This is a genomic window from Actinomadura rudentiformis (genome assembly GCF_008923185.1).
GTDB classification, from domain to species: Bacteria; Actinomycetota; Actinomycetes; order Streptosporangiales; family Streptosporangiaceae; genus Spirillospora; species Spirillospora rudentiformis.
On sequence record NZ_WBMT01000035.1, the window covers coordinates 55,316 to 109,539 of the forward strand.

Sequence of the window (54,224 nt, forward strand, 5' to 3'; positions counted from 1 at the left end):
TCTCGATCATGGCGTCTGCGAACCGGTCGAGCTCGGCGAGGTCCTCGCTCTCGGTCGGCTCGATCATCAGCGTGCCCGCCACCGGGAACGACAGGGTCGGCGCGTGGAAGCCGTAGTCGATCAGCCGCTTGGCGACGTCCTCGGCGGTGACGCCGGTCTCCTTGGTGATCTTGCGGAGGTCGGCGATGCACTCGTGCGCGACCAGGCCGTTCCGCCCGGTGTAGAGCACCGGGTAGTGCGGGGCGAGCCGCGCGGCCAGGTAGTTGGCGCCGATGATGGCGCTCTCGGTGGCCTCGCGCAGGCCGTCCGGCCCCATCATCGCGATGTAGGTCCACGAGATCGGCAGGATGCCGGCCGACCCCCACGGCGCGGCCGAGATCGGCCCGACCCCCGTCTCCTGAGGCCCGGCCTCGGCGCGCAGCGGGTGGCTGGGCAGGAACGGCACCAGGTGCTCGCGCACGCCGACCGGGCCGACGCCGGGACCGCCGCCGCCGTGCGGGATGCAGAACGTCTTGTGCAGGTTGAGGTGGGAGACGTCGGAGCCGAACTCGCCCGGCCGGGCCAGGCCCACCAGCGCGTTGAGGTTGGCGCCGTCGACGTAGACCTGCCCGCCCGCGTCGTGCACGGCCTTGCAGACGTCCGCGATCGTCTCCTCGAAGACGCCGTGCGTGGAGGGATAGGTCACCATGATCGCGGCAAGCTGCTCGCGATGCTTTTCGATCTTGGCGTGCAGGTCGTCCAGATCGATGTTGCCGTGGTCGTCGCACGTGACCACGACGACCTTCATGCCCGCCATGACGGCGCTGGCGGCGTTGGTGCCGTGCGCCGAGGACGGGATTAGGCAGATGGTCCGGCCCTGGTCGCCGCGGGAGGCGTGGTAGCCGCGGATGGCGAGGAGCCCGGCCAGCTCGCCCTGCGATCCGGCGTTCGGCTGGACCGACACCCGCGCGTAGCCGGTGAGCTCGGCGAGCCAGTCCTCCAGCTCGCCGATCAGCTCCAGGTAGCCCTGGACCTGCTCGACGGGCGCGAACGGGTGGATGTCCGCGAACTCGGGCCAGGTGATCGGTTCCATCTCGGTGGTGGCGTTCAGCTTCATGGTGCAGGAGCCGAGCGGGATCATCGACCGGTCCAGTGCGATGTCCCTGTCCTGCAGTTTGCGCAGGTAGCGCAGCATCGCGGTCTCGGAGCGGTGCGCGTGGAACACCGGGTGGGTGAGGTACGGGCTCTCCCGGCGCAGCCCCTCGGGGATCGCCTGTGCGACCTCCTCCGCCGGTGCCTCGTCCAGGCCGAACGAGGCGAGCACCGCCGCCACGTCAGAGGCGTCGGTGGTCTCGTCACACGCGATCGCGAGGTGGTCGTCGTCGACCAGGCGCAGATTGCGGCCGTTCTCCAGGGCCTTGGCGAGGATCTCGCGGGCCCGCCCGGGAACCCGGGCGAGCACGGTGTCGAAGAAGGCGTCGTGGACGACCTCGGCACCCGCCCGGCGCAGCCCGGCGGCGATCTCGGCGGCGTGCCCGTGCGTGCGTTCGGCGATCGCGGCCAGGCCCTCGGGGCCGTGGTAGACCGCGTACATGCTCGCCATGACGGCGAGGAGCACCTGGGCGGTGCAGATGTTGCTGGTGGCCTTCTCGCGCCGGATGTGCTGCTCGCGGGTCTGCAGCGCCAGCCGGTAGGCGGGGGCGCCGTCGGCGTCGACGGACACGCCGACCAGGCGGCCCGGCAGCTGCCGCTGGATGCCCTCGCGGACGGCCATGTAGCCGGCGTGCGGGCCGCCGAAGCCGTACGGGACGCCGAAGCGCTGCGACGAGCCGACGACGATGTCGGCGCCCGACTCGCCCGGCGGCCGCAGCAGGGTCAGCGCGAGCAGGTCGGCCGCGACGACGACCTGGGCACCGCGCTCGTGGGCGGCGGCGCTGACCGGCTCCAGGTCGCGAACGGCGCCGGAGGCACCCGGGTACTGCAGGAGGACCCCGAAGAAGTCGCCCTCGGGCAGGCCGCCGGACAGGTCGGCGATGACCACCTCGATGCCCAGCGGGACGGCGCGGGTCCGGATCACCTCGATGGTCTGCGGCAGCGCGTCGGTGTCGACCAGGAACGAGCCCGGGTCCTTGCGCTTGGACACCCGGTGCGCGAGGGCCATGGCCTCGGCCGCGGCGGTCCCCTCGTCCAGCAGCGAGGCGTTGGCGACCGGCAGCCCCGTCAGGTCGCTCACCACGGTCTGGAAGTTGAGCAGCGCCTCCAGCCGGCCCTGGGAGATCTCGGGCTGGTACGGGGTGTAGGCGGTGTACCAGCCCGGGTTTTCCAGGACGTTGCGCAGGATGACGCCCGGCGTGTGCGTGCCGTGGTAGCCGAGGCCGATCATGGAGCGGACGACGGTGTTCTTCGCGGCCAGCTCGCGCAGCCGCGCGAGGGCCTGCGGCTCGCTCAGCGCCGCCGGCAGGTCCAGCGGCCGGCCGGTCCGGATGACGGCGGGCACCGCGTCGTCCATCAGCGCCTCGGCGCTCGAATAGCCGATGGCCGCCAGCATCCGGGACTGGTCGTCGGGGGACGGGCCGATGTGCCGGTCGGCGAACGTGGACCGTGGGTGCTGTGGCGACGCCACCGGGGCGAAGTACTGGGCGGTCATAGGGGAATCCTCCTGGGCTGCTGGGGTCGCTCAGGGCCACCATCGGCCCGCGCTGGCCCGATGGCCGGTCTCCCCCTCTGTCATGGGCACCTGAGAGCTTCACCCGCGGAGCGGGGTTTCCCCTTCGGTGAGGCCCGTTCCCTCCATCGAGGGAACGACGCCTGCTTTCCAGAGGTGCCTCGCCCAGCGGTCCTTTTGCCTGAGAGGTTCCGGGGAGGGTTGCCCCTTCGGCGCCCCACGCTGGCGGCGTGGAGTCTCTCCCGCACAGGGTCGACGGCATGTCCTAAGGGGAACTCTATCCAAAGAGGACGGAAACGATCGACGCGGCCCCGCGGTCCGCGGTTGGGGCCCATGATCGGCCGCCAGGGCCGGTCAGTACGATATCCACAGCTCACAGAGCCACGGGCGGCCCGGAGCCGGGGGGCGAGACCAATAGGTAAGTCGGTTGGGGCCGCGCGGGGCAGCACGGCATGCCCCGCTCGACGGGGCGGCGCCTGTTCTGGGACGCTGATCACAGTGAGAGTTCCGGACGGTGGTGCGGCATGACACAGGGCGTGACGCACAGCACGACACAGGGCGCTCCCGAGGCCCGGAGCGAGGCGCCCGAGCCCAAGCAGGGCGCCGCCGTCGGCGTGCCCGTGGACGAGCCGGCCGGCCCCGACCGGATCCGCCGCCCGGTCGACGCCATCCGTTTCCTGGCCTCCGTCGCGGGCCTCGCCGCGATCCTGCTGCTGGTCTCTATCGCCAAGGGCACCACGACCGGCTTGCAGAGCGACATCGTCGGGGGCACCACGCAGGCCCCGCGGTTCCTGCTGACCATGGCCACGCTGGTCTCCAGCTTCGGCGTGCTGGCCGTGCCGGTCGCGTTCGCGATCGAGCGCCTGTTCCACAAGGACGGGGTACGGGTCGCGATCGCCCTGCTGGCCGCGGTGATCGCGTTCGTCCTCACCATCGTCCTGGACGACTGGGTGGTCCCCGCGGCCCCCGGCGGCGTCCTGGACTCCCTCATCTGGGGCGGCACCGACACCGCGCCGGTGCACACCGACATCACCCCGGTCATCGCGTTCGTCACGGCCGTGGGCATGGCCGGCCGGACGCGCTGGCAGGCCGCCACCTGGGCAATGATCGGACTGGCCGCGCTGACCGGGCTGACGGCCCTGTACGCCTCCGTGGCCGCGCTGGCGGCCACGTACTTCCTCGGCCGGGCCATCGGCCACGGCACGCTGTACGCCGTCGGCACGCCCAACCCCCGCCCGCCCGGCACCGCGGTCATGGCCGCCTTGACCAGGCTGGGTTTCACGCCCTTGCGCGCCCGTCGCGTCCCGGCCCCGGCCGACGAGCCCCGGGCCTATGACGTGGCGGTCGAGCAGACCGCCGGCCGCCAGCTGCCCCAGGGCGAATGGCAGCTGCGGGTCACCGTCCTGGACCGCGACCAGCAGACCGCCGGGCTCTTCTACCGGGTGTGGCGCCTAGTCCGGCTCCGCGCCGCGACGCCCCGCCGCGCGCTGCGGTCGCTGCGCCGGTCGCTGGAGCAGGAGTCCCTGATGGCGTACGCGGTCCACGCCGCGAACGCCCGGACGCCCCGCCTGCTCGGCACCTCCGAAGTGGGCACCGAGGCCGCGCTGCTGGCGTACGAGCACGTCTCGGGGCGCACCCTGAACACGCTCGCCGACGACGAGATCACCGACGAGCTCCTGGCCGACATCTGGCGGCAGTTCCAGCGCCTCCAGGCGGGGCGCCTCGCCCACCGCCGCCTGGAGGCCGAGTCCATCCAGATCACCGACGGCCGGGCCCATCTGGTCCATCTGCGCGTCGGCGAGATCGCCGCCGGTGATCTGGCGCTGCGGCTGGACCTGGCCCAGCTCCTCACCACGCTCGCGCTGCGCGTCGGGCCGGAACGCGCGGTCGCGACCGCCTCGCCCATCCTCGGCGACAGCACCCTGGCCGGGGTCGTGCCGATGCTCCAGCGGGTCGCCCTGACCCGCGCCACGCGGGCCGCGCTGCGCCACGACAAGGACCTGCTGACCCGCATCCGCGAGCAGATCCTGCGCCTCAAGCCCGAGAGCGAGGCCCCGCCGATCCGGCTGGAGCGTTTCCGCCCCCGCACGATCGTCAGCATCGTGGCCCTCACCTTCGCGGCCTACATCATCGTCCCCCAGCTCAGCAGCGTTGATCTCGGCAATCTGCTGTCATCGGCCACATGGTGGTGGGCGGCGGCCGGCCTGGCCGCGGCGGCCGCCACCTACGTGGCCGCCGCCTGGATGCTCATCGGCTTCGTGCCCGAGCCGCTCCCGCTCTGGCGCACGGTCCTGGTGCAGCTGGCCGCGTCGTTCGTGAAGCTCGTGGCACCGGCCGCCGTCGCGGGCGTGGCGCTCAACACCCGCTACCTTCAGCGCTCCGGGGTCCGCCCCGGGCCGGCCGTGGCCAGCGTGGGCGCCTCCCAGCTGATGGGCATGGCCACCCACATCCTGCTGCTGATCCTCTTCGGCTTCATCACCGGCTCCACCACGAACGCCACCAAGGATCTGGCGCCGTCCCGGACGATCGTCATCGTGCTGCTGGCGCTCGCGATCATCGCCGGGATCGCGCTCACCATCCCCAAGGTGCGGCGCTTCGTCACCGCCCGGCTGAAGAACATGTTCTCCGGCGTCGTGCCCCGGCTGGTGGACGTGCTCCAGTCGCCCAAGAAGATGTTCACGGGCATGGGCGGCATCATCCTGCTCAGCGCCGCCTTCGTGGCCTGCCTGGACAGCTCCATCCGCGCCTTCGGCGGTGAACTGCCCCTCACCACGGTGATCGTGGTCTTCCTGACCGCCAACGCGGTCGGCTCGGCCGCGCCCACTCCCGGCGGCCTCGGCGCCGTCGAAGGGGCGCTGACCCTGGCGCTGACCCTGGCCGGCCTGACCGCCGAGACGGCGACGTCGGCCGTGCTGCTCTACCGTCTGCTGACGTTGTGGTTCCCGGTGCTCCCGGGCTGGGCCGCGTTCGCCTATCTGCAGCGGAAGGAAGCGATCTAGCCCGTCTTGCGCACCCGCCTGCGGTGCGCGAGCTCGTCGTGCGGGTGGTCGTCGTCATCGTCGGTCGTGGCGCGTTCCCCCGGCAGCTCCGCGAGGCTGCCTTCGACCTCCTGCCAGACCCGCCCGAGGGCGATGCCGAAGACGCCCTGACCGCCCTGGAGCAGATCCACGACCTCGTCGGCCGAGGTGCACTCGTAGACGCTCACACCGTCGCTCATGAGCGTGATCTGGGCCAGATCGTTGACCCCCCGGTCCCGCAGGTGCGTGACCGCGGTCCGGATCTGCTGCAACGACACACCCGTGTCCAGGAGCCGTTTGACGACCTTCAGGACCAGGATGTCGCGGAAGCTGTAGAGCCGCTGGCTGCCCGACCCGTGCGCGGCCCGCACGCTGGGCTCGACGAGCCCGGTGCGCGCCCAGTAGTCCAGCTGCCGGTAGGTGATCCCGGCCGCGGAGCACGCGGTCGGCCCGCGGTAGCCGACATCCTCGGGCGGCGACGACACCTCGGTGTCGAAGAGCAGTCCCTGCTCTCCGGCACGCCGAGACGCCATGTGCCTGTCGGGGGTCGCCTTGCCCTCGCCGCTGCTCACCGCCACGCGGACCTCCGGCTTCTATCAGCCCGCCGCGCTCCGTCAAGGGGGTTTGACGAATTACACCACGGGTGTTCCACCAGCACGGTAGGTGCCGGTCAGGGTGTGGTCAACGTTCGTCGTCGGCGCGTCGCATGCCCGGATGAACCGGCTTCACGTGGGCAAATTGCGCACCCCGCACCCCATGCACTCCTACCCAGGTGATTACCCAGCGGAAACAGGACCCTCACCCGCAATGCAAGATCACTCGGAACCCGGCATGACCTTGCACGCCCCAAAAAGCTTTACCTAACCCGAAGGACCGCTGTTCGGCCTCGGAGGCTAGCCTGCTCGCCCGAAGTCCTCCGGCGAGATGGTGTCGAGGAACTCGCGGAATTTCTCGACCTCGTCCTCCTGCTCGTCGGGGATGGCGACCCCGGCCTCTTCGAGGACGTCCTCGCTGGCGAAGATGGTGGCCCCGGTGCGCAGGGCCAGGGCGATCGAGTCGGACGGGCGCGCGCTCACCTCGACGCCGTTGGAGAACACCAGGTCGGCGAAGAAGATGCCTTCGCGCAACGCGATGATGTTGACCGTGCGCAGTTGGACGCTCAGGGCGTCGAGAACGTCGCGGAAGAGGTCATGGGTGAGCGGGCGCGCCGGCAGCACGCCCTGCTGGGCGAAGGCGATCGCGGTCGCCTCCACCGCCCCGATCCAGATGGGCAGGTACCGATCCCCGTCCGTCTCCTTCAACAGGACGATCGGCTGATTGGAGGGCATCTCGACCCGGACGCCGACGACCTCCATCTGCTTCACTGCGGCTCCCTGCTGGTCCTCGCTGTCTCGATCACCAATTGTCCAGATCGATTTCTGACCGAACCTTGTAGCCAACGTACACCCGACCCCCGACAGGGGGGCGCGCGGACAGCGCGGCAATAACCTCCGGCAAATTCATGATCAGGGGTCAAGGCTTTCACGCAGGCCCGTGGCCAGCAACGCCGCGTGCAGCCGGACCGACAACGCGGCGATCTCACGGGCCGCCTCGGCCGCCTGCTCGTGCGCGCCGGGGCTGCGGCGGCGCAGCTGGGGTGCGATCACCTGTTCGATGAGGCCGACGTGCCGGTCGGCGGCGGCCTTGAGGGGCCGCAGATTACGCACATCGACGCCGAACGAGCCGAGCGCGGCGGCGGCGCGGGCGATCGTGAGAGCCTCGCCGTCATAGTGCGCGCCCGCTCTGGCCACCAGCCCGTAGTCCTCCAGGCTGCTCAGCAGCTCCTCGTCGATCCCGGCGCCGTCGAGGAGCTGGCGCCGGGTGAGGCGCACGGCGGGCTCGGGGGCGCCCGTGTCGGCCGCCACGAGCGTGCGGGGGCGGCGTTCCTGCGCCGGGACATGCCGGGCCGTCTCCAGGGGCGGCAGGGCCTCGCCGCGGTCCTGGGCCTCCAGCCGCTGCTTGATCACCCGCAGTGGCAGATAGTGGTCACGCTGGGCGGTGAGGATGAACCGCAGCCGGTCGACGTCGGCCTCACCGAACTTGCGGTATCCGGAGGGGCTGCGCTGCGGCTCGATCAGCCCCTCCGCCTCCAGGAAGCGGATCTTGGAGATGGTGATGTCGGGGAAGTCGGCCCTGAGCAGGCCCAGAACATCCCCGATCGTCATCAGGGCACGGACTGGCTGCGCGTTCATGGCCCCTCCCCTCGTCCCCGTGGCGGTCCCCCACCCGGCGCGGCGCCCGTCATCCGGCGCGCGGCCGTCCGGTCAGCCGTGCTGCGGATTGGTCAGGAACACCAGCCGGAACTTGCCGATCTGGACCTCGTCGCCGCCCGACAGGCCGGCGGAGTCGATCCGCTGACGGTTGACGTAGGTGCCGTTGAGGCTGCCCACGTCCCGGACCGAGAAGCTGCCGCCCTGCCGGGCGAACTCGGCGTGCCGGCGGGACACGGTCACATCGTCGAGGAAGATGTCACTCTCTGGATGGCGCCCCGCCGACGTGCGCTCCTTGTCGAGCAGGAAGCGGCTCCCGGCGTTGGGCCCGCGCTTGACCACCAGCAGCGCGGTGCCGGGCGGCAGGGCCTCGACGGCGACCTGGTCGGGGCCGACGGGCTCCTCGGCGCTCTGGTCGGCGTCGAGGGCCTCGAAGCCGCCGATCGAGATCGTCGACGTCGACTCGCCCGGCGACTCGCGGTAGGGCGGCGGTGGCTGCTGGGGAGCAGGCGAGGGAGGCGTGGCGGTCCGCGTCAGCGGAGTGCCGCAGTTGGAGCAGAAGCGGGCATCATCCGGGTTGGCGTGACCGCACTGCGTGCAGTAGACGCTCGGCATCGATCGGCTCGGCCTCCTACCATCGGCGTGCCGCGGGCTCCTCGCTCTCGCGAGGGTCGCCTGCGCCACGCGCATCCTTTACCAACCCACGCCGGGGACCCGCCCCCGACCACGGTCCGACTCCCCGCCCATTCACACGACGGTCGCCGCAACTTACGCGGGTATTGCCCGAGGGGTCAACTGGATCGGGGAGCCGACCTCCTCAAGCTACCTTCGATAATGATCGCAGGTCTACGCCGCCGCGCGGACGAGCCTCGATCGCCACCCCCGGTGCCCCTCACCCCGACCGTACCGCGCTGATGGTGAGCCTTGTACGCGGGGTGACGGTCGTGCTCGCCCCGGCGTTCTGGAGCGTCTTGATCACGCCGCCGGGAATGTTGAGCGCCGTCGTCATGGTGTGCGGGTCCCCGATGGCGAGGAACCGGTACGGCGCCCGCAGGATCCGGCCGTCCACCTCGATGCCTCCGGGGGCGTCGAGGAAGTAGGTGTTCACCCCGGCCCGGACCTCGTTGATCTGGATCACTTCGGCGCCCGCGTCGCGCAGCTCCTGCAGCGTGTCGAGGAGGTTGACCGAGCGCACCGCGCCGCGGGGATCGCCGATCAGCAGCTCGATCCCGGGCCCCTCGGCCGGCAGGGTGCCCGCGAGCAGCCCGTACGTGGTCGCTCGCCGCCGTGCCTCCTCCAGGGCCGTCCCGCCCTGGACGTCCCGTTCGAGCTCGGCCTTGGTGCCCTCCAGGTCGCGCAGGTCGCCACGGAGCCGCTCGGACCGCTGGGAGAGGTCGGAAAGGATGCCGACGAGCTCGTCCTGCCGGGCGGTGGCGAACGTGGTGTCCCGCTGGGTGGATCTGACCTGGGTCACCAGCGCGAAGCCCAGCAGCACGCACAGGAGGCCGCCGGCGAGCTGTCCCAGTGTCGTACGGGGACGCAGCAGGTCCAGGAACCCAGGTGTCTCCTCGGGCTCCTGCTTCGCGGAGGTCTCCCGCTCCTCGGGCGCCTGCTCGTCAGGCGTCTGCGGCTCGACGTCGCTCATGCGCCGAAGAGCTTCCGCCGGATGGCCGCCGCGTTGGAGAAGATCCGGATGCCCAGGACCACCACGACGCCGGTGGACAGCTGCGAGCCCACGCCGAGCTGGTCGCCCAGGAAGACGATCAGCGCGGCGATGATGGTGTTGCTGACGAACGAGACCACGAAGACCTTCTCGTCGAAGATCCCCTCCAGCCGCGCCCGGACCCCGCCGAACATGGCGTCCAGCGCGGCCACGATGGCGATCGGCAGGTAGGGCTGCAGCCACAGCGGCACGGTCGGCTCGAACAGCAGGCCCAGCACCACCCCGGCCACCAGGCCGATCAGCGCGATCACGCTCGGCACACCCCTCCCCGGTCCACCCTCTCGCCCGTCCAGGTCATGGACGGCGCGTCCCCTCGCCCCGTGGGCCTTCGCCTCTGGCACCTTCGCCTCTGCCGCCTTCGCCCCGCGGGCGCGCGTGCCGCAGCTGCAGAGCCCCGGCGGCGGGCAGGCGCGCCTCGTCCGTCCGGCGGGTCCCGTACCGGACACCGAACCGGTCCTCCAGCGCCTGCAGGCGCCGGCCGGCCGCGGAGCGGCGCAGGGCACCCTCGATCCGGTCCCGGTCGCCCAGTGCGGTCACCTCGTACGGGCCGGTCAGCGGCCGGTAGTCCACCAGGATCGCCTCGCCGGCGGTCCGGATCGCCGTCGTCGGCGTCAGCCGCTGGCCGTTGATCCCGATCGCCCGGGCCCCGGCCGCCCAGAGGGCGTTGACCAGCACCTGGAGGTCCTGATCATAGACCCGGCCGGCGTCCGCCCGGCGCCGCCCGCCGTCCTGCGGCTCGGCGTCGGCGAGGGTCACGACCAGCGCGGTGCCCTCGACCGGGACGGCCGCGGCGGCCGCGCCGGCGGCGGTGAGGTCCGCGCGGGCCCGCCGCCCGGCCTCGCTACGGGCGAGGGCGGCGACGCGCTGCCGTTCGGTGTCTGCCCGCAGCCGGTCGAGGCGCCGCTGGAGCTCGTCGGACTCGGCGGTCCGGGTGCGGATCTCGCCGATGAGCCGGGAGCGCTGCTGCTGGGCGACCGGTTCGCTGCGCCGGACCTCGGCCACCGCGACCGCGATCAGCAGGCCCACCACGATCAGGACCAGAAGCACGCCGCCGTGGCGGAACCGGCCGCGCCGCGGTTCCCGCTCCCCCGCCGCCTCGCGCCGCGCCGCGGCCTCGGCGTATCCGGGGTCGAGGACCTTGCCGGCGAACAGGTCCGAGAGCAGGGACATGGAGGCGTCCGGGCGCCGCCAGCCCCTGGTGTTCCCGTCCTGCCGTCGCTCGTTCACCGGCCAATCATGACAAGTGCCGCCAAATCCGACGCACGTCAGGGCGGTCCGGCGGGAACCGGGACCGCGGGAAAGGTGACGCGGAACGCGGCCCCGCCGGTCGGCTCGGAACGCGCCGTGGCCGTGCCGCCGTGCGCCTCGGCCACGGCGGCGACGATCGAGAGCCCCAGCCCGGCCCCGCCGTGATCGCGTGTCCGTGCCTCGTCGGCCCGGTAGAAGCGCTCGAACACCTTGGCGCACTGCTCCGCGGCGAGACCCGGGCCGGTGTCGGCCACCTCGACGAAGGCCTGGTCCCCCGTGACGCCCGCGCGGACGGTGGCCGGTGCCCCCGCGGGGGTGTGCCGCCGGACGTTGACGAGGAGGTTCCCGAGCACCTGCCGCAGCCGTTCGGCGTCACCTAGGACGACCACGGGCCCGTCCGCCTCAAGCATGATCGGCCGGTCGGGCTCGACCGCCCCCGCGTCGGCGACCGCGTCGGCGGCGAGGACGGCGAGATCGACCGGTTCGCGTTCCAGCGGGCGGCCCTGGTCGAGGCGTGCCAGGAGCAACATCTCGTCGACCAGCAGGCCCATCCGCTCGGCCTCGGACTCGATCCGGCGCATGGCCTTGGCCAGGTCTCCGGGCCGGTCAGCGGCGCCGCGCCGGAACAGCTCGGCGTACCCGCGGACGGTCGCCACGGGAGTGCGCAGCTCGTGCGAGGCGTCGGCGATGAAGCGCCGCAGGCGGTCCTCGGAGGCCGCGCGCTCCCGGAACGCGGCCTCGATCTGCGCCAGCATCCCGTTGAGCGCGGCCCCGAGCCGGCCGACCTCGGTCTTCGGGCCGGGCGCCTCGACCCGCCGGGAGAGGTCTCCGCCGCCGATGGCGCCCGCGGTCTCGGCGATCTCGTCCAGCGGCCTCAGCGCCCGCCGTATCGCGCGCCAGGCCAGGCACGCGACGCCGCCGAGGACGAGCAGGGTCACCGTGAAGAGCGTCCCGAGCGTGCGCCCGATCAGTTCGTCCTGCTCGGTGGTGCGCATCGCCATCACGAGCGTGCCCTTTCCTCCGGGCAGCCACGCGGCGCGGATCCGCCAGTCGGGCACCCGGTCGCCGAACGGCCCCTCCCACCGGTCCTCGGCGCCGGTCACGCGCGCCTCGATCCGGGTGAACCGCTCGCCGTCGGGATTGCCCTCGTCCGCCTTCCCCGGGCGGACGCCCGCCGGGATCGGCGGCGTCTCGGCGAACGACACGGTCTGCAGGACCCTGCCGTCCGGCCCGCGGATCTGGAGGAACGACGGGAATCCGCCGTACCGGCTCCCGGCCTGCCACAGGCGCGGCAAGTCCTCGGTGGCGGGCGGCAGGGTGAGCCCCTCACCTCGCTCCGCGCGGGCCGCCACGAGGGCCGCCGCCTCCCGGCCGACCGAGGACATCAGCCGGTCGTTGGTCGAGGTCTTCCAGTCGAAGATCGCCGCGATGGTCGAGGCTCCCACGGTGACGAGCCCCAGGGTCAGGAGCACCAGCACGATGAAGATGAGCCGGTGGCGGAGGGACATCAGGCCTCCCTGGGCAAGCGGAGGATGTAGCCGACGCGCGGCACCGTGTGGATCAGGCGGGGGTCGCGGTCGTCGACCTTGCGCCGCAGGTAGCTGACGTAGGTCTGGACGACGCCGTCGCTGCCGCCGAAGTCGTACTCCCAGACGTGGTCGAGGATCTGCCGCTTGGACAGGACCCGGCCGGAGTTCAGCACGAGGTAGCGCAGCAGCTTGAACTCGGTCGGGGTCAGCTCGACCAGGTCACCGCCGCGCCGTACCTCGTAGGTGTCCTCGTCGATCTCCAGGTCGGCGAACACCAGCCGGGAGCGGTCACGGTCGCGCGGCCTGGCCCGGCGCAGGACGGCCCGGATGCGCGCGATCAGCTCCTCCAGGCTGAACGGCTTGGTCACGTAGTCGTCACCGCCGACCGTCAGTCCCTTGATCTTGTCCTCGGTGGCGTCACGGGCGGTCAGGAACACCACCGGCGCCTCGCAGCCGTCGCGCCGCAGCTTGGCGCAGGTCTCCAGGCCGGAGCCGTCCGGGAGCATCACGTCGAGCACGATGAGGTCCGGGGCGAACCGCGCCACCTGCGCCACGGTCTCCGCGCCCGATCCGGCCACGGCCGCCTCGAACCCCTCATAGCGGAGCGCGGTGGCGACCAGATCGGCCAGGTATGTCTCGTCGTCGACCACGAGGATGCGTGTGGGGGCATGTGTCACGCGCTCAGTCTCGCCTCAGGACCGCTTCGAGCGCAGTGTGAGATCCCTTAGAGATCGCTGTGAAGGCCGATTCACAGCGCCGATTCACAGCGCCGATTCACAGCGCCGATTCACAGCGCCGATTCACAGAGATCCCTAAGAGCGTCCACACAGCCACCGAAGACCGGGCCGCTGCACTGAGCCGCATGGAGAGATTCTCTGGCTACGTGCTCCGGCACAAACTTCTCGTCACGCTGCTGTGGCTGGCCGTCACCTGCGCGGGTGCCTTCGCCGTCACGCAGGTCACCGACCGGCTGAAAGAGGACTTCGCACCGCCGGGATCGGCCGCGCGCGACGCCAACGCCGCGATCGCGCGGGTGTACGGCTCGGGCGGCGCGGACAAGCCGCTGATCCCCGTGGTCACCCTGCCCGCCGGGCAGAACGTGGACTCGCCCCAGGCCAAGGCGGCGCTGGGCAAGGCCTTCGACGCCGCCCGCAGCCGGTTGAACGCGCGCGTCGTCTCGTACGCCGACGCCGGGGACCGTCGCCTCGTCGCCACGGACGGCAGGACCACGTTCGGCCTGGTCTTCCCGATCCAGCAGACGCAAGGCGGTGAGAGCGGGGAAGGCGGCGGCAGGGACGGCGAGGGCCCGGACCTGAGCGGTCCGCTCGGCCAGGTGCTGCGGTCGGAGCTTCCGCCAGGCTCCACGGTCGCGGTGACCGGCATGGCGGGACTGGAGGAGGCTGCCGGGAGCGAGGGGCCGAGCGTGCTCGTCGAGACCGTCATCGGCGGCGTCGGCGCGCTGGTCGTGCTCGCCTTCGTCTTCGGCTCGTTCCTCGCCCTGGTGCCCCTCGCCATCGCCGTCGTGTCGATCCTGACCTCGTTCCTGGCGGTGTACGGGATCACCGGCGTGACGGACGTCAACTTCATGGTGCAGTTCGTCGTCGCGCTCATCGGGCTGGGCGTGGCGGTCGACTACTCGCTGCTGCTGGTCACCCGGTGGCGGGAGGAACGCGCCCGGGGGCACGAGGGCGACGCGGCGGTGCGCCGGGCCATGGCCACGGCGGGGCACGCGGTCCTCTTCAGCGCCGCCGCGGTGGCCATCGGGCTGATCGCGATGCTGGTCATGCCGGTGGAGTTCCTGCGCAGCGTCGCGTACGGAGGAATGATCATCCCGACGGTGAGCGCGCTGGCCACGCTCACGCTGCTGCCGGTCGTCCTGGCCACCATCGGGCCCTGGCTGGACCGGCCCAGGCTCCGCAAGGAGGCGGGGGCGAGCCGGGCCTGGACGGCCTGGACCCGCATGGTGGTCCGCTTCAGGTGGGTGGCGGTCCTGGTCTCCACGGCGATCCTCGCCGCCCTGGCGTACGTCGCACTCGGGATGAACCTCGGCGAGCCGCACAGCGGCGCCATGGCCAAGTCCGGCCACGCCTACGAGGGACTGACCGCGCTCCGCCACGGGGGCGTGCCGTCCGGAGTCCTCACACCCGTCGACGTGCTCCTGCCTGCCGGCGCCGATCCGGCGCGCGTCGCCGCCGAACTGCGCGGCCTGCCTGGAGTGCATTCCGTGGTCGCGCCCGAAGGGGACGGCTGGCGGCGTGACGGCTCCGCGCTCGTCACCGTCCTGCCCTCCGGAGAGGGCGGCACCGCCGCCGGCAAGGACACCGTGAAGGCGATCCGCGCCGCCGCGCCGCCGGGCGCCCAGGTGGGCGGCGAGACCGCGGCCGATCTCGACTTCACCGACAAGGTGTACGGCGCGTTCCCGCTCCTGCTGGCGGTCATCGGCCTGCTCACGTTCGTGCTGCTGGCCCGGGCGTTCCGGTCGCTCCTGCTGCCGCTGAAGGCCGTGCTGCTCAATCTGCTGTCGCTGGCGGCGGTCCTCGGCTCGACGGTCCTGGTATGGCAGCAGGGCCACGGCAGCGATCAGATCTGGGGAATCTCGGCGACGGGGTCGATCGCGGTCTTCATCCCGGCGATGGTGTTCGCCTTCCTCTACGGGCTGTCGATGGACTACGAGGTCTTCATCCTCGCCCGGATGCGGGAGGAGTACGACCGCACCGGCTCCACGGAGACGGCCGTCGTCGAGGGCATCGGACGGACCGGGCGGCTGGTGACCAGCGCGGCGCTCATCCTGTTCCTGGCGTTCGCCTCGCTGGCCGCGGCGCCCATCGTCGAGGTGAAGATCTTCGCGACCGGGCTGGGGCTCGGCATCCTGCTCGACGCGACCATCGTCCGCGCGCTCCTGGTCCCGGCGATGGTCGCGCTGTTCGGCAAGTGGAACTGGTGGCTGCCGCCGTGGGCGGCCCGGATCCTGCGGGTGGCACCGTCAGGGGGCCGCCACGACCGCCTTGGACTTGTCGAGCCCGAGGTGGACGGCGAGGCCGGCGAGCACGGTGCCCATCGCGTACCGCTGGACGCGCTGCCAGAGCGGCCGTCGCGCTAGGAACAGCGCGACGGCCCCCGCGCTCAGCACCCAGAGGGCGTTGACCGTCAGCGCCACAAAGACCTGGGTCAGGCCGAGCACGAGGCTTTGCAGCGCGACGTTGCCCCGTTCCGGGTCGACGAACTGGGGCAGCAGCGACACGTACAGGATCGCGATCTTCGGGTTGAGGAGGTTGGTCACCAGGCCCATGGTGAAGAGCCGGCGCGGCGGGTCCACCGGTAGCTCCTTGGGGGCGAACGGGGAGCCGCCGCCCGGCCTCACCGCCTGCCAGGCCATCCACAGCAGGTACCCCGCGCCGGCGACCTTGATCGCCGTATAGAGCGCCGGGACGAGCGTGAAGACCGTGGTGAGCCCGGCGGTGGCCGCGAGCACGTACACCACGAACCCGGCCGCCACCCCGCCCAGCGAGATCATCCCGGCCCGCCGACCCTGTGTGATCGTCCGCGACACCAGATAGATCATGTTGGGACCGGGCGACAACACCATGCCGAGCGCGACCACTGCGATCCCCGCCATTGCACCGAACGAAACCATCACACCTCATCTCGGGATATTGCTCCGACCCTAGACCTCGGAGCCTAGGCGGTGCAATACTGAAAATTGCTCTCGGTGCAATGAAGGGAATGACCACGTGGACGACTACCGGCTCGTCGCGGACGCGGTGGCGGCCGAGATCGCCGCCGGACGGCTCCGCCCGGGTGACCGGCTCGCCCCGCAACGCGAGTTCGCACGCGCACACGGCATCGCCAACTCGACCGCCGCGCGGGTCTACAAGGAGCTCGTCCGGCGCGGCCTGGTGGTCGGCGAGGTCGGCCGCGGCACCTTCGTCCGGTCCGCGGACCGGGCCACCGCGCCCGAGCCCGCGCTCGCCGAGCCCGCACAGGCGCGCGTCGACCTGGAGCTGAACCTGCCGATCGTCCCGGAGCAGGCCGAGTTGCTCGCCGCCGGGCTCCGCCGGTTCCAGCGCCCCGACGTGCTCGCGGCGGCGCTGCGCCCGACCGGGGCCACCGGTACACGGAGCGCCCGGGAGGCCGCCGCCGGGCTGCTCGCCCACGATGGCTGGCGCCCGGACCCCGCGGCGCTGCGGTTCACCGGCAGCGGGCGCCAGGCGATCGCCGCGGCGCTGTCGGCCCTGGTGCCCGCCGGTGAACGGCTGGCCGTCGAGGCGCGCACCTATCCGGTCGTCAAGAGCCTGGCGGCGCGGCTCGGCATCGCCCTGGTGCCCGTCGACGTGGACGAGCACGGGCTGGACCCGGACGCCCTGGCGGCGGCCCACCGCGCAACCCCCGTCCGCGCCGTCTACGTCCAGCCGACCTTGCACAACCCCTCCAGCGCGACGATGCCCGCGAGCCGTCGCGCCGCGCTGGCCGGCGTGCTCCAGCGGCACCACATGCGCGCGATCGAGGACAGGATCTGGGCGTTCCTGCCGGACGAGGCGCCGCCGCCGCTCGCGGCGTTCGCCCCTGCCCACACGATCCTGATCGACAGCCTCTCCAAGCGGCTCACCCCGGGGCTGACCGCCGGTTTCGCCGTCGTGCCGCCGGACATCGCCGACGCCTTCACCTTGGCGGTGCGATCGGGCGCGTGGCTGCCCGCCGGATTCGCGCTCGACGCGGTGACCGGCTGGATCAACGACGGCACGGTCGCCGAGATCAGTGCCCGCAAACGCGCGGACGTGGTGACCCGCCAGGCCATCCTGACCGAGACCCTCGCGGGCTTCCGGCTCCGTACGGACCCGCGGTCGTACTTCTGCTGGTGGGATCTGCCCACGCCGTGGCGCGCCGAGACGTTCGTCGCCGCCGCGGCGCGCCGGGGCATCGCCGTCACGCCCGCGGCCGCGTTCACCGTCGGCAACGGCGGCTCGCCCAACGCGGTGCGCTTCGGCCTGGCCTCTCCCTCGCCCGGGACGCTGGCGCACGCGCTCGGGGTGCTGGGCTCGATCGCCCGCGGCACACCTGACGACGCCGCGGTCGACTAGGGACCGCCGGCCAGGGATCAGGAACCGGCGCGTTCGACCACGGTCGCCCACTCCTCCAGGAGGTCCTGGGCGGCGTCCTCGTCGGGCCCCTCGGCCCACAGGTGGGTGACCGCCTCGGCCGGGTCGGGCAGGACCAGGACCCAGCTGCCGTCGTCCTCGACGACGCGGACTCCGTCGGTGGTGTCGATGGTGCGTTCGCCGGCGGCCTCGACGACGTGGCGCATCACCGAGCCCTTGGCGGCCCACGGCGTCGGGACCGATCGCCGCAGCAGGTGCGCCTCGGGGATGCGCTGGTCGATCTGGGACAGCGTCAGCCGCGTCCGGGCGACCAGGCCGACGAGCCGCACGAACGCGGCGATCCCGTCCACCGTGGTGCTGAACTCGGGCATGACGAACCCGCCGCGGCCGTCACCGGCGAAGATGATGTCGGGGTCGGCGGCCGCCTTGGTGAGCACGTCCTGCGACGTCGAGGTCCACTCCACCCGGACGCCGTGGAACCGGCACACCTGCTCGCCGACGCGGGTCGTGGTGACCGGCAGCGCGACCCGCCCGCCGCGCCGCTCGGCGGCGACCAGGTCGAGCATCACCAGCAGCGCGCGGTCGTCGTTGATGAGCTCGCCGTTCTCGTCGACCAGCGAGATCCGTTCCCCCACCGGGTCGAACCGCACGCCGAACGCGGCGCGCGACGAGGAGACCAGCTCGCCGAGGCGCTGGAGGTCGCGCATCCGCTCGGCGAGCGTCTCGGTTGGATTTGCCTCGTCCAGCCGGTTGTTGCGGGTGAGGACGTCCACGCCGACCCGGCCGAGCAGGGTCGGCAGGACCAGCGCCGCGGTGCCGCCCGCGCAGTCCAGCACGATCTTCAGCTCCGCCTCGCGGACGCCGGTCATGTCCACGCAGCGCAGCAGGTCGCGGGTGTAGGTCTCGACGCTGCGCGCCGGATAGGTCAGCTCGGCGATCTCGCCGGGGAACGCCCGGCGGTACTCCTGGCGGCCGAAGACGCGCTCCAGCTTGCGCTGGGCTCCCAGCGACAGGTCGGCGCCGTCGGCGTCGAGGAAGAGGATGTCGACGCCCTGCGGATCGCCGAGCGTGGTGCGGAGGTAGATGCCGCCCGCGCAGTCCTCCCGGCCGGTCTCGAACCGGGCGGTGGGGAGCGGGGTGGCCTCCAGGTCCTGCACGTTGATGGCGCTGGCGGTGAGGGCGCTGATGACCGCGCGCTTGAGGGTGCGGGCGGCGCGCGAGGCGTCCCGGCCGGTGACGACCATGGTGCCCTTCTTCAGGGTGGTCGCGTACGCGCTGGCCAGCCGCACCGCCAGCTCGGGCGTGATCTCGACGTTGACCAGCCCGGACACGCCGCGCGGGCCGAACAGGTTGCGCTGCCCGCGCGACTCCCAGATCACACTGGTGTTGACGACGGCGCCGGCCTCGATCGTCTTGAACGGGTAGACCTTGACCTCGCTCGACACGTACGCCTCGGCCTCGATCACGCACTCGTCGCCGATGACCGCGCCCTCCTCGACGCGGGCGCCCGCCATGATGTCGGTGTTCTTGCCGATCACGCAGCCGCGCAGATTGGTGGACGGGGCGACGAAGACGTTGTCGTGCACCACGGCGCGGTGCAGGAACGCGCCCTCCTTGACGACCACGTTGCTGCCCAGCACGGTGAACTCGCGCAGCTCGACGCCCGCCTCCACCTTGGCGTAGTCGCCGATGTAGAGCGGGCCCTTGAGGATCGCCTCAGGGTCGACCTCGGCCCCCTCGGCGATCCAGACGCCCGGCATCACCTCGAACGCGTCCAGGTCGACGTCCACCTTGCCGGAGAGCATGTCGGCCTGGGCCTTGAGGTAGCTCTCGTGGGTGCCGACGTCCTCCCAGTAGCAGTCGGCGACGTATCCGTAGAGGGGGGCGCCCTCGGCCAGCAGCTTGGGGAAGACGTCGCCGGACCAGTCGACCGACTCGCCCGCGGCGACGTGGCCGAGGACCTCGGGCTCCATCACGTAGATGCCGGTGTTGACGGTGTCGGAGAAGACCTGGCCCCAGGTCGGCTTCTCCAGGAAGCGCTGGATGCGGCCTTCCTCGTCCACGATGATGATCCCGAACTCCAGCGGGTTGGGCACCCGTTTGAGCCCGATCGTGACCAGCGCGCCGTTCCGCTCGTGGAAGCGCACCATGTCGGTCAGGTCGATGTCGGTGAGCGCGTCGCCGGAGATCACCAGGAACCGGTCGTCACGCAGCGCCTCCTCGGCGTTCTTCACGCTGCCGGCCGTGCCGAGCGGTATCTCCTCGGTGGCGTAGCTCAGCGACATGCCGAGTTCCTCGCCGTCGCCGAAGTAGTTGCGGATCAGCGCCGCCAGGAATTGCACGGTGACGACGGTCTCGGTCAGCCCGTGCCGCTTGAGCAGGCGCAGCACGTGTTCCATGATCGGCCGGTTGATGACGGGGAGCAGTGGCTTGGGCTGGTTGGCGGTCATCGGACGCAGCCGCGTCCCCTCTCCGCCCGCCATCACAACGGCCTTCATCGCGGGGTCTCCGCTCCCTTCCGAGCGCCGGCCGACGGATCGGGAACGGGGGGCGAGGCACGGTCGGCCAGCACCAACTGCCGCACCTGTGTCCAGTAGAGGACGGCCGCCCACCAGTAGAGCGCGGTGCCCCAGATCGCGAACGACCAGCCGACGACCTTCGCCGTGGTGGCCACGGCCCCGTCGTGATCCCCCAGCAGGAGCAGCGGAAACGCGTAGAGCAGGCACATCGTGCCCGCCTTGCCCACGAAGTGCACCGGCAGCGCCCCGCCGTACCCCAGCCGCCGGATGATCGGCACGATCGGTGTGATCACCACCTCCCGGGCGACCAGCAGGACGATCAGCCAGACCGGGATGATCTCCCGGACGGTCAGCCCGATGAGCGTGGCGAGGATGTAGAGCCGGTCGGCGGCCGGGTCCAGCACCGTGCCGAGCCTGCTCGTCTGGTTGAGGGCCCGCGCCAGCTTGCCGTCCAGCCAGTCCGACAGGCCCGCGAAGACCAGCAGGCCCAGCGCCCACCAGTCCGCCTCGACCAGGACCAGCCACAGGAAAAGCGGCACACCCAGCAGCCGCGCGAAGCTCAGGATGTTGGGCACCGTCCAGATCCGGTCCGCCACCTCGCTCGTCCCGGCGCCCGGATCCCTGCCGACCTCAGCGCTCACCGACGCGTGACACCCTTCCTGAGCCCTGCCCGTCCTTGTCGCTGCCCGCCGTCCCCCATCGGCCGACGCCTCCCTCCCTAGTGATCCTGACCCTATCGGTAAGGGTTTGAAAGCCCCCCGATAGCGTCCCGTCATGAGATGGACGCTGCACGGCGAGCGGGCCCTTTACGAGAGCCCCTGGATGGATGTACGGCTGGCCGACGTCGAGCTGCCCGACGGGCGCCGGTTCGACCACCACCTGCTGCGGGTGCGGCCCGCGGCCGGCGTGGTCGCGGTCGACGAGCGGGACCGGGCGCTGCTGATCTGGCGGCACCGGTTCATCACCGACCAGTGGGGATGGGAGATCCCGGGCGGGCGGGTCGAGGCGGGCGAGGAGCCCGCCGAGGCCGCCGCGCGCGAACTGATCGAGGAGACGGGCTGGCGGGCCGGGCCGATCCGGCATCTGCTGGACGTCCGCCCCTCGCCCGGGATCCACGATGGCGTTCATCACATCTTCCGGGCGGACGGCGCGGTACGGATCGGGGAGCCCACCGACGTCGAGGCCGAGCGGATCGAGTGGGTGCCGCTCTCGTCCGTGCGGGAGCTGATCACCGAGGGGCAGATCGGGCAGGCTTCTACCATGGCGGCACTGTTGTACCTCGCCGCCGGAGGCGCCGCGTGACCAGGCCCATCCCGAAAGCCGAACTCCATCTGCACATAGAGGGAACGCTCGAACCCGAGCTCGCGTTCTCCCTCGCCGCGCGGAACGGGATCACCCTGATGTACAGGTCGGCGGACGAGCTGAGGAAGGCCTACGCCTTCGACGACCTGCAGTCGTTCCTGAACCTGTACTACAAGCTGATGGCGGTCCTGCGCACCGAACGTGACTTCGAGGACCTGGCCGACGCCTACCTGGCGCGGGCCGCGGCGCAGGGCGTCCGCCACGCCGAGATCTTCTTCGATCCGCAGGCCCATACGGCGCGCGGCGTGCCGATCGAGACCGTCGTGGCCGGTCTCGGCCGCGCGCTGAAGGCCGCGCCCGCCCGGCACGGCGTCACCACACGCTTGATCATGTGCTTCCTGCGCGACGAGTCCGTGGAATCGGCGCTGGCGACGTTCGAGAGCGCGCGGCCGTGGTTCGGGGACCCGATCATCGGGGTGGGGCTGGACTCGGCGGAGGTCGGCCACCCGCCGTCGAAGTTCCGGGAGGTCTTCGACCGTGCCCGGGAGGCGGGGCTGCGGCGCGTGGCGCACGCGGGCGAGGAGGGGCCGCCGGAGTACGTCTGGGAGGCGCTGGACGTGCTCGGCGCCGAGCGGATCGACCACGGCATCCGCTGCGTCGAGGACGAGCGGCTCTTCCTGCGCCTGATCCGCGAGCAGGTGCCGCTCACCGTCTGCCCGCTGTCGAACGTGCGCCTGCGCTGCGTGGACCACCTCGCCGATCATCCCCTGCCGTACATGCTGGACTCCGGGATGCTGGTGACGGCCAACTCCGATGACCCGTCCTATTTCGGCGGCTACGTGGGCGACGTCTACGACGCGCTGGAGGCCGAGCCCATGCTCATGATCGGCGTGGATGAGCTCCAGCTCCTGGCGGCCAACTCGTTCAGGGCGGCCTTCCTGTCCGACGAGGAGCGCCGGGCCTACCTCAAGGAAGTCGAGAGGCACCGCTGGGTGTGACGGGCTCGGTGTCCGGCAGGGACATCGGCAGGGTGGCGGTCACGGCGAAGCCGCCGTCCGCCCCCCGGCCGGTCTCGACCGTCCCGCCTACGCTGCGGGCCCGCTCGGTCATGCCGACGATGCCGAATCCCTCGCCGGGCCTCTCCCCGGTGCTCTCGCCCGGCCCGCGGCCGTCGTCGGTCACGCTCAGCGTGAGCTCCGTCTCCGTGCGGACGAGGCGGACCTCGACCGTGCGGGCCCCGGCGTGCTTGATGACGTTGGTCAGGGCCTCCTGCACGATCCGGTGCGCGACGATCCCGACTTCGGGGGCGGGCTCTCCTTCGCCCAGGTCGACCAGGCAGGCGTCGAGGCCAGCCGCCCGTGCCGCGTTCACGAGCTCGCCGACGCCGTCCAGCCCGGCCGCCAGCTCGCCCGGCACCCCGGGCGCGTCGGTCCGCCGCAGGATCTGGAGCGTGGCGCGCACCTCGGCGCGCGCGTCCCGGCAGGTCGCGGCGATGGAGTTGAGCGTCCCGGCGAGCTCCGCCCGGTCCAGGGGGCGATCGCCCGCCACCTGGTGCGCGGCCGCCCCGGCCTGCACGCCGATCACCGTGATGGTGTGGGCCAGCAGATCGTGCAGGTCGCGGGCGATGCGGAGGCGCTCCTCGGCGACGCGCCGCAGCGCCTCCTCCTCGCGGGTGCGCTCGGCGGTCTCCGCCCGCTCGAGAATCGCCGCCATCCGCGACCGTTGCACCCGCCACGCCTGGATGCCGATGATCACGGCGATGATCGCTTCCAGCGCGCCGATCTGCTCCAGGAAGCTGCTCCCGCCCGCGCGCATCGCGAACGTGACCGCGCAGATCGTCAGGATCACGCACACCGTCGTGAGGACCGCCCTGACCCTGCGGCCCAGAAAGGCGTACGTGACCAGCGCGAGCACCTCGGCGGGCACGACCGCGTGATGCTGGTAGCCGATCACATGGAAGGGCAGCACGAGCGCGGTGAAGGCGAGCAGCACCGCCCCCGGCCATCGCCGCCGCCACGCCAGCGGCGCGTGAAGGGCGATCAGCAGCAGGGCTCCCCCGGCGTCCAACGGCCGGTCCTCGGGCCACTGCAGCGTCGCCGCCAGCGCGCCTCCCGCAAAAACGGCCGCGAGCAGGCCGTCCACCACTTCCGGCCGCAACCGGCGCACGATCACCACGTTCCATACCGTAACGGAACCTCCCCATGACGTCCCGCCGGGTCGGCCCGGAACGGGCCATACATCACCGGTGGTGGTTGCGGCAATGGGGGGACGGCGGGTTAACGTCGGGCACGACAGATCGCGGGGGCCCGGCGAACCGGGCTGAGATAGCGGCTGAGACGGCCGCTGACCGCTGGAACCTGACCGGGTAATGCCGGCGTAGGGAGAGATCCAGTCGTCATGAACGACACCGCTGTTTCACGTGCCCGCAAGACCTATCTCCAGGGGTCGCGCCCGGACCTGCGGGTCCCCATGCGCGAGGTGCCGCTGACCAACGGCGACACCGTGGTGCTGTACGACACCTCCGGGCCGTACACCGACGCCGCGTACGAGACCGACGTGCGGCGGGGACTGCCCGCGCTGCGCGCGGACTGGATCGCCGAGCGCGGCGACACCGCCGAGTACGAGGGCCGTGCCCTCCGTCCCGAGGACGACGGCCGCAAGTCCACTGACCCCTTGCGCGACCAGGCGGCCTTCCCTGCGCGCAGACCGCGCAAGGGGACGGGAGCGCCGGTGACGCAGCGCGCGTACGCGCGGCGAGGGGAGATCACCCCCGAGATGGAGTACGTGGCGCTGCGCGAGGGCGTCGCCCCCGAGTTCGTCCGCGACGAGCTCGCGGCGGGCCGTGCCGTGCTGCCCGCCAACGTCAACCACCCCGAGATCGAGCCGATGATCATCGGCAAGAACTTCCTGGTGAAGGTCAACGCCAACATCGGCAACTCGGCGGTGGCGTCGTCCATCGAGGACGAGGTGGAGAAGATGACGTGGGCGACCCGCTGGGGCGCCGACACCATCATGGATCTCTCGACGGGCCGCGACATCCACACCACGCGCGAGTGGATCCTGCGCAACTCGCCCGTCCCGGTCGGGACGGTGCCGCTCTACCAGGCTCTGGAGAAGGTCGGCGGCGACCCGGCGGCGCTGAGCTTCGAGGTGTTCCGCGACACCGTGATCGAGCAGGCCGAGCAGGGCGTCGACTACATGACGGTCCACGCCGGGGTGCTGCTCTCGTACGTGCCGCTGACGGCGCGCCGCAAGACCGGCATCGTGTCGCGGGGCGGATCGATCATGGCGGCCTGGTGCCTGGCCCACCACGAGGAGAACTTCCTCTACACCCGTTTCCGGGAGCTCTGCGAGATCTTCGCCTCCTACGACATCACCTGGTCGCTCGGCGACGGGCTGCGCCCCGGCTCCATCTACGACGCCAACGACGAGGCCCAGTTCGCCGAGCTGCGGACGCAGGGCGAGCTGACCAAGATCGCGGCCGAGTACGACAACCAGGTGATGAACGAGGGCCCCGGCCACATCCCCATGCACAAGATCAAGGAGAACGTCGACCGCCAGCAGGAGTGGTGCGACGAGGCCCCGTTCTACACGCTCGGCCCGCTGACCACCGACATCGCGCCCGGCTACGACCACATCACCTCGGCCATCGGCGCCGCGATGATCGGCTGGTACGGCACCGCGATGCTCTGCTACGTCACGCCCAAGGAGCACCTGGGCCTGCCGGACCGCGACGACGTCAAGGCGGGCGTGATCGCCTACAAGATCGCGGCTCACGCGGCCGACCTGGCCAAGGGGCACCCGGGCGCGCAGGCATGGGACGACGCGTTGTCGGACGCCCGGTTCGAGTTCCGCTGGGAGGACCAGTTCGACCTCTCGCTGGACCCGGACACCGCGCGGTCGTTCCACGACGAGACGCTGCCCGCCGCCCCGGCCAAGACCGCGCACTTCTGCTCGATGTGCGGCCCGCACTTCTGCTCGATGAAGATCACGCAGGATGTGCGCCGGTACGCCGACGAGCAGGGTCTCGCCGAGTCCGACGCGCTCGCCGCGGGCATGCGGGCGAAGGCCGCGGAGTTCCAGGCCGCAGGCGGGCAGGTCTATCTCCCGGTGGTGCCCTCCGACGGCTGAGACCCGGCGAGGCGCGCCCAGGCGATCACGTTGCGGGTGTAGCTGCGGCGGGCCCGGTCGAACGACCCGCCGCAGGTGATCAGGCGCAGCCCGGCATGGTCCAGGTCGCCGTACACGCGGGCGGTCGGGAAACGGTCCTTGGGGACGTCCTCAACGGAGGTCACCTTGAACCGCACGGCCCGGCCGTCCGCGCGTACCACCCGCACGGCGTCACCTGGGCGCAGCCGCCCGAGCCGGTAGAAGACGCCCGGCCCGCCCCGCCCGGAGTCCACGTGGCCGAGGAGCACGGCGGGTCCGCGCTCCCCCGGTACCGGGCCGTGCCGGTACCAGCCCACCTCGTGGACCCGGGAGAGCGGCGGCACCTGGACCGTGCCGTCGCGGCGCAGTCCCACCGGCCCGACCGGCGCGGTCACGCCGATCTTTTCGATGACGATGCGGACCGGCTGCGGCGCCCGTGCGGCCGGAGCCTCCGACGCGATCCCGGCCTCACCGGACCGGGCGGGCGGAGCGGCCAGAGCGGCGGGGCGCGGCGGCGGCCCGTACGGCCGGGTGGTCACCCAGGCCACGCCAAGGCCCGCCGTCCCGAGGAGGATCGCGGCACCGACGCCGAAGAGGCGTGACGGCGTCATCGGCGCCCCAGCACCTCGCCGAAGCCGGTCGCCGCCGCGCCCGCCGGCACCTTGCGGGTCTGCTTGGTCCGGCTGGTCACCGGCTCCTTCTCCGGCGCGGGCGGCGCCGGCGGCGCCACCACGGTGAACCGCGCGTCGTCGGCGTACGGGGCCTTCTTCACGAAGGCGCCCGGAGCCTTGCAGGCGGCGCGCACGGTGTAGGACCCCGCCTTGATCGAGGGATCGAGCCGCGGGGTGAACGTCTTGTGCTCCCGGACGGCGGTGGCCTCGGGGAAGGCGGGCGAACTCACCTTCAGGACGGCCTTACCTCCCACGTGGGTCATGCAGCGCACCTTCACGCGCACCGTGTCCCCGGGCTTGACCTTGGACGGGGACACGGTGACGACGGTCGGGCGCGCGTTGCCTGGAAGAGTGGGGCCGTCGGCGTGCGCCGGACCGGCCATCCAGGCGAGAGCCATACCGGCCGCGGCGACGAGCAGGGATGTGCGATGCATGTGTTTCCTCCCGAGAGTGCCCGCAGGGGGCCCAGACCTTCGACGAGAGGAAAACGGACGCCGACCGCCCCTGACCAGGCGCCACACCGCGCCTTGCGTTCCGTTGATCATCTGTTTCCACGGTCGGGAGGTCGCCGCCCTCGCGCCTTCACCGTCCGTCGAGCCTTCACCGTCCGTCGAGCAAGGGGCGCCTGGGGTCCCAGGTGGTGCCGTCGGCGGCGTCACGGCGGCGGCGAGCGATGCCCGACAGGGCCTCCAGCACGACGCGGTTCGCGAGCAGGGAGGTGATGTCGGCGTGGTCGTAGGGCGGCGACACCTCGACGAGGTCGATGCCCACGACCGGCAGCTCGCAGGCGATCCGGCGCACGGAGTCGAGCAGCTGGCGGGCGCTCAGCCCGCCCGGCTCGGGCGTTCCGGTGCCGGGCGCGTGCCCGGGATCGCAGACGTCGATGTCGACGGAGAGAAAGACCCCGTCGCAGCCGTCGGTGGCGATGGCGAACGCCTCGGTCAGGCATTCGGTGAGCCCGCGCTCGACGATCTCGGTCATCTCGTACGAGCGGATGCCCTGCTCGGCCATCCAGCCCAGGATCTCCGGCCCCGGCCAGTAGCCGCGCAGCCCGATCTGGAGGAAGCGGTCGCCGCGCAGCGCCCCGGACTCGATCAGCCTGCGCATCGGCTGGCCGTGCCCGACGAGTGAGCCGAACTCGATGTCGCCGGTGTCCGCGTGGGCATCGAAGTGGATCATCGAGACGCGGCCCTGGCCCAGGTGTCGCGCCACCCCGGCGTGGTCGGGCCAGGCGATCGTGTGGTCGCCGCCGAGGATGAACGGGATCGCTCCGGTCGAGGCCACGGCGTACACGGCCTCCTGCAGATCCCGGACAGACCGTTCGGCGTCGCCCGAGAACATCTCGACGTCGCCCGCGTCGTACACCCGTAGGTCGGCGAGCGCGTCCACCCGCAGGGCCAGCGACGGCCGCGAGCCGTTCTGCGGCAGGTAGCACGACTGCCGGATGTACTGCGGGCCGAACCGGGTGCCCGCCCGGTGCGACGTGCCCCCGTCGAACGGGGCGCCGAGGATCACGACGTCGGCGTCGGCGTAGGTCGCCGGATCGCCCCACTCGCACCGGTCGACGCCGAGGAAGGTGATGTCCGGGCCGAACTGGGTGCCGTAGCGGCTCATGCGATCAAGGATAGCTAGGTGCTGATCGCGTAGAGGCGGACCGCTCCGTCGTCACTGCCGGTGGCCAGCAGGCGGCCGTCGGGGCTGAAGGCGAGGGCGTTGACGACCGCGCTGCCGTGCCTGATGGCCGCCATCGGCTTGCCCGTCCCGGCGTCCCAGAGCCGTACCGTCTCACCGCCTGCCGAGGCCAGCACCCGCGCGCGGGGGCTGAACGCGACGGCCGTGATGCTCTTGTCGTGGCCCGCGAGCGTGGCGAGGGGACGCCGCCGGATCGTGTCGTACAGGCGCACGCTCCCGTCGAACCCGCCCGCGGCGAGGGTGCCGCCGTCGCGGCTGAAGGCCAGGCTGGAGACGACGGCCTTGACCTTGGTGAGCGTGACGCTCTTGCCGGCGACGGTGTTCCAGAGCCGGATGGTGGCGCTGCCCGCGACGGCCAGCCTGCCTTGCCGGCTGAACGCGGTGGTGAAGGTGCTCTCGTACTCCGCGGGGCTGCGCAGGGTCGACAACCAGGACCGGTCGGCCGTGCTCCACAGGCGCACCGCGTCGGTGCCGGCACAGGCGAGCACCTTCCCGTCCGGGCTGAACGCCAGCGAGGCGACGCTGTTGCCCTCCGTGCCGAAGCCGGACTTGCGCCGCTGGGTCGTGGTGTTCCAAAGGATGACCTGGCCGTCGTAGCCGCCGCCGGCAAGAGTGCGGTCGTCGGGGCTGAAGGCGATGCTGAAGACCGTGTACTTCTGCCCGCGCAGGGCTCCGGCCTGCCGTTGCGTGGCGACGTCCCAGAGCCGGACGGCCGAGCCGTCCCCGCCCGCGGCCAGCATGTTCCCGTCATGGCTGAACGAGAGGGTGAGGACGCGGTCCCCGGTGAGCGTGCCGACCAACCGGGGGGCGTCCGCGGCGGGTCCCTTCTGCTCCGGTGGCGCGGGCGTCCTGCCGTCGCGCTGGGAGAGAACGACCAGCAGGGCGAGGACCACCGCGGGCACGATCGACAGGGCGAGGGTCCTGCGCCGCGCCGAAGCCCTCCTCGCGGGGCGGAGCCGCGGTGGTTCGGGACGCGGCACGTCGTCCGGGATCGGGTCGGTGACCGCGATGCGCTGGTCGGTGCCCGTCCGGATGATCGTGGCGCCGGCGTCCGCCCACACGCTCTCGTCCTGCAGCAGGGCTTCGAGCATCGCGATCGTGTCGTCCGCGGTGAGACGTTCGCAGGCGTCGCGGTGGAGCAGCCCGTTGAGCACCGGGGTGAGCGGGCCGGCGAGCCTCGGCGCGGGCGGGTCGGTGGTGAGAATGGAGTAGAGGACGGCGTTGGCGTTGGGCCCGGGGAAGGGCCTGCCCCCCTCGACGGCGTAGTAGAGCGTGGCGCCGAGCGACCACAGGTCGGAGGCGGGCACCGCTTGTTCGCCCCGCGCGCGCTCCGGGGAGGTGTACGCGGGCGCGCCCATCACGACGCCCGTGTGCGTCAGGGAGGGGTCGCCCTGGATGACCGCGATGCCGAAGTCGGTCAGCACCGCGCCGCGTTCGCCGATCAGGACGTTGGCGGGATTGACGTCCCGGTGGACGACGCCCGCCTTGTGGGCCGCATTGAGCGCTCCCACGATCCGCAGGACGATCTCGGCCACCCGCCGGGGCGGCAGCGGGCCCTCGCTCCGGACGACGGCGTTCAGCGACCGGCCGTGGACGAGCTCCATGATGATCCACGGGTCGCCCTCGTGCTCGACGACGTCATAGATCCGCACGGCCGCGGGATGGTCGATCCGGGCGGCGGACCTGGCCTCCCGGAAGGTCCGGCGGCTGCGCTCCTGCCACTGGTCGGTGCCCAGGCTGCCCGCGTGCGAGGCCAGGAACAGCTTCTTCGCCGCCACGTCCCGGCCGAGGCGCTCATGCCGCGCCCGCCATACGACGCCGAACCCGCCGCGGCCGATCTCTGCGACGAGCTGGTACTGACCGGCGACCAGCTGACCGGGGACCTCGGTCATGGGGAGCCCGCCTTCCGGTGACGCGCGACCCATCGAATGCGAGTGCTTCAAGGATCAGGCATTCCGGGGAGTCGACTCAATGGGCCAAGGCGGCATAAATCACGACATTGGTCTTGTAGTGGCCGGTGGTGCGGTCGAACCCGCCCCCACAGGTGATCAGGCGCAGCTGCGGATCGGGGGTCGCCCCGTACACCTCCTTGGTCGGAAAGCCGGTCTTGGCGTACGAACGCACCTCCTCCACCCGGAACGTGACGCTCTTTCCCCTGGCGTCGCCGACCTGCACCGTCGCGCCGCGGCGCAGCGTCCCCAGCCGGGTGAACACCGCGGGGCCCGACTTGGAGTCGACATGGCCGACGACGACGGCGGGACCCGGCCGTCCGGGCCGGACGCCGTCGGCGAACCAGCCCGCCCGCGCCGGGTCCCTGGGTGACTCCAGTTCGCCCTGCCCGCCCATGCGGAGCCGTTCGAGCGTCGAACGAACCCCGATGGAGGGGATGCGGAGTTCCACCGGCTCGCCGATACCGCCGGTGGCCGGATGGCTGGACACCTGCGCGGCCTGCCCGCCCGGCACGGCCGACCAGCCCGGTGTGGGCCCGGCCGCCGTGTTCGCGGTACCGCCGCAACCTACGAGACAGCACAGCATGAGGCAGCACAGCGCGAGCCCGGCGGCCGCGCGGCGCGACTCAGGCACGGCGGCGCGATCTGACGAGCACCATCGTGCCCATGCCGGCGCAGGCCATCACGGCGAGAGCCACAACGGTCCAGACGCCGCGGTCCTCTTCGTCCGCCGGCTCCGCGACATGCCCCGCAAGCCCGCCGAAGCCCGCGTTCACGCCGCCTGTCGGCGTCCGCGAGCCCTGTGCCACGTCGACGAGCGAGACCACGCGAAGCCCGGGCTTCCCGTCGAGGACGACCACGGTGTGCACCGAGCCGGCGCCGAGCGCGACCTTCGCGCCCGCCTCCTCGCCGCCTTCGCCCTCCACGCGCACCCGGGCGGTCCTCGCCGGCACGATCTCGTACGGGGCGACCGACGCGAACTCAAGGCCACTGGCCAGCTTCCGTTCACCGAGGCTGACGTCCACCGTCGGCACCTTGAGCGAGGCGGCGATGACACGGACCGCCGCGCGGCCCGCGGGCAGGTCCACCGAGTCGTTCACGACCTGCAGTTTGATGCCCTTGTAGGGGCCCATCCCCGCGACGGTGTACGCGCCGCCGCCGCGCACCCGCACGACCGCCGACAACACCGGCGGGCTCGTCGCCGCCGCGTTCGCTGGCCGCATCGCGACGGTGTAGGTGCCGCCGTCGAGCCGCTGGTACGGCGAAAGGGCGCCGTAGCCGACGTGTTTGAGGACGAGCCGCTGGTTCTTCCGGTTGAGCGACCCCTTCCCCGCGTACAGGTAGACGTCGACCGCGGGGGTGTCCGGGGACAGGTGCGCGAGGCGTACGTAGCCCTGGGCCGGGGCGGCGCCATCGGAGGCGGCGGCGCCTGGGACCGCGCCGATCCCGGCTGCGGCTGCCGTCAGGACAGCGACCGCGCCCACGCGGGCGAATCGGATGGAACAGCCGGCGCGGCCGGGACGACCGCCTGAGCTGTACGGAGGTGCGAGTGCCAGCATGGGCGCTCCCTGCGGGGCTGAAGGCGGCGGGACGCGGCACCCGTAGGAGCTACAGGGAGCGCCACGTCACGCTCCGGACGGTGCAACATTTCAATCCAATGCACCGTTGAGAGCAATGCGATGAGCCAAAGCGTCACCGGCCACATACGGCCACCACTCGGTTACGGACACGGAGCGTAGAGCCTCCGCGTTCCGCTCCCCGCCGCATGGGCGTCACGATCGCTGAACCGGCAGCCGTAGTCGGCGGCAGCGATGACCTGGGGGTTCCTCAGGTCATCGCCAGCCGGCCGCTGCCCGCGGTGCACCCACCGGCTCAGGTCGTCCCATGCCGCTCCCGCCTCCGCCGCCGAGAACTCACAGTGCTGCGTGCTCCGGATGGCACGCTGTACCAGCAGCTTGGACTGCCCGTGCCGGGAGACGTCCGCGAGGTACGCACGTTCCATGGAGAACGGAACGAACAGGTCACCCAGGTTGTGAAGGCTCAGCACGGGCACATTGGGGACGCCGAAGATCTGAGGCGACTGGGTGAGGAACGGAGAGTAACGGGCGCGCACGTTCTCCGGGCGGACCCGCTGCACGGTGCGGTTGATGTCGACGGGGGTGTTGGGTACGTAGCGGGCGCGGAGGTTCGTCGCCAGTTGGCCGGGATCCTCGGCGACCGTCCCCTCGGCAGGCCCTCCCTGGGAGAACAGGAAGTTCTGCCAGAACGAGAATGCCCTGTCGGCGCCAGGCCGCTGCCCGCCGCTCCGGTTCACGGTGATGGCGCGCAGTTGCCTGCCCAGCGGGTTGGCGATGTCGGTCGCGCCGGGCGGCAGCGTGTCGATGCCGAGCGTCCGCTGGATCTTCGGGACGGTGACGGACAGATAGTCCTGGCCCGGCGGGTAGGCCCGGATGCCCGCGAGGCCCTGGGCGACAAGGTGGTAGTCCAGGAAGAAGTCGAAGAGCGAGTTGTCGCCCATCACCCCGCACATCGGCAGGCCGCCCGCGTAGAAGCGCGGGTACTGCTCCAGCGACCGGCCGGTGATGTGGCCGCCCATCGAGGCGCCGATGATGAACGTCCGGTGAGGCCGTCGCACCAGGCTGCCGAACCGCAGGGCCAGGGCGTGCGTGCTCAGGACTCCCGCGCGCACGTCGTAACCGTTGGCGTAGTACGACGACGCCGCCCAGGCGTACCCCTGGTCCAGAAGCCTCTGGCGCAGGCCGAACGGAGGCGGCGCGACGGTCAGCACCTTGCCCTGGCCCGCGTACCCGTGCGCCCACATGACGAGCTCGCCGTTCCATTGGGGCGGGACCTCGATGTCATAGGCCGCGTGCCGGTGGACCCCTTGCAGCACCCGGGACGGACGGCCGTGCACGGTCGCGGGCGGCAGCGGCGGATTGACGATGGTGTAGCCGGGCAACGGCTGGTCGTCCGGAGTCGACCCACCGGAGGCGACGCCCGGAGGCGCCAGGCCGCCGGCCGCGAGCACCAGTCCGGTGAGAAGAACGAGGAACCTGCGTGGGCGTCGCTGCATGAGGCTCTCCCTTCCTGGAGGTCGGCGGCCGGCGAGCCGGGCTCCCGCACTATTCAGCGTTCAACGCGTTCGACCTTCAACGCCGCGTCGCGATGGTCTGCCCGCAGCGGCTTTTTGTCGAACTTCCCGGTGGTGGTTTTGGGAATTTCGGTAAGAAAGGCCCAGTTCTCTGGAACCTGCCAACGGGCCACCTTGCCGTCGAGAAAACCCGCCAGTTCCGCGGCGGTCGCCGTGCTGCCCGGGCGCAGCACCACGCAGGCGAGCGGACGCTCGTCCCAGCGAGGGTCGGGGACGCCGATGACGGCGGCCTCGAGCACGGCCGGGTGCGCCATGAGGTGGTTCTCCAGCTCGACGGAGGAGATCCACTCACCGCCGGACTTGATGACGTCCTTGGCACGGTCGGTGATCTGGAAGTAGCCGCGCTCGTCGATCGTGCCGACGTCGCCGGTCCGCAGCCATCCGTCGTGGAACTTCTCCGGTGCCGGATCGCGGTGGTACGACCCGGTGATCCACGGCCCGCGCACCTCGATCTCGCCGACGGACGTGCCGTCCCAGGGCAGTTCCGCGCCCGCGTCGTCGACGAGCCGCATCTCCACGCCCGCCGCGACCCGGCCGGACTTCAGCCGCCACTCCAGGTCCTCGGCCGATCCGCGGGGCACCTCGGGCGGCGGGATCGCCATGCCGCCGAGCGGGCTCGTCTCGGTCATCCCCCAGCCTTGGACGATGCGCAACCCATGCCGTTCCTCGAACCGTTCGAGCAGCGCGCGGGGCGCCGCGGCCCCGCCGGACGTGCCCACCCGGAGCGACGACAGGTCGATCTTCTGACCTGTCCCGTGCTCCAGGATGGCGCTCCAGATCGTCGGCACCGCCGAGGCGAAGGTGGTCCGCTCGGCCTTGATGAACCGCGTGAGATGGTCCGGCTGCAAGAACCGGCCAGGCATGTGGAGCGTGGCGCCGGACAGGAACGCCGCGTACGGCAAGCCCCAGGCGTTCACATGGAACATGGGGACGATCGCCAGCACACGGTCGGCCGCGGTGATGCCCTCCAGGGAGGCCGACTGGACCGCCAGCGCGTGCAGGAACGTCGAACGGTGCGAGTACACCACGCCTTTGGGGTCCCCGGTCGTCCCGCTCGTGTAACACATGGAGGCCGCCGCACGTTCGTCCATCTCCGGCCACGCATATCCGGGCGCCTCGGCCTCGACCAGGTCGTCGTAGCGCAGCACGGGAACACCCCGGCCGTTGGCCTCCAGCGCGGACGCGTCTCCCTTGCCGACGACGATGAACGCGTTGACGGTGCGCAGTTCGTCCATGACCCGCGCCAGGAGCGGCACCAGGCTGTCATCGACGATGACGACCTCGTCCTCGGCGTGATTCACGATGCGCGCGAGCTGCTCCGGGAAAAGCCGGATGTTGAGGGTGTGCAGGACCGCCCCCATGGCGGGCACGGCGAAATAGGCCTCCAGGTGTTCCTGGTGATTCCAGCAGAAGGTCGCCACCGCGTCCCCCTCGCGCACGCCCAGCCTGGTGAGCGCGGCGGCGAGCCGTTCGGCGTTCTCCGCGATCCGCGCATAGCCGGTGTGGCGTGCTCCCTCACCCGTCCAGGTGACGCACTCGGCGGCCGCGTGCACACGGGAGCCGTGGCGCAGGATGGCGGCGATCGACAGCGGGAAATCCTGCATGGTGCTGGAAATCATGACCGTTTCTCCGGGGGTGGACGTCATCCGTTGTTCAGCACATACCGACTGGTCGGTACCGTAAGCCTGGGAAAGGGCCGCGTCAATGACGGAATGTTCCCGGTAGGCTGATCGCCGAGAGGCCGGCTGGAGGTGCGGAGTGACGGAGACACAGGCGGGACCGGCAGGACGGGCGGCGCTGCCGATCCCCGACCGGCTGCTCGCCGTGGCGACCCGCATGTTCGCCGAAAAGGGCTACGCCAGCACGTCGGTCCAGGAGATCGTCGACGCTGCGGGCGTCACCAAGGGCGCGATGTACCACTACTTCGGCGCCAAGGACGATCTGCTTTACGAGATCTATCACCGGCTGCTCGCGATGCAGATGAGCCGGCTGGAGCGCATCGCCGACGGGCCGGGCGGTCCCGAGGAGAGGCTGCGCGCGGCCGCTCTCGACGTGCTCGAGACGAGCTTCCTGCACCTGGACGACTTCACCGTCTTCTGGCGTTCCATGCACATGCTCTCCGCCACGCGGCAGCAGGCCGTCCGCGCCGAGCGGCGGCGCTACCACGAACGTTTCCGGGGGCTGGTCGAGGAGGGGCAGCGCGCGGGCGCCTTCCGCACCGAGCCGCCCGCCGATCTCGCCGTGCACTTCTTCTTCGGCGCCGTGCACCAGATCCCCACCTGGTACCACGCGGGCGGACGGCTGAAGGCCGAGGCCATCGCCGCGCACTACGTCGATCTGTTCCTGGACGGTCTCCGCGGCACCGCAGCCGACCGCTGAGCCATGCCGCTGATAAGCCATGCCGCTGATGAGCCATGCCGCTGAGCCCCCATGGAGGTGTCAATGTTCGGGACCCCGATCGAGGTGTCCGGTCCGTTGCGCGCGCCGCGCAACATGCTCAGCGAGCAGACCTACGGCGACCACGCGAGCATCCATGACGAGACGACCGCGCAGCGGCTCGGCGTCGCGGGGGCGGCCATCGAGGGGCCGACGCACTTCAGCCAGTTCGACCCCCTGCTCGCGATGGTGTGGGGGCGCCGCTGGTTCGAGACCGGCTGTCTCAGCGCGCATTTCCAGGCCATCTGCACCGAGGGCGAGGAGACCCGCGCGCTGGTGACAATGGACGGCCCCGCTCCGTCCCGCGCCCACGTGCGCACCGAGAAGACGGACGGCACCGTGGTCCTGTCGGGCACGGCCACCCTCGGCCCCGACGCCGGGCCCACCGCGCTGGACGAACGGCTCGCCAAGAACAGGGCTCCCACCGCCGACCCCGTGATCCACGCCGGCTGGACGCCCGGCCGCAAGGGCGCCAAGCCGGAGCACGTGCGGATGGCGGCCGACACCCACATGGGCGACCTCTATCCGTTCACGCTCCGCCAGAAGCTCGCCTCGATGACCGAGCCCAGTTCCTGGTACGAGTCGGCTGACACTCCCTGGGGCCGCCCGATCGTGCCTTTCGAGATGGTCAGCGTGCTGGCCATGGCGACGTTCGGCGAGTCCGGGCTGACCAAGGCCGAGCCTTCGGTGGGCCTCTTCCTCGACCTGGAGATCCGCATGCTGGCCGGGCCGGTCTTCGTCGACGAGCCGTACATCCTCGAACGCGAGGTCGTCGCCCTCGGTGAGAGCCGCCGCACCGAGTCCGCATGGATCCGCACAACGATCACGGCCGAGACCGATGGGACGCCGGTGGCCGAGGTCCTTCTGCACCAGGGTGTGTTCAAGGAGTCCTACCCGCACTACCCGGCCGGCAGGTAGCCGACAGGCGGCAAGGCCTTCTGCCCGCGCCTCCGGGGGCGTACCGTCTGAGGAGGAGGCCGGGATGAGCGGGATTGGACATCCGGACGTGGACGGGTCGCTCGCCGCCTGGGCACTGGACGCGTGCCCGGCGGACGAGGCTTCCCTCATCTCCGCCCACGTCGCGGACTGCGCGCGCTGCACCGCGGAGGCGACACGCCTGCACGGCGCCACGACGCTGCTCGCGGTGGCGGCCGAGGAGCCGCCGCCCGCGGCGCTCCGCCCGCGAATACTGGCCGCCGCCCGCCGCCTGCGCGCTCCGGGTGCCGCGGTGGGAACGGTGGCGGGCCTCGCCGAGGCCTACGCGGCGCAGGTCGCGCTGATGGACGAGTTGCTGATGTCGCTGAGCCCGGAGGTGTGGCGGACGCCGCTCCAGCGTTACCGCTCGGTGCGGGAGCTGATCGCCCACCTGACCGGCAACGACGCCAGGTTCGCCGCCGACCTCGGATTGCCGCGACCCGTCCGGCACGGCCACCACGACGCCTGGCACGCGCAGGCGCGGGCGGTGGTCCAGGGCGTGTCCGGCGATGTCGCCCTGCTCGAGCGGGAGGCCTCCCTCGCCGGCGCACGGCCGGTCCGGGCCTCCGCGCGCTCCGCGCTCGTCCAGCGGACCTTCGAGACCTGGACGCACGCGGACGACATCCGCGCCGTCGCCGGCCGGCCTTCCGTCCCGCCGCCCGCCGAGCACCTGCGGCTCATCGTCGAGCTCGGGACCGGGCTGCTCCCCCGGGCCCTGCGCGTGCTCGGCCGCGAGCACCCGGGCTCCACCGCGCGCCTGGTGCTCACCGGCCCGGGTTCGGGCGAGTGGGCGGTGCCGCTGGCGCCGGGCGGCGAGCCGGGCCCCCCGGACGTCACCATCACGGCCGACGCCGAGGACTTCTGCCGCCTGCTCGCCGGGCGCCGCAGACCCGGGGACTTCCCGCACCGGGCGGAGGGCGACCCGGCCGTCGTCGCGGACGTGCTGCACGCCGCGTCCACCCTCGGTTGCGACTAGCGCGTCATACGTCCGATCTGCGTTTTAATGTGAGCCCATGGACGCGCTGACCGATCTCCTCGACGGGCCCCGGGCCCGGGGGGCCTTCATGCTGCGGGCCATGCTGGACCCGCCCTGGTCCCTGCGGATCGAGGACGAGGCGCCCCTCTGCCTGATGGCCGTGGTCAAGGGCGAGGCCTGGGTGATCCCGGACGGCGGCGACGCCCTCCGGCTCGGCGCGGGAGACATCGCGATCACCAGCGGGCCGGGGCACTACACGGTCGCCGACGACCGCGGGACACCGCCGCAGGTGGTGATCCACCCCGGTGACAGGTGCACGACGCTCTACGGCGAGCCGCTCCGGGAGAAGATGGCGCTGGGCGTCCGCACCTGGGGCAACAGCGCCGAGGGCGAGTCGGTGCTGCTCATCGGCACGTACCACATGCGCGGCGAGATCACCCAGCGGCTGCTGGCGGCGCTGCCGCCGCTGGTGGTGCTGCCGTCGGACGCCTGGGACAACACCCTCCTCACCTTCCTCGGCCAGGAGATCGGCAAGGACGACCCCGGTCAGGAGGCCGTCCTCGACCGGCTGCTCGACCTGCTCCTGATCTCGTCGCTGCGGGCCTGGTTCGACCGGCCGGGGGCGAACGCGCCGGGCTGGTACAGGGCGCACGGCGACCCGGTCGTCGGTCCGGCGCTCCAGTTGCTCCACGACGACATGGCCCATCCGTGGACGGTCGCCTCGCTCGCCGCGAAGACCGGCGTCTCCCGCGCGGCGCTCGCCCAGCGTTTCGGCAAGCTCGTCGGCGAGCCGCCCATGGCGTACCTCACGGGGCTGCGGCTCGCGCAGGCCGCGGACATGCTGCGCGAGACCGACAGCACCCTGGAGGCGGTGGCCCGCAAGGTCGGCTACAGCAGCGCCTTCGCGCTGAGCACGGCGTTCAAGCGCGTCCGCGGCCTCAGCCCCCAGGAGTACCGCGCACGCGGATCGCTCGAAAGCTGAGTCCTCAGCCGGGGGCGATCGGCCGATCGTCAGCCGCCCAGCCGGGCAGTGCTGCTCGCGGTGCCGCCCGCCTTGGCCTCGAACGCCACGGCCAGGACTCCGCGGTGCGGCAGCGGTGCGGCGAGAACGGTCACGGTCATGAGCCCTGCCCGCCGGACGACGATCTTCTTCCTGCCGAGGATCTTCCCGTCCCAGACGTAGGCGTGGGCCGTGCCCGGGCCGGTCGACCGCAACCGGAACGTCGTCCCGCCGCCGGAGACGGCGGGCCTCCCGGTGATCCGCGCGGTGTCCCACCACGGCGCCGCCCGGCCACCGGCGAGCGGGATCCCCGTCTCGGCCGCCTGGATGATCGAGAGCGGCGAGTTCTGCGACAATGCCGCCTCGGCCGGCATCACCGGAGGTGGGGCCGTGTCCGGCAGGCCCGGCGGCGGGACGTGCCCGGGGAGCGTGGTGAGCCCCCATCGGTACGGATCACCTTGGACACCGCCCCAGGTGGACCAGCCGAGGCGGGTCTGGCCGGTCTTGTCCTGGGTGTCGGAGTCGTAGACGAAGACGTTCAGCGCCATCCGGGCGGGGTCGACCGCGGCCGGGAGCGCCGTGAACGGGATCTTCGTCTCCACCGTGTATCCGGCGTACGGCTGGGAGACGGTGGCGGCGACCTCCATGCCGGGCGCGGTCTCCTTGCCCGGTCCCTGATGGTGGTCCGCGTCGCGTTCGAAGCACGGCTTGCCGTCGGCCATCGCCGGGAAGATGCCGGTCTTGAACGTGGTGGAGGTGTTCTCGGAGTCGCCGCGAGGGTCGACGGCGATCTCCACGGAGTCGGTGCGCCAGTGCCGCTTGCAGTCGTCCGCCCCGAGCACGGTGCCCCGCTTGTCGTCACGCACGTTCACCAGCATGTGCAGAGCGTCGCCGGTCCACGTCACCTTGCCTGTGGCCGAGCAGTCGGCGGACGACTCGCAGGCGCCGCCCTCCCAGACGCGGGAGAGGTCCAGCGTGGGACCGGAGTACTCGCCGGGATCCTCCTTCCCGTCGGTGCGGGGCGCCGTCCCCGCCTTGGGCAGCGCCGCCACCGGCACGAGTTCCAGCGCGGCCTTCCGCACGTCGGGCGGGGCGGAGCCGCTGGTCGTGGTGATCGTGTAGTCGTGGTCTCCGTTCACGCCGCCCTGGTCAGAGGTCGGCAGCGAAGCATCGGTGTTCTCCACCGTGAAGGTCACCGCACCCTTGGCTCCGGCGGCCAGTTCGTACGGTTTGCCGGCGGTGTCGGCGGCGAATCCCGTCGGCAGGTCGAGCTTGACGGTGCCGGATTGAGCGGAGGACGAGGTATTGGTCAGATCGATCCGCACCTTGCGCGACTGGCCGGACCCCAGCGTGAGCACCCGCTTCATCCGGCCGATGAGACCGGGCACTCCGGTCCTCCGCGCCCAGGCGTCGAAGTCGGCGACGCGAGGCAGCGGCTCCTGCTCTCCGGTGACAGCGGGTCCGGATTCAGGCTTGGAAGGTGCGGGTCGTTCACGGCTGTGCACCTCGGTGAAGTAGTCACATCCGATCTCGGCCGGGTCGGCAGGGACATCGGGACGTCCGCCCCAGCCCTGGCTCACGTACACCCGCTGGGCCTCGCGTTCCACCTGCGCCCAGGTCTTCCCGCCGTTGCGCGGCGACGCCCGGCCGCCCCAGACGCCGATGACTCTGGCGCTGGGGTCCGACGGTGTGAAGTCGGTGACGCAGGACGGACCGGTCGGCCCGGTCGCCCCGCCTGTGATCAGGAGCCGTCGCGCGGCCCAGGGACGCGGCGCGTCCTTGGGGCCGGCCTTCGCGTCGGCAGCGGCGAAGTAGGCCTCGATGGCCAGGCGCGCGGCCTCCTGGTGATGTCCGTGCTGCCCGGGCAGCGGCGCCGGCTCCATGGTGACGATCGTCTCCGGCCGGGTCTCGCGTACCAGGCGGACGACCTTTTCCAGCGTGGCTTGGTGGTTCCATGACTTCGCCGCCAGGGGCGCGCTCACCGTGTAGTAGAAGTCGACCTTGTCCAGGTAGTGCACGTCCTTGATGCCCGCCTTGCCGACCGCACGGCGCTCCTCGTCCTCGCGCAGCAGTCCGAGGGGCGGGCCTTCCTCGGTGCCGACCGCGTTGCCGCCGCCCTCCCCGCGCGTGACGGTGAGCACGCCGACCCGGGCCCTGCTGACGTACGGCCCGTCGAACTCGTTCCACTGGCCGTACGTCGACAGGCCACTCGCCTCGTCGTCGGGATGCGCCCCGACGAACAGGACGTCCAGCCGGCCCTTCTCGGATGGGCGCGCCGCGTGCGCCGGGACAGCCGTGAGGGCCGTTCCCGCGAGAACGGCAGCGAGGGCGGCGGGGAGGGCGGCGGCGGGCAGGGCGAGTCTCCTCATGGGGTACTCCTACTCCTTGATGGCCCCCGAGAGCATTCCGGCGATGAACCGCCGTTGCAGGAAGACGTAGACGGCCACGATCGGCGCCGCGATGATGAGCGCCCCGGCCATCAGCTGCGCGTAGTCGGTCTGGTGCGCGCCCTGGAAGAACGACAGCCCGAGCGGGGCGGTGCGCAGCCCCTCGTCGGAGTTGAGGATCACCAGCGGCAGCAGGAACTCGTTCCAGGTCCACATCGAGGTGAGCAGCACCATGGTGAGGATCGCGGGCCCGCCCATCGGGACCAGCACGCGCCACAACGTCGTCCAGCTCGACGCCCCGTCCATCCGGGCCGCCTCGATCAGCGAACGCGGGCAGGCGCGGAAGTAGGCGCGCATCCAGAACGTGCCGAACGCCACCGACTGGGCGATCTGCGGCAGGATCACGCCCGCGTAGGTGTTGTCCAGGTTCAGCGAGCGCAGGTCGAAGTAGAGCGGGATCACGACGGCCTCGGTCGGGATGGTGAGCCCGGCGAGGAACAGCAGGAACAGCACGCCCGACCCGCGCGGCGCCAGCACGCCGAGCGCGTATCCCGCCATGATCGACAGGACCGTCGCGGCGGCGACCGTGGCGGCCGTGACGATGAGGCTGTTGCGCATGTACGTCGCGAAGTGCCCCTCCCGCCACGCCTCCCGGAAGGTCGACAGGTCGAATCCCGGCAGCTGGAAGGCCTGCGCCACAACGGCCACCAGCGGGAACACCGCGATGACCGCGAACACGACGAGGATCGCGTGGTTGAGGACGAGCTCCTGGCGTCCGGTCATGACCAGGCGGGTCACGCGCCCCTCCCCTCGGCCAGGCGGCTGATGCCGGCGGTGAGGAGGAAGATGAGCGCGGCCAGCGTGATGCCGATGGCGCACGCCAGCCCGACCTCACCGGTGTTGAACGCCCGGTTGTAGACCTCGTACGCCGGGACCTTGGTCTCCTCCCCCGGGCCGCCCTTGGTGGTCACGAAGATCAGGTCGAAGTTCCGCAGTGCCGCGGCGACGGTGAGCGTCAGCGCGACCGCGAGCTCCCGGCGCAGCCCCGGCAGCGTGACCGCGAGGAACTCGCGGACCGGGCCCGCCCCGTCGATGCGGGCCGCCTCGTACAGCTCGCGCGGGATCTTCTGCACCCCGGCCAGGAACAGGACCATCGCCAGGCCGATCTCGACCCAGGTGCCGATGAGGCCGACCGCCGGGAGCGCGAAGGTGAAGTCGCCGAGCCAGCCCCGGGACCAGTCCGGCAACCCGAGCCGGTGCAGGCCGCGCAGCACGGAGTTGACCGGGCCGTCCGGGGAGTAGACCCACTGCCAGGCGACCGCCACGGCGACCATCGCCACGACCTGGGGCAGGAACAGCACCGTCCGGAAGAACGCAAGCCCTCTGATCCGGGTCCGCGACACCGCGCCGACGAGGACGAACGCGATCAGGCACGGGATGACCGCGTAGAAGACGATGAGGATCAGGGCGTGCCCGAACGCACCGCGCAGGGACGGGTCCGTCAGCGTCTTGGTGTAGTTGGACAGCCCCGCCCAGGTGCCGGTGCTGATGCCGTCCCACTCGTACAGCGAGAACCAGAAGCCGCGTACGAGAGGCCAAAGCAGGAACGCGGCGTACACCAGCAGAGCGGGCAGCACGTAAAGCCAGCCGATGCTGCGCGGCTCACCGGGAGGTCTGCCACTGCGGGAGTCGTCTTTGGCGGGCGTCACTTCTTCTTGAGGAATTCGGCGTAGTCCTTCTGCGCGTCGCCCAGCGCCTGCTGCGGCGTCGCCTTCCCTGCGAGGAGCCGCTGGAGCGGGCCGCCGAAGGTGTCGGCGAGATTCGGCGTCGCGTAGTCGATGTACGGGGTGATCCCGTCACTCTTGCTCAGCTCCGCCCACGCGGCGGCGATCTCCTTCATCACCGTGCCGTCCGGCTGCCTGGACGGAGGTGCCAGCGCGGGCAGGTTGCCGGTCTCGACGGAGACGTCCATCGCCTCAGGCGAGGTGATGAAGTTGATGTAGGCGGCCGCCACGTCCGGATGTCTGGACTTCGCCGTGATCGAGAACGGCAGGCTCTCCCCGCCCATCGTGACCGGCGCCCCGCCGGCCTGCGCAGGCGGCGGCAGCATGAAGCCGACCTTGTCGCCCAGCTTGTCCTTGAGGTCGGCGGCCCACCATGTGCCGCCGACCATGAAGACGCCCTGGCCCTTGGCGAAGTTGACCGGGGTGTCGTCCCACTTGATGGCGTTGGCGTCCTTGGTGAGGTAGCCCTGCTCGGCCCAGTCGGCCAGCTTCTGCGCCGCCTGGACGTTCGGCTGGTCGGTCCAGGAGCCGCTCTTGCCGAAGACGAGGTTGCGCACCGCCTCCTTGCCCGCCGTCTGGTCCTGGATGACCCCGTACATCTGCATCGCAGGGAGCTTCTCCAGGTTGCCGAACGCCAGCGGCAGCTCCCCCTTGCTCTTGGCGGTGCCGAGCGCCTGCTCGAACTCGGCCCACGTCTTCGGCGGCTGGATCCCGATCTTGGCCAGCTTGTCCTTGTTGTAGTAGATGCCGACGATCTCCCCGTTCAGCGAGACGCCGTAGAGTTTGCCCCCGCCGATGGACGTGCCGTCGGGGGTGACGCTGTTGAGGTCCGTCAGGCCCTTCGGATAGCGCTTCTTCCACCCGTAGACCTGGTCGTAGGAGTCGAGCGGCAGGAGCAGGCCGCCCTTCACGACCTGGCCCATGGCGGCGTAGCCCTGGTTGGCCTGGACGACGTCGGGCGGGTCGTCGCCGGAGAGCGCGAGCCGCAGGGTCTTCTGCAGGTCGGTGAACGACCGCGCCACCCGATTGATCTTGACGTTGGGATATCTGGCCTGGAACCGGGCGTTCAGGGTCTCGATCTGCTTGCGCTGCCCGCCCTGGATCTCCTGATCCCAGACGGTGAGCGTGACGTTGCCCGCCTTGGCGACGTCGGTGCTGACCGCGGCGGGCGCCTTGCTCGCGGGCTTGTCGCCGTCCGAGCCCGGCGCGCACGCCGTGACGAGGCCGAGGCCGAGCACGGCGGCGACCACCGTGCCGAGCGTGCCTCTTCGTCGAGCTCCCCGGCCTCTGCGACCTCTCCGACCGACCGGTTCCAGGACCACGTGCGGCTCCTTTTCAGCAGGTGGGGTCTCCGCCTCCGGAACGGGCTACTTCTCCGGGACGAAGAGGCGGACGTCGTCGATCTGCGCGTCGCCCTCGTAGAAGTTCATGTGGGGGTCGCCGATGATGAAGTGGTCGGGGTACGCCGATCCGGCGGGCCAGGTGTCCTTGTCGACGAGCGTCCCGCCGGGGCCGCTCCAGGTCCACTCCGCGTTGAAGCGGCCGTCGTAGTCCTCGGCCTTCTGGTTGTAGTGCCAGATCGGCTCGCCGTCCTGCACGAACGACCTGGTGTAGCGGAACGTGGCCTGCCCCACGTGGGCGAAGTTGCCCGACATCTCCATGGTGTACGCGCCGTTCCGGCGTTCGATGGCGAACGTGTACGGCTCGGCGGGCAACAGCTCCGGCCGCAGGTCCACCTGGGAGACGATCGCCTTGCCCTTGGCGAAGCCGCACTCGCTCTCCATGAGGTACTCGGTGCCCGGCTGGTTGGCGTAGCGGCGGTCATCGGTCATGAAGATGGCGTTGACACCGTTGCCGGTGCTGGCGCCGTACGGCTCGTACTGCTTGGTCACCGGGTTGCACACGCGAAGACCGGTGCCGGTGTACTTGTAACGGTTGTAGGAGTCCATCGCCACCTTGCGGTGGGTGTGGATGAACACGTTGTTGTGCGGAGCCGGGCGCGCGTAGTCCATGATGCCGAGGTAGTAGAACCCGTTGGCGTCGGTACGCACATCGAACCATGAGCATTCGGGCCTGGAGAAGTCCCCGCCGGACGCCCAGGGATGGTTGGTCTTGCATCCCTCCGGCGAGTAGCCGTTGATCCGGCCGTCCGGGTAGTCCCACGAGCCGCCGCGCTGGCCGCCGAAGTCGAGCCCGCGCAACGTCATCTCGACGCGGTACTCGGCGGGCAGCGGCCTGGACGAGCGGACGAGCACGCCGCCCTTGTGGCTCGGCTCGTCCATGCGCGCGACGCCGTCGCGGGTCACCAGCGTCGGGGGCGCGTCGGGCTTCCCGTCGCCGTCCTCGTCACGGGCGGCGAGCTCGGCGGTGAGCCAGCCGCGGGCCCCGAAGCTGAACGACTTGCGGTAGGTGTTCACCTTCGCCAGCTGCTCGCGGAAGGCGGGACCGCCGACCGTCTCGAAGAAGGCGCCGTCGTTGTCGTAGACGTCCACGTTGTAGGGGCTGGCGGGACCGTCGTCGTCGCGGAACCACGCCGCGTGCCGGTCGTCCACGTGCCGGTTGAACGGCTCCGCCGCGACCAGCCGCCAGCCGCCGGCGTCTGCGCCGGTGCCGGTTCCGCTCCCGGGAGCCGCGTGGGCCGCCGGCGCGGCGACCAGGGCGAGGGGCAGGGTGAGGGCAGCGACGCCTCGGGTGAACGTCTTCATGCCACCGTCTCCATCATGTTCCGTCATCTCCTCACGTGGCGCTGCGAAGATCCAGACGAATCCTTCGCGACGCTAACCCACGCCCCCGCCCGGCACCAGGCACAGATGTTCACAAAAGTGGTATTGACCACTCGGCCGCACTGGCCTTACCGTTGCCGCCAACCGAACGGCACCCGCCAACCGAACGGCACCGCAGGGGGTGAACGGCATGACGACCGCTGGTGACGACGGCGCTGCGAACACCAAAAGGCGGACGGTCCGCCGCGAGCTCCTCGCGATGCTGGACGGCCTCGACGTCGGCGACGCACTGCCGTCGGAGCGCCGGCTGGCCGAGACGCTGGGCGTCTCCCGGCCGACGCTCCGGGCCGCGATCGACGATCTGGTCGCCGACGGCCTGCTCGACCGGCGGCACGGCAGCGGCACGTACGTGGCCGAGCCGCGGATCGCGGTGCCGCTGACCATGACCTCGTTCACCGAGGACATGATCCGGCGCGGGATGAAACCGGGCGGCCGGGTGCTCTCGTTCCGCACCGCGTCGGCCGGCGCCAAGATCGGCCGCCGGCTGTCGGTCTCACCCGTCGAAGAGGTATTTACCATTCGCCGGCTGCGGCTCGCCGACGGCGCGTCGATGGCCATCGAGACCCTCTGCACACCCACCGAACTGCTGCCCGGCCTGCGGAGGGAGGATCTCGAGGGCGGCTCGTTCTACGACCTGCTGCGCTCCCGCGGCATCGTCATCGCCTCCGGTACCGAGACCATCGAGCCGACCGTCACCACCGAGGAGGAGGCCGCCGACCTCGGCGTGCCGGTGCACACGCCCGCCTTCCTCTTCGAACGGGTCACCCGCGACGAGCGCGGCCGGCCCCTGGAGTACGTCCGCTCCGTTTACCGCGGCGACCGCTACCGGCTCGAGCTCGACCTGCGGCCGCCGTCGGCCTGACCACCTGACAGCCGTCATCGACCCCCACCGTTCCACCCGCGCTGACGGGGGCGACAGCGCGCACCTGAATCCCGAGGTGACGCCACTGTGGACATCGTCAAGGACATCCTCACCTTCCTGGCCGACAACGTGTTCGGCCAGGTGCCCATCCTCATCGGCCTGATCACGCTCGCGGGGCTGCTGCTGCAGCGCAAGCGCCTCGAGGACACGCTCGCCGGCGCACTGCGCGCCACGATCGGCGTCGTCATCCTCTTCATCGGCGTCGACGTCTTCGTCGGCGGCCTCACCAGCTTCCAGACCGTGCTCGCGAACGCGATGGGCACCGAGCCGCCGAAGGCCAAGAACACGCTGACCGGCTTCCTCGCCGAGCAGGGCGGCACCGTCGCGCTCGTGATCACGGTGGCGTTCCTCGTCCACGTGCTGATCGTGCGGCTCTTCCCGGCGGCCCGGTACCTCTACCTGACCGGCCATCTGATGTTCTGGATCAGCACGGTCACCGTCGCCTCGCTGGTCACGATCGCCCCCGACGCCGACCAGCTCACCCTGGTCCTGTGCGGCGCGGGCTTCGTCGCCTCCTACTGGACGCTGCAGCCTCTGTGGATGCGGCCCCTGATGCGCAGGGTCATGCCCGACGACCGGTTCGGGTACGCGCACACCAGCTCGCTCGCGTGCCTGGTGACCGGCCTCGCCGCCCGCCCCCTGGGCGACCGCGAGAAGCACGACACCGAGAAGCTCAAGCTCCCGCGCCAGCTGTCGTTCTTCAAGGACATCAACGTCTCCACGGCCCTGGTGATCTCGGCCATCATGCTCGTCGCGGTCGCGCTCGCCGACCAGGCGGTGGTCACCAAGCTGGCCGCCGAGATGGACCCCAAGCTGTCGCCGTGGGTGTGGGGGCTCCTGGTCGGGCTGCGCTTCGCCGGCGGCATCGCGATCCTGCTCTTCGGGGTGCGCATGTTCCTCGCGGAGATCGTCCCGGCGTTCAAGGGCCTCAGCGACAAGGTGATCCCGGGCACCCGCCCGGCGCTCGACGCGCCCACCGTCTTCCCCGTCGCCCCCACGGCGGTGATGCTCGGCTTCGTGTCCGCGACCGCGGTGTTCCTCGCCTGCCTCGGCGTCTTCGCCGCCGCGGGCTGGTTCACCCTCGCACCGCCCATGATCATGCTCTTCTTCGTCGGCGGCGCGGCCGCCCTCTTCGGCAACGTCGTCGCGGGCTGGCGCGGCGCGGTGCTCGGCGGCGTTCTGACCGGCCTCATCCTGGCGATCGGCCAGGCCGTCACCTGGGGCATGTACGAGTCGACCGCGCCCGAGCTGGCCACGCTCGCCGACCCCGACTGGTACGCGATCGCCTGGCTGCTCAAGGGACTCGACCCCGTCGTCGGCGGCGCGTCCGTCTGGGCCGTCCCCGTGGTCGCGCTGGCCGCCACCGTCGCCACCCTGCTCGTCCTCGGCCGCCGCGAGAAGGCCAGAGCCACCCTCGAGGACACGCGCCAGGAGCCAGGGAAACGAGCGGCGACCGGGGAGGACGCAGCCAAGGGTAAAGCTTGACCCCATGTCCGGCGGGCTGCATGAGATGCCCATGAAAGGGCACGTCATCGGGATGGACGAGCACAAAAAGGAATCCCTGGCACACGAGCCGACAGGCCCGCACAGCCAGCGGATCGACGACACCCCCGGATCGGCCGGATCTCCCACAGAGGCGTCGATGCCCAAGGCAGAGGACAACCCGGCAGAGCGTTCCTACGGGCAGGGTTCGGCGCTGCCGTCCGACGACACCGGAATCCGCGACGGCAGCGCGAGGGACGGTGAACAGTCCCGTGGACACGATCGTGAGGAGCGTCCCGAAGGCCGTTCCGGCGAGGGCCGGGGGGCGGCGGAGGACGTTCCCGGATCCCGCCCGCAGGGAGATGAGCTGAGCGGTGAGGACCTGGCCTTCGAATTCGAACCCGGCCCCACCCCGCAACGGCGATCAAAGGGGCAACAGGGCCCGGCCGAGGGCCCTCAGGTCGAGCCGGAAGATTCATAAACCGTCGGCGATTCCTTCAAGTAAAGGAAACAGCACTATGGCATGATGCGGACATATTGCATCGAAAAAAGGAGTCGCGAGTGACCACTGAACCGACCGAGGACGAACTTTTCACCGTCTTCACGCGGGCGGACCTCGGCGGCGACGAGAAGCTCGACCTGATGGAGTTCACGATGGTGCTGGAGAGCCTGGGGCTGTCCTGGGCACGGCACGAAGTGCAGGACCGCTTCGAGAAGACCGACACCAACCATGACGGCTTCATCTCCTACCCGGAACTCCGGGCGCTGCTCGACACCCAGGGGCTGACCGGGCCGCAGCGCGCCTGATCCCTTCCCGCCAACGCCTGACCCGTTCCGCTGACAAGGCCCGCCGGTCTTTACCCGATCCGGCGGGCCTTGTCATTGTGCCGGTGTCATTGCCGTCGTTGCCGTCGTCCGGGCTTATCGCCCGTCATAGGGCCGCGGTTCAGGCCGGACGGCTCAGGCCGGGCGGCCGCGCCACTCGCGGTAGCGGCGCACGAGCGCCGCCGTGGACGGGTCGGGCGCGTCGGCGGGCGGCTCCGGAGAGGTCAGCGCGGGCGCCAGGTCCATGGCCATGACCTTGCCCAGCTCGACCCCCCACTGGTCGAAGGAGTCGATGCCCCAGATCGTGCCCTCGACGAACACGATGTGCTCGTAGAGGGCGACCAGCTGGCCCAGGGTGGCGGGCGTCAGCTTGGGCGCGAGGATGGTGTTGGTGGGGCGGTTGCCCGGCATGACCTTGTGCGAGACGACGGCCGCCGGGGTGCCCTCGGCGGCGATCTCCTCCGCGGTCTTGCCGAAGGCGAGGGCGGAGGTCTGGGCGAGGAGGTTGGCGGTCAGCAGGTCGTGCATGCCCGCGCCGCCGGCGGTGTGGTCCTCGAACGGCTCGGCGAAGCCGATGAAGTCGGCGGGCACCAGCCGGGTGCCCTGGTGGAGCAGCTGGTAGAAGGCGTGCTGGCCGTTGGTGCCGGGCTCGCCCCAGAAGATCTCGCCGGTCTGGGCGACGACGGGGGCGCCGTCGGCGCGCACGGACTTGCCGTTGGACTCCATCGTGAGCTGCTGGAGGTAGGCGGGGAAGCGCGCGAGCCGCTGGCTGTACGGCAGCACGGCACGGGTCTGGGCGCCGAAGAAGTCGTTGTACCAGATGCCGAGCATGCCCATCAGGACCGGCATGTTCTGCTCGAACGGGGCGGTGCGGAAGTGCTCGTCCATGGTGTGGAAGCCCGCGAGCATCTCGCGGAAGCGGTCCGCCCCGATGGCGATCATCAACGACAGGCCGATCGCTCCGTCGAAGGAGTAACGGCCGCCCACCCAGTCCCAGAACCCGAACATGTTGTCGGTGTCGATGCCGAAGTCGGCGACCCGCTGCGCGTTCGTCGACACCGCCACGAAGTGCCGGGACACCGCCTTGTCGTCGCCCAGCGCGGCGACCAGCCACTCGCGGGCGACCTTGGCGTTGGTGAGCGTCTCCAGCGTGCCGAACGTCTTGGAGGCGACGATGAACAAGGTCTGCTCGGGGTCCAGGTCCCGGAGCTTCCCGGAGAGGTCGGCCGGGTCGATGTTGGACACGAACCGGGCGGAGATCCCCGCGTCGGCGTAGTCGCTGAGCGCCTCGTACGCCATCGCCGGGCCGAGGTCGGAGCCGCCGATGCCGATGTTGACCACGGTGCGGATCGGCTTGCCGGTGAAGCCCGTCCACTCCCCCGACCGCACCCGCCCGGAGAAGTCCGCCATCTTGTCCAGCACGGCGTGCACGTCGGCCCCCACGTCCTGGCCGTCCACGTTCAGCCGCGCGTCGCGGGGCAGCCGCAGCGCCGTGTGCAGCACCGCCCGGTCCTCGCTGACGTTGATGTGCTCGCCGGCGAACATCGCGTCGATGCGCTCCCGCAGCCCGGCCCGCACGGCCAGTGCCAGCAGCAACCGCATCGTCTCATCGGTCACCCTGTGCTTGGAGTAGTCCAGGTAGAGGTCGCCCGCGCTCACCGCCATCCGGTCCGCCCGCCCGGGGTCACCGGCGAACAGCTCGCGCAGGTGCGTCCCGGCCAACGTCGGGTGGTGCTCGGCCAGCGCCGACCACTCGGATGATTCGGTGATATCAGCCATAACCCACTCATCTCCCCGCATATCCCGGAGAGCGCCGGTGGCGCTCCCCGGTGGTCCATACCCCGACCTGCGATCATAAAGTGATCGCAGGCCGCCCACCTGCCAACCGCCCGAACGCGCCCCTCCTTCCCGCTCGCGTTCAGAATCGCGGTCAGTTGCGGCGTTGCGGGACGCCCCACGGGTTGTCGTCGCGGAGGGGCGGCGGGAGGAGCTCCTGGGGCATGCCCTGGTAGGTGACCGGGCGCAGGAACCGTTCGATCGCGGCGGTGCCGACCGAGGTGGTCGCGGGCGTGGTCGTCGCGGGGAACGGGCCGCCGTGCTGCATCGCGTGCGTGACGGAGACTCCCGTGGGCCACTGGTTCCAGAGGACGCGCCCGCTGCGGTCGGTGAGCACCGCCGCGAGGGCGGCGAGCTCGGGCGCCTCGCCCTCCTCGCCGTGCAGGGAGGCGGTGAGCTGGCCGGGCATGGACGCCAGCAGCCCGGTGACGTCCGCGAGGTCCTCGTACGTCACCACCATGCCGAGCGGGCCGAAACACTCCTCGCCCGCCACGTCCTTGTCCGCGGCGAAGTCCGCCAGGCCCATCGTGAGCAGGCGTGGCCCGGCACCGTCCGACCAGACCAGCCGCCGCACGCCCGGGCGGCCGGCGAGGGTGTCAGCGGTGGACAGGTAGCCGGCCTCGATGCGGTCGTTCAGCATCGGGGCGGCGCCCACCGCGCCGACCAGCTCGGCGATCCGGTCCACGATGCCGTCACCCGCGGGCACGAAGAGCAGGCCGGGGTTGGTGCAGAACTGGCCGGCGCCGAGCGTGAGCGATCCTACGTAGCCCTTGGCGATCTCCTCACCGCGTGCCTTGGCCGCCTGTGCCGTGACCACGGCGGGATTTACGCTGCCCAGCTCGCCGTAGAACGGGATGGGCACGGGCCGTTCCGCCGCGATGCGGGCCAGTGCCAGTCCGCCGTGCTGCGACCCGGTGAACGCGGCAGCCGTGATCGCCGGGTGGCGGAGCGCCTCGACGCCCTCCTGCTCGCCCTCGATCAGGCCGAAGACGCCCTCCGGCACGACCGCACTGATGATCTCCGCCGTGCGGCGGGACAGCCGTGGATGGCCGGGGTGCGCCTTGACGATGACCGGGCATCCGGCGGCCAGCGCCGAGGCGGTGTCGCCGCCCGCGACGCTGAACGCGAACGGGAAGTTGCTCGCGGCGAAGACCAGCACCGGGCCGACCGCCGTACGGTAACGACGCAGGTCAGGGCGTGGACCGGTGGACCAGTCCGGGTCGGGCCGGTCGATGCGGGCGTCATGGAACTCGCCCTTGCGGACCTCGTCGGCGAAGAGCCTGAGCTGGAACGTGGTGCGGGTCAGCTCCCCGTTCAGCCGGGTCTCCCCCAGATGCGTCTCCTCGTCGGCCAGCGCGACGAGCTCGGCCCGCGCGTCCTCCAGGGCGTCGGCCACCGCCGCCAGCGTCGCGGCCCGAGTGTCGGGCGGCGCCGCGGCCCACGGGCTTGCAGCTGCCGCGGCGGCTGTGGCGGCCTGGTCCGGCGTGGTCATGAGGTGCTCCTTCTGGGCTTGCTTGCGTGTGCGCTTGCTTGCATGTGAGCTGCTTCGTCTGTGCTTACTCTCGACGGGCTCGTCACATGACGCTAGAGGACGAAACCCTCCGGGAAGGGGTCGGCCGGATCGAGCATGTAGTTGGCGGTCCCGGTGATCCAGGCACGTCCGGAGAACTCCGGGACGACGGCGGGAATTCCGCCCACCTCGGCCGTGCCCGTCAGACGGCCGATGAACCGGGTGCCGATGAACGACTCGTTCACGAACTCGGTGTCCAGCGGCAGCTCACCGCGGGCGTGCAGCTGCGCCATCCGCGCGGAGGTGCCGGTGCCGCACGGCGACCGGTCGAACCATCCGGGGTGGATCGCCATCGCGTTGCGCGAGTGCTTGGCGTCCGAGCCGGGCGCCAGGAACTGCACGTGCTTGCAGCCGCCGATCGACGGGTCCACCGGGTGGGCGGGCCGGTTCTGCTCGTTGATCGCCGCCATGATGTCGAGACCGGCCTTGAGAATGTCGTCCTTGCGGGCCCTGTCGAACGGCAGGCCGAGAGGTTCCAGGTCGGTGATGGCGTAGAAGTTGCCTCCGTACGCCATGTCGTACCGGACCTCGCCGAGCCCGGGGACGTCCACCACCGCGTCCTGTTCCAGGCAGAACGAGGGGATGTTGCGCAACGTGACATGTTCCGCCCGCCCGTCGCGCACCGCCACGCGGGCCTCGATCAGCCCGGCCGGGGCGTCGAGCCGCACGATGGTCTCGGGCTCGGCGACCTCGACCATGCCGGTCTCGACCAGGACGGTCGCGACGCCGATGGTGCCGTGCCCGCACATCGGCAGGAAGCCGCTGACCTCGATGTAGACCACGCCCCAGTCGGCATCCGGGTGGATCGGCGGCTGGAGCAGCGCGCCGCTCATCGCCGAATGCCCGCGCGGCTCGTCCATCAGGAAGCGCCGCAGCCCGTCGAGGTGCTCCATCGCGTAACGCCGCCGCTCGGCCATCGTGTCGCCGGGGATGGGCGGGACCCCGCCGGTGACGACCCGGGTCGGCATGCCCTCGGTGTGCGAGTCGACGGCGCTGAGGGTCCGGACCGAGCGCATCAGGCGGCCTTCCGCTTCCCGAGCGCGGTGATCGCGCGGGCCATGTCGGCGGTGACCTGCTCGCGGTGTTCGCGGGTGAGCGGCCCGCGCGGCGGGCGGCAGGGACCGCCGTACCGGCCGACCTGCTCCATGCCGAGCTTGATGGCCTGCACGAACTCGGTGCGCGAGTCCCAGCGGAACGCGGCGACGAGCGGCTCGTACAGCGCCCGCGCCTCCGCCAGCCGGCCAGTGGTCGCCAGCTCGTAGAGCAGCGCCGACTCGGCCGGGAAGACATTGGGGAATCCGGCGAACCAGCCGGTGGCGCCCATCAGCAGGGCCTCCAGGGTCACGTCGTCGGCGCCCGCGACGACCTCCAGCCCGGGGGCCTTCTCCCTGATCTCCAGAACGCGGCGGACGTCACCGGAGAACTCCTTGACCGCGACGATGCCGTCGATCTGCGCGATCTCGGCGAGCAGGTCCGGGGTGAGGTCCACCTTGGTGTCGATGGGGTTGTTGTAGACCATGACCGGCAGGCCGGCCGACGCGACGGCCTCGAAGTGGGCGATGACCTCGCCGCGGTTGGCTCGGTACATCGTCGGCGGCAGGCACAGCACGCCGTCCGCGCCGTCCTCCGCCGCGAGCTCGGCCCAGTGCTTGGCCTGGTGGGCACCGGGGCCGTGCACGCCCACGACGACGACGCCGTCATCCCCGACCGTCTCGACCGCGGTGCGGGCGACCCGGCGGCGTTCCTCGTCGGTCAGCGAGGAGTACTCGCCGAGCGAGCCGTTCGGGCCGACGCCGCGGCAGCCGTTGTCGACCAGCCAGCGGCAGTGCTCGGCGAACCGGTCGTAGTCGACCGCAAGCCCGGCGGGCGCCGAGGCGTCCTCGCGGTACGGCAGCGCCGTCGCGACGATGACGCCGCCGAGACTCTTGATCGTGTCGGTGCTCATGAGCCGCTCTCTTCCTCGTGCGGGGGTCGTGCCAGCTCGCCGAGCCGGATGGGCTGGGCGACGGGTCGGTGGTGCGGGGTGGCGGTGATGCCGCGCCGGGCGAGCAGTTCGGCGACCGTGGGGCCGCAGATGCGGGCCTGGCACGGGCCGAGCCCGGCGCGGGTGCCGAGCCTCACCGCCCGCGCGGAGCCGCTCGCCTGGTCGCCGGCGGCGCGGCAGATCGTGTCGTACGTGGTCTCCTCGCAACGGCACACGACGGTCTCCGGGCGCATCCAGTCGCTCCAGGCCGCCCCGATGGGGTGCGCGGCGGCGAGCCGTCCGGCGAACGCGCGGGCCTGGTCGCGGCGGCGGCGCCGCCGCCGGG

46 protein-coding genes and 3 riboswitches (1 of these 49 cut by a window edge) are annotated in these 54,224 nt (G+C 71.5%); of the genes, 14 read left to right on the forward strand and 32 right to left on the reverse strand.

The genetic code is table 11. The features are described from left to right. On the reverse strand, window positions 1-2,626 hold the 5' portion of the coding sequence (gene gcvP / locus F8566_RS47905) for an aminomethyl-transferring glycine dehydrogenase (RefSeq protein WP_151570872.1). It extends 254 nt beyond the left edge of the window; 2,626 of the gene's 2,880 nt are visible here — the first part of the coding sequence; its start codon is at window positions 2,624-2,626; the stop codon falls past the left edge of the window. A 70-nt stretch (window positions 2,627-2,696) separates the two neighbouring features. Continuing rightward, window positions 2,697-2,803: riboswitch (glycine riboswitch) on the reverse strand. Next, window positions 2,804-2,899: riboswitch (glycine riboswitch) on the reverse strand. A 269-nt stretch (window positions 2,900-3,168) separates the two neighbouring features. Here gcvP and F8566_RS47910 point away from each other — a divergent pair. Then, a complete protein-coding gene (locus F8566_RS47910) occupies window positions 3,169-5,643 on the forward strand; it encodes a lysylphosphatidylglycerol synthase transmembrane domain-containing protein (protein ID WP_151570874.1) in 2,475 nt (824 codons plus the stop codon). On the opposite strand, the gene F8566_RS47915 is transcribed toward F8566_RS47910, so the two are convergent. The 9 genes from F8566_RS47915 to F8566_RS47955 form a co-directional block, all read right to left on the reverse strand. Beyond that, on the reverse strand, window positions 5,640-6,239 hold the full coding sequence (locus F8566_RS47915) for a MerR family transcriptional regulator (protein ID WP_151570876.1): 600 nt from the start codon (window positions 6,237-6,239) through the stop codon (window positions 5,640-5,642). The genes F8566_RS47910 and F8566_RS47915 overlap by 4 nt on opposite strands. A 315-nt stretch (window positions 6,240-6,554) precedes the next feature. After that, on the reverse strand, window positions 6,555-7,025 hold the full coding sequence (locus tag F8566_RS47920; RefSeq protein WP_151570878.1) for a bifunctional nuclease family protein: 471 nt from the start codon (window positions 7,023-7,025) through the stop codon (window positions 6,555-6,557). A 141-nt stretch (window positions 7,026-7,166) separates the two neighbouring features. Beyond that, window positions 7,167-7,892: a transcriptional regulator FtsR gene (gene ftsR, locus F8566_RS47925; protein ID WP_151570880.1), complete on the reverse strand. Its 726-nt coding sequence runs from the start codon at window positions 7,890-7,892 to the stop codon at window positions 7,167-7,169. A 72-nt stretch (window positions 7,893-7,964) separates the two neighbouring features. After that, window positions 7,965-8,525, reverse strand: a complete 561-nt coding sequence (odhI, locus tag F8566_RS47930; protein ID WP_151570882.1) for an oxoglutarate dehydrogenase inhibitor Odhl — start codon at window positions 8,523-8,525, stop codon at window positions 7,965-7,967. Window positions 8,526-8,802: 277 nt separating this feature from the next. Continuing rightward, the gene (locus F8566_RS47935; RefSeq protein WP_151570884.1) at window positions 8,803-9,555 is read right to left on the reverse strand and encodes a DUF881 domain-containing protein; all 753 of its coding nucleotides are present in this window, start codon (window positions 9,553-9,555) and stop codon (window positions 8,803-8,805) included. Continuing rightward, complete coding sequence (locus F8566_RS47940; protein ID WP_264159550.1) at window positions 9,552-9,893, reverse strand: small basic family protein; 342 nt, start codon at window positions 9,891-9,893, stop codon at window positions 9,552-9,554. Before F8566_RS47940 ends, F8566_RS47935 begins: the two co-directional genes overlap by 4 nt. 34 nt (window positions 9,894-9,927) lie before the next feature. Further along, window positions 9,928-10,860 carry a DUF881 domain-containing protein gene (locus F8566_RS47945; RefSeq protein ID WP_151570886.1) on the reverse strand — a complete coding sequence of 311 codons (933 nt, stop codon included), beginning with the start codon at window positions 10,858-10,860 and terminating at the stop codon, window positions 9,928-9,930. 38 nt (window positions 10,861-10,898) lie between these two features. Then, window positions 10,899-12,389, reverse strand: coding sequence for a sensor histidine kinase (locus tag F8566_RS47950; RefSeq protein ID WP_225994198.1), 1,491 nt, complete (start codon window positions 12,387-12,389; stop codon window positions 10,899-10,901). Beyond that, entirely contained in the window at window positions 12,389-13,087 is a 699-nt protein-coding gene (locus F8566_RS47955) for a response regulator transcription factor (protein WP_151570888.1), read from the reverse strand. Before F8566_RS47955 ends, F8566_RS47950 begins: the two co-directional genes overlap by 1 nt. A gap of 185 nt (window positions 13,088-13,272) precedes the next feature. Between F8566_RS47955 and F8566_RS47960 the strand changes: the two genes are divergently transcribed. Then, a complete protein-coding gene (locus F8566_RS47960) occupies window positions 13,273-15,510 on the forward strand; it encodes an MMPL family transporter (RefSeq protein WP_151570890.1) in 2,238 nt (745 codons plus the stop codon). Here the strand turns inward: F8566_RS47960 and F8566_RS47965 are convergent. Continuing rightward, window positions 15,394-16,026 carry a LysE family translocator gene (locus tag F8566_RS47965; RefSeq protein WP_225994199.1) on the reverse strand — a complete coding sequence of 211 codons (633 nt, stop codon included), beginning with the start codon at window positions 16,024-16,026 and terminating at the stop codon, window positions 15,394-15,396. The two genes, F8566_RS47960 and F8566_RS47965, sit on opposite strands and share 117 nt — an antisense overlap. A 115-nt stretch (window positions 16,027-16,141) precedes the next feature. Here F8566_RS47965 and F8566_RS47970 point away from each other — a divergent pair, with 115 nt between their 5' ends. Beyond that, complete coding sequence (locus F8566_RS47970) at window positions 16,142-17,488, forward strand: aminotransferase-like domain-containing protein (protein ID WP_151570894.1); 1,347 nt, start codon at window positions 16,142-16,144, stop codon at window positions 17,486-17,488. Between the two features lie 17 nt (window positions 17,489-17,505). On the opposite strand, the gene F8566_RS47975 is transcribed toward F8566_RS47970, so the two are convergent. Beyond that, window positions 17,506-20,004 (reverse strand): mannose-1-phosphate guanyltransferase, encoded by a 2,499-nt coding sequence (locus tag F8566_RS47975; protein WP_151570896.1) that lies wholly within the window; start codon window positions 20,002-20,004, stop codon window positions 17,506-17,508. Continuing rightward, on the reverse strand, window positions 20,001-20,666 hold the full coding sequence (locus tag F8566_RS47980) for a CDP-alcohol phosphatidyltransferase family protein (RefSeq protein WP_192810266.1): 666 nt from the start codon (window positions 20,664-20,666) through the stop codon (window positions 20,001-20,003). Before F8566_RS47980 ends, F8566_RS47975 begins: the two co-directional genes overlap by 4 nt. A 133-nt stretch (window positions 20,667-20,799) precedes the next feature. On the opposite strand from F8566_RS47980, the gene F8566_RS47985 reads away from it, so the two are divergent. Both F8566_RS47985 and F8566_RS47990 read left to right on the forward strand, forming a co-directional pair. Then, on the forward strand, window positions 20,800-21,327 hold the full coding sequence (locus F8566_RS47985) for an NUDIX domain-containing protein (RefSeq protein ID WP_151570898.1): 528 nt from the start codon (window positions 20,800-20,802) through the stop codon (window positions 21,325-21,327). Beyond that, window positions 21,324-22,325 carry an adenosine deaminase gene (locus tag F8566_RS47990; protein WP_151570900.1) on the forward strand — a complete coding sequence of 334 codons (1,002 nt, stop codon included), beginning with the start codon at window positions 21,324-21,326 and terminating at the stop codon, window positions 22,323-22,325. Before F8566_RS47985 ends, F8566_RS47990 begins: the two co-directional genes overlap by 4 nt. On the opposite strand, the gene F8566_RS47995 is transcribed toward F8566_RS47990, so the two are convergent. Then, window positions 22,294-23,502 (reverse strand): sensor histidine kinase, encoded by a 1,209-nt coding sequence (locus F8566_RS47995; protein WP_151570902.1) that lies wholly within the window; start codon window positions 23,500-23,502, stop codon window positions 22,294-22,296. The two genes, F8566_RS47990 and F8566_RS47995, sit on opposite strands and share 32 nt — an antisense overlap. A gap of 113 nt (window positions 23,503-23,615) precedes the next feature. Continuing rightward, window positions 23,616-23,729: riboswitch (TPP riboswitch) on the forward strand. On the opposite strand from F8566_RS47995, the gene thiC reads away from it, so the two are divergent. Continuing rightward, on the forward strand, window positions 23,725-25,458 hold the full coding sequence (gene thiC, locus F8566_RS48000) for a phosphomethylpyrimidine synthase ThiC (protein ID WP_151570904.1): 1,734 nt from the start codon (window positions 23,725-23,727) through the stop codon (window positions 25,456-25,458). It overlaps the preceding riboswitch by 5 nt. Here the strand turns inward: thiC and F8566_RS48005 are convergent. The 8 genes from F8566_RS48005 to F8566_RS48040 all read right to left on the reverse strand — a co-directional run bounded on the left by F8566_RS48005 (window position 25,428) and on the right by F8566_RS48040 (window position 34,558). Continuing rightward, on the reverse strand, window positions 25,428-26,087 hold the full coding sequence (locus tag F8566_RS48005) for a class F sortase (protein WP_151570906.1): 660 nt from the start codon (window positions 26,085-26,087) through the stop codon (window positions 25,428-25,430). The two genes, thiC and F8566_RS48005, sit on opposite strands and share 31 nt — an antisense overlap. Then, window positions 26,084-26,581: a hypothetical protein gene (locus tag F8566_RS48010; protein ID WP_151570908.1), complete on the reverse strand. Its 498-nt coding sequence runs from the start codon at window positions 26,579-26,581 to the stop codon at window positions 26,084-26,086. Before F8566_RS48010 ends, F8566_RS48005 begins: the two co-directional genes overlap by 4 nt. A 166-nt stretch (window positions 26,582-26,747) precedes the next feature. Continuing rightward, a complete protein-coding gene (gene speB, locus F8566_RS48015; protein WP_151570910.1) occupies window positions 26,748-27,761 on the reverse strand; it encodes an agmatinase in 1,014 nt (337 codons plus the stop codon). A 14-nt stretch (window positions 27,762-27,775) separates the two neighbouring features. After that, on the reverse strand, window positions 27,776-29,731 hold the full coding sequence (locus F8566_RS48020; RefSeq protein ID WP_192810267.1) for a WD40 repeat domain-containing serine/threonine protein kinase: 1,956 nt from the start codon (window positions 29,729-29,731) through the stop codon (window positions 27,776-27,778). Window positions 29,732-29,807: 76 nt separating this feature from the next. Continuing rightward, a complete protein-coding gene (locus F8566_RS48025) occupies window positions 29,808-30,422 on the reverse strand; it encodes a class F sortase (protein WP_151570914.1) in 615 nt (204 codons plus the stop codon). Continuing rightward, window positions 30,415-31,347 (reverse strand): DUF4397 domain-containing protein, encoded by a 933-nt coding sequence (locus tag F8566_RS48030; RefSeq protein ID WP_151570916.1) that lies wholly within the window; start codon window positions 31,345-31,347, stop codon window positions 30,415-30,417. The genes F8566_RS48025 and F8566_RS48030 overlap by 8 nt, the downstream gene beginning before the upstream one ends. A gap of 161 nt (window positions 31,348-31,508) precedes the next feature. Further along, complete coding sequence (locus tag F8566_RS48035) at window positions 31,509-32,861, reverse strand: hypothetical protein (protein ID WP_151570918.1); 1,353 nt, start codon at window positions 32,859-32,861, stop codon at window positions 31,509-31,511. Window positions 32,862-32,914: 53 nt separating this feature from the next. Further along, the gene (locus tag F8566_RS48040) at window positions 32,915-34,558 is read right to left on the reverse strand and encodes a long-chain fatty acid--CoA ligase (protein ID WP_225994200.1); all 1,644 of its coding nucleotides are present in this window, start codon (window positions 34,556-34,558) and stop codon (window positions 32,915-32,917) included. 139 nt (window positions 34,559-34,697) lie between these two features. Here F8566_RS48040 and F8566_RS48045 point away from each other — a divergent pair, with 139 nt between their 5' ends. The 4 genes from F8566_RS48045 (at window position 34,698) to F8566_RS48060 (ending at window position 38,308) form a co-directional block, all read left to right on the forward strand. Further along, complete coding sequence (locus F8566_RS48045; RefSeq protein ID WP_225994201.1) at window positions 34,698-35,318, forward strand: TetR/AcrR family transcriptional regulator; 621 nt, start codon at window positions 34,698-34,700, stop codon at window positions 35,316-35,318. A gap of 63 nt (window positions 35,319-35,381) precedes the next feature. Further along, window positions 35,382-36,293, forward strand: coding sequence for a hypothetical protein (locus tag F8566_RS48050; protein ID WP_225994202.1), 912 nt, complete (start codon window positions 35,382-35,384; stop codon window positions 36,291-36,293). Between the two features lie 64 nt (window positions 36,294-36,357). Further along, window positions 36,358-37,326 (forward strand): maleylpyruvate isomerase family mycothiol-dependent enzyme, encoded by a 969-nt coding sequence (locus tag F8566_RS48055; RefSeq protein ID WP_192810268.1) that lies wholly within the window; start codon window positions 36,358-36,360, stop codon window positions 37,324-37,326. A gap of 37 nt (window positions 37,327-37,363) precedes the next feature. After that, entirely contained in the window at window positions 37,364-38,308 is a 945-nt protein-coding gene (locus F8566_RS48060) for an AraC family transcriptional regulator (RefSeq protein ID WP_151570924.1), read from the forward strand. 29 nt (window positions 38,309-38,337) lie between these two features. Here the strand turns inward: F8566_RS48060 and F8566_RS48065 are convergent, their stop codons facing one another. The 5 genes from F8566_RS48065 to F8566_RS48085 form a co-directional block, all read right to left on the reverse strand. After that, on the reverse strand, window positions 38,338-40,695 hold the full coding sequence (locus tag F8566_RS48065) for a sugar-binding protein (RefSeq protein WP_151570926.1): 2,358 nt from the start codon (window positions 40,693-40,695) through the stop codon (window positions 38,338-38,340). A gap of 9 nt (window positions 40,696-40,704) precedes the next feature. Continuing rightward, window positions 40,705-41,511: a carbohydrate ABC transporter permease gene (locus F8566_RS48070; protein ID WP_225994203.1), complete on the reverse strand. Its 807-nt coding sequence runs from the start codon at window positions 41,509-41,511 to the stop codon at window positions 40,705-40,707. Beyond that, the gene (locus F8566_RS48075; protein ID WP_151570928.1) at window positions 41,508-42,422 is read right to left on the reverse strand and encodes a carbohydrate ABC transporter permease; all 915 of its coding nucleotides are present in this window, start codon (window positions 42,420-42,422) and stop codon (window positions 41,508-41,510) included. Before F8566_RS48075 ends, F8566_RS48070 begins: the two co-directional genes overlap by 4 nt. After that, entirely contained in the window at window positions 42,419-43,747 is a 1,329-nt protein-coding gene (locus F8566_RS48080) for an extracellular solute-binding protein (protein WP_151570930.1), read from the reverse strand. The genes F8566_RS48075 and F8566_RS48080 overlap by 4 nt, the downstream gene beginning before the upstream one ends. A gap of 117 nt (window positions 43,748-43,864) precedes the next feature. Next, window positions 43,865-45,202: a hypothetical protein gene (locus F8566_RS48085; protein ID WP_151570932.1), complete on the reverse strand. Its 1,338-nt coding sequence runs from the start codon at window positions 45,200-45,202 to the stop codon at window positions 43,865-43,867. Between the two features lie 208 nt (window positions 45,203-45,410). On the opposite strand from F8566_RS48085, the gene F8566_RS48090 reads away from it, so the two are divergent. From F8566_RS48090 to F8566_RS48105, 4 genes are all read left to right on the forward strand, one after another. Beyond that, a complete protein-coding gene (locus F8566_RS48090) occupies window positions 45,411-46,142 on the forward strand; it encodes a GntR family transcriptional regulator (protein WP_151570934.1) in 732 nt (243 codons plus the stop codon). Window positions 46,143-46,229: 87 nt separating this feature from the next. After that, complete coding sequence (locus F8566_RS48095; RefSeq protein ID WP_151570936.1) at window positions 46,230-47,687, forward strand: PTS ascorbate transporter subunit IIC; 1,458 nt, start codon at window positions 46,230-46,232, stop codon at window positions 47,685-47,687. A 31-nt stretch (window positions 47,688-47,718) separates the two neighbouring features. Further along, window positions 47,719-48,165 carry a hypothetical protein gene (locus tag F8566_RS48100; RefSeq protein ID WP_151570938.1) on the forward strand — a complete coding sequence of 149 codons (447 nt, stop codon included), beginning with the start codon at window positions 47,719-47,721 and terminating at the stop codon, window positions 48,163-48,165. 80 nt (window positions 48,166-48,245) lie between these two features. Further along, the gene (locus F8566_RS48105; RefSeq protein WP_151570940.1) at window positions 48,246-48,491 is read left to right on the forward strand and encodes an EF-hand domain-containing protein; all 246 of its coding nucleotides are present in this window, start codon (window positions 48,246-48,248) and stop codon (window positions 48,489-48,491) included. 153 nt (window positions 48,492-48,644) lie between these two features. Here the strand turns inward: F8566_RS48105 and pgi are convergent, their stop codons facing one another. From pgi to F8566_RS48130, 5 genes are all read right to left on the reverse strand, one after another. After that, entirely contained in the window at window positions 48,645-50,288 is a 1,644-nt protein-coding gene (pgi, locus tag F8566_RS48110) for a glucose-6-phosphate isomerase (protein ID WP_151570942.1), read from the reverse strand. 151 nt (window positions 50,289-50,439) lie between these two features. Then, a complete protein-coding gene (locus F8566_RS48115; RefSeq protein ID WP_151570944.1) occupies window positions 50,440-51,837 on the reverse strand; it encodes an aldehyde dehydrogenase (NADP(+)) in 1,398 nt (465 codons plus the stop codon). 92 nt (window positions 51,838-51,929) lie between these two features. Next, window positions 51,930-52,931, reverse strand: a complete 1,002-nt coding sequence (locus tag F8566_RS48120) for a proline racemase family protein (RefSeq protein WP_151570946.1) — start codon at window positions 52,929-52,931, stop codon at window positions 51,930-51,932. Further along, entirely contained in the window at window positions 52,931-53,860 is a 930-nt protein-coding gene (locus tag F8566_RS48125) for a dihydrodipicolinate synthase family protein (protein ID WP_151570948.1), read from the reverse strand. Before F8566_RS48125 ends, F8566_RS48120 begins: the two co-directional genes overlap by 1 nt. Continuing rightward, window positions 53,857-54,224, reverse strand: a 368-nt coding sequence (locus tag F8566_RS48130; RefSeq protein ID WP_192810270.1) for a (2Fe-2S)-binding protein, incomplete at its 5' end; no start/stop codon positions are given. The genes F8566_RS48130 and F8566_RS48125, both read right to left, overlap by 4 nt.

What these genes read in the sequence shown, in the direction of transcription:
- F8566_RS48050 (WP_225994202.1), top strand. Translation starts at nt 35,382, where the DNA reads ATGTTCGGGACCCCGATCGAGGTGTCCGGTCCGTTGCGCGCGCCGCGC.
- F8566_RS48125 (WP_151570948.1), bottom strand. Translation starts at nt 53,860, where the DNA reads ATGAGCACCGACACGATCAAGAGTCTCGGCGGCGTCATCGTCGCGACG.
- F8566_RS48120 (WP_151570946.1), bottom strand. Translation starts at nt 52,931, where the DNA reads ATGCGCTCGGTCCGGACCCTCAGCGCCGTCGACTCGCACACCGAGGGC.
- F8566_RS48035 (WP_151570918.1), bottom strand. Translation starts at nt 32,861, where the DNA reads ATGCAGCGACGCCCACGCAGGTTCCTCGTTCTTCTCACCGGACTGGTG.
- odhI (WP_151570882.1), bottom strand. Translation starts at nt 8,525, where the DNA reads ATGCCGAGCGTCTACTGCACGCAGTGCGGTCACGCCAACCCGGATGAT.
- F8566_RS47975 (WP_151570896.1), bottom strand. Translation starts at nt 20,004, where the DNA reads ATGAAGGCCGTTGTGATGGCGGGCGGAGAGGGGACGCGGCTGCGTCCG.
- speB (WP_151570910.1), bottom strand. Translation starts at nt 27,761, where the DNA reads ATGAGCCGCTACGGCACCCAGTTCGGCCCGGACATCACCTTCCTCGGC.
- F8566_RS48090 (WP_151570934.1), top strand. Translation starts at nt 45,411, where the DNA reads ATGACGACCGCTGGTGACGACGGCGCTGCGAACACCAAAAGGCGGACG.
- thiC (WP_151570904.1), top strand. Translation starts at nt 23,725, where the DNA reads ATGAACGACACCGCTGTTTCACGTGCCCGCAAGACCTATCTCCAGGGG.
- F8566_RS47935 (WP_151570884.1), bottom strand. Translation starts at nt 9,555, where the DNA reads ATGAGCGACGTCGAGCCGCAGACGCCTGACGAGCAGGCGCCCGAGGAG.
- F8566_RS48005 (WP_151570906.1), bottom strand. Translation starts at nt 26,087, where the DNA reads ATGACGCCGTCACGCCTCTTCGGCGTCGGTGCCGCGATCCTCCTCGGG.
- F8566_RS48020 (WP_192810267.1), bottom strand. Translation starts at nt 29,731, where the DNA reads ATGACCGAGGTCCCCGGTCAGCTGGTCGCCGGTCAGTACCAGCTCGTC.
- F8566_RS47910 (WP_151570874.1), top strand. Translation starts at nt 3,169, where the DNA reads ATGACACAGGGCGTGACGCACAGCACGACACAGGGCGCTCCCGAGGCC.
- F8566_RS48055 (WP_192810268.1), top strand. Translation starts at nt 36,358, where the DNA reads ATGAGCGGGATTGGACATCCGGACGTGGACGGGTCGCTCGCCGCCTGG.
- F8566_RS47950 (WP_225994198.1), bottom strand. Translation starts at nt 12,389, where the DNA reads ATGTCCCTCCGCCACCGGCTCATCTTCATCGTGCTGGTGCTCCTGACC.
- F8566_RS48030 (WP_151570916.1), bottom strand. Translation starts at nt 31,347, where the DNA reads ATGCTGGCACTCGCACCTCCGTACAGCTCAGGCGGTCGTCCCGGCCGC.
- F8566_RS48115 (WP_151570944.1), bottom strand. Translation starts at nt 51,837, where the DNA reads ATGACCACGCCGGACCAGGCCGCCACAGCCGCCGCGGCAGCTGCAAGC.
- F8566_RS47985 (WP_151570898.1), top strand. Translation starts at nt 20,800, where the DNA reads ATGAGATGGACGCTGCACGGCGAGCGGGCCCTTTACGAGAGCCCCTGG.
- F8566_RS47960 (WP_151570890.1), top strand. Translation starts at nt 13,273, where the DNA reads ATGGAGAGATTCTCTGGCTACGTGCTCCGGCACAAACTTCTCGTCACG.
- ftsR (WP_151570880.1), bottom strand. Translation starts at nt 7,892, where the DNA reads ATGAACGCGCAGCCAGTCCGTGCCCTGATGACGATCGGGGATGTTCTG.
- F8566_RS48100 (WP_151570938.1), top strand. Translation starts at nt 47,719, where the DNA reads ATGAAAGGGCACGTCATCGGGATGGACGAGCACAAAAAGGAATCCCTG.
- F8566_RS48040 (WP_225994200.1), bottom strand. Translation starts at nt 34,558, where the DNA reads ATGATTTCCAGCACCATGCAGGATTTCCCGCTGTCGATCGCCGCCATC.
- F8566_RS48085 (WP_151570932.1), bottom strand. Translation starts at nt 45,202, where the DNA reads ATGAAGACGTTCACCCGAGGCGTCGCTGCCCTCACCCTGCCCCTCGCC.
- F8566_RS48060 (WP_151570924.1), top strand. Translation starts at nt 37,364, where the DNA reads ATGGACGCGCTGACCGATCTCCTCGACGGGCCCCGGGCCCGGGGGGCC.
- F8566_RS48065 (WP_151570926.1), bottom strand. Translation starts at nt 40,695, where the DNA reads ATGAGGAGACTCGCCCTGCCCGCCGCCGCCCTCCCCGCCGCCCTCGCT.
- F8566_RS48010 (WP_151570908.1), bottom strand. Translation starts at nt 26,581, where the DNA reads ATGCATCGCACATCCCTGCTCGTCGCCGCGGCCGGTATGGCTCTCGCC.
- F8566_RS47965 (WP_225994199.1), bottom strand. Translation starts at nt 16,026, where the DNA reads ATGGCGGGGATCGCAGTGGTCGCGCTCGGCATGGTGTTGTCGCCCGGT.
- pgi (WP_151570942.1), bottom strand. Translation starts at nt 50,288, where the DNA reads ATGGCTGATATCACCGAATCATCCGAGTGGTCGGCGCTGGCCGAGCAC.